The organism is Burkholderia sp. FL-7-2-10-S1-D7 (assembly GCF_001524185.1).
In the GTDB taxonomy this organism is placed as follows: domain Bacteria; phylum Pseudomonadota; class Gammaproteobacteria; order Burkholderiales; family Burkholderiaceae; genus Burkholderia; species Burkholderia diffusa.
In genome coordinates this window covers 1-57,671 of the sequence record NZ_LOWY01000051.1, presented here as the reverse complement: position 1 = coordinate 57,671, position 57,671 = coordinate 1, and the positions used below count along the sequence as shown (strand labels likewise).

General features: G+C 65.5%; 52 protein-coding genes and 1 tRNA gene (1 of these 53 running past the window's edge). 15 read left to right on the top strand and 38 right to left on the bottom strand.

Annotated elements, in window-relative coordinates; translation table 11 throughout:
- The 7 genes from WS75_RS18325 to WS75_RS18300 all read right to left on the bottom strand — a co-directional run.
- Nucleotides 1-146, bottom strand: the 5' portion of a protein-coding gene (locus WS75_RS18325; RefSeq protein ID WP_059681816.1) for a histone H1-like DNA-binding protein. 577 nt of this gene lie to the left of the window's left edge; 146 of the gene's 723 nt are visible here — the first part of the coding sequence; the start codon lies at nt 144-146; the stop codon falls past the left edge of the window.
- 28 nt (nt 147-174) lie between these two features.
- Nucleotides 175-501, bottom strand: coding sequence for a hypothetical protein (locus WS75_RS32405; RefSeq protein ID WP_082721943.1), 327 nt, complete (start codon nt 499-501; stop codon nt 175-177).
- 82 nt (nt 502-583) lie between these two features.
- A complete protein-coding gene (locus tag WS75_RS18320; RefSeq protein WP_059535212.1) occupies nt 584-1,795 on the bottom strand; it encodes a ribonucleotide-diphosphate reductase subunit beta in 1,212 nt (403 codons plus the stop codon).
- A gap of 364 nt (nt 1,796-2,159) precedes the next feature.
- Nucleotides 2,160-5,153, bottom strand: a complete 2,994-nt coding sequence (locus tag WS75_RS18315) for a ribonucleoside-diphosphate reductase subunit alpha (RefSeq protein ID WP_059681814.1) — start codon at nt 5,151-5,153, stop codon at nt 2,160-2,162.
- 452 nt (nt 5,154-5,605) lie between these two features.
- Entirely contained in the window at nt 5,606-6,196 is a 591-nt protein-coding gene (gene ampD, locus WS75_RS18310; RefSeq protein WP_059681812.1) for a 1,6-anhydro-N-acetylmuramyl-L-alanine amidase AmpD, read from the bottom strand.
- Complete coding sequence (locus WS75_RS18305) at nt 6,193-6,513, bottom strand: PP0621 family protein (RefSeq protein ID WP_059681810.1); 321 nt, start codon at nt 6,511-6,513, stop codon at nt 6,193-6,195. The genes ampD and WS75_RS18305 overlap by 4 nt, the downstream gene beginning before the upstream one ends.
- 13 nt (nt 6,514-6,526) lie before the next feature.
- A complete protein-coding gene (locus WS75_RS18300; RefSeq protein WP_059465334.1) occupies nt 6,527-7,420 on the bottom strand; it encodes a cytochrome C assembly family protein in 894 nt (297 codons plus the stop codon).
- Between the two features lie 89 nt (nt 7,421-7,509).
- Between WS75_RS18300 and ffh the strand changes: the two genes are divergently transcribed.
- Entirely contained in the window at nt 7,510-8,877 is a 1,368-nt protein-coding gene (gene ffh / locus WS75_RS18295; RefSeq protein WP_059681808.1) for a signal recognition particle protein, read from the top strand.
- Nucleotides 8,878-8,971: 94 nt separating this feature from the next.
- Nucleotides 8,972-9,523, top strand: a complete 552-nt coding sequence (locus WS75_RS18290; RefSeq protein WP_059681806.1) for a hypoxanthine-guanine phosphoribosyltransferase — start codon at nt 8,972-8,974, stop codon at nt 9,521-9,523.
- A gap of 85 nt (nt 9,524-9,608) precedes the next feature.
- On the opposite strand, the gene WS75_RS18285 is transcribed toward WS75_RS18290, so the two are convergent.
- Both WS75_RS18285 and WS75_RS18280 read right to left on the bottom strand, forming a co-directional pair.
- Complete coding sequence (locus WS75_RS18285) at nt 9,609-10,211, bottom strand: MarC family protein (RefSeq protein ID WP_012363042.1); 603 nt, start codon at nt 10,209-10,211, stop codon at nt 9,609-9,611.
- A gap of 21 nt (nt 10,212-10,232) precedes the next feature.
- Nucleotides 10,233-11,969, bottom strand: a complete 1,737-nt coding sequence (locus tag WS75_RS18280) for a proline--tRNA ligase (protein ID WP_059681803.1) — start codon at nt 11,967-11,969, stop codon at nt 10,233-10,235.
- Nucleotides 11,970-12,197: 228 nt separating this feature from the next.
- On the opposite strand from WS75_RS18280, the gene WS75_RS18275 reads away from it, so the two are divergent.
- On the top strand, nt 12,198-12,845 hold the full coding sequence (locus WS75_RS18275; protein WP_059681801.1) for an RNA pyrophosphohydrolase: 648 nt from the start codon (nt 12,198-12,200) through the stop codon (nt 12,843-12,845).
- 63 nt (nt 12,846-12,908) lie between these two features.
- Entirely contained in the window at nt 12,909-13,466 is a 558-nt protein-coding gene (locus WS75_RS18270) for a CNP1-like family protein (RefSeq protein WP_059681799.1), read from the top strand.
- Nucleotides 13,467-13,563: 97 nt separating this feature from the next.
- Here the strand turns inward: WS75_RS18270 and proB are convergent, their stop codons facing one another.
- The 4 genes from proB to rplU form a co-directional block, all read right to left on the bottom strand.
- On the bottom strand, nt 13,564-14,682 hold the full coding sequence (gene proB / locus WS75_RS18265) for a glutamate 5-kinase (RefSeq protein ID WP_059681797.1): 1,119 nt from the start codon (nt 14,680-14,682) through the stop codon (nt 13,564-13,566).
- Nucleotides 14,683-14,772: 90 nt separating this feature from the next.
- Entirely contained in the window at nt 14,773-15,885 is a 1,113-nt protein-coding gene (cgtA, locus tag WS75_RS18260) for an Obg family GTPase CgtA (protein WP_059681795.1), read from the bottom strand.
- A gap of 186 nt (nt 15,886-16,071) precedes the next feature.
- Nucleotides 16,072-16,335, bottom strand: coding sequence for a 50S ribosomal protein L27 (gene rpmA / locus WS75_RS18255; RefSeq protein WP_006476999.1), 264 nt, complete (start codon nt 16,333-16,335; stop codon nt 16,072-16,074).
- Nucleotides 16,336-16,359: 24 nt separating this feature from the next.
- Nucleotides 16,360-16,671 carry a 50S ribosomal protein L21 gene (gene rplU / locus WS75_RS18250; RefSeq protein ID WP_006025184.1) on the bottom strand — a complete coding sequence of 104 codons (312 nt, stop codon included), beginning with the start codon at nt 16,669-16,671 and terminating at the stop codon, nt 16,360-16,362.
- A gap of 210 nt (nt 16,672-16,881) precedes the next feature.
- Between rplU and WS75_RS18245 the strand changes: the two genes are divergently transcribed.
- From WS75_RS18245 to WS75_RS18205, 9 genes are all read left to right on the top strand, one after another.
- Nucleotides 16,882-17,877, top strand: a complete 996-nt coding sequence (locus tag WS75_RS18245) for a polyprenyl synthetase family protein (RefSeq protein ID WP_059681792.1) — start codon at nt 16,882-16,884, stop codon at nt 17,875-17,877.
- A gap of 149 nt (nt 17,878-18,026) precedes the next feature.
- Nucleotides 18,027-18,103 (top strand) — tRNA-Pro (locus WS75_RS18240).
- Nucleotides 18,104-18,252: 149 nt separating this feature from the next.
- Nucleotides 18,253-19,539: an HlyC/CorC family transporter gene (locus WS75_RS18235; RefSeq protein ID WP_082729651.1), complete on the top strand. Its 1,287-nt coding sequence runs from the start codon at nt 18,253-18,255 to the stop codon at nt 19,537-19,539.
- A gap of 82 nt (nt 19,540-19,621) precedes the next feature.
- On the top strand, nt 19,622-20,899 hold the full coding sequence (locus WS75_RS18230) for a GspE/PulE family protein (protein WP_059681786.1): 1,278 nt from the start codon (nt 19,622-19,624) through the stop codon (nt 20,897-20,899).
- A 5-nt stretch (nt 20,900-20,904) separates the two neighbouring features.
- Nucleotides 20,905-22,110 (top strand): type II secretion system F family protein, encoded by a 1,206-nt coding sequence (locus WS75_RS18225; RefSeq protein WP_059681882.1) that lies wholly within the window; start codon nt 20,905-20,907, stop codon nt 22,108-22,110.
- 45 nt (nt 22,111-22,155) lie between these two features.
- Nucleotides 22,156-23,067, top strand: a complete 912-nt coding sequence (locus WS75_RS18220) for a prepilin peptidase (protein WP_059681784.1) — start codon at nt 22,156-22,158, stop codon at nt 23,065-23,067.
- Between the two features lie 84 nt (nt 23,068-23,151).
- Entirely contained in the window at nt 23,152-23,760 is a 609-nt protein-coding gene (coaE, locus tag WS75_RS18215; protein WP_059681781.1) for a dephospho-CoA kinase, read from the top strand.
- 109 nt (nt 23,761-23,869) lie between these two features.
- Nucleotides 23,870-24,625 carry a cell division protein ZapD gene (gene zapD / locus WS75_RS18210; RefSeq protein ID WP_059608176.1) on the top strand — a complete coding sequence of 252 codons (756 nt, stop codon included), beginning with the start codon at nt 23,870-23,872 and terminating at the stop codon, nt 24,623-24,625.
- A gap of 28 nt (nt 24,626-24,653) precedes the next feature.
- Nucleotides 24,654-24,854: a DNA gyrase inhibitor YacG gene (locus WS75_RS18205; RefSeq protein ID WP_059506884.1), complete on the top strand. Its 201-nt coding sequence runs from the start codon at nt 24,654-24,656 to the stop codon at nt 24,852-24,854.
- 61 nt (nt 24,855-24,915) lie between these two features.
- On the opposite strand, the gene WS75_RS18200 is transcribed toward WS75_RS18205, so the two are convergent.
- The 4 genes from WS75_RS18200 to secA all read right to left on the bottom strand — a co-directional run bounded on the left by WS75_RS18200 (nt 24,916) and on the right by secA (nt 30,427).
- A complete protein-coding gene (locus WS75_RS18200) occupies nt 24,916-25,359 on the bottom strand; it encodes an NUDIX domain-containing protein (RefSeq protein WP_059681779.1) in 444 nt (147 codons plus the stop codon).
- On the bottom strand, nt 25,356-26,225 hold the full coding sequence (locus WS75_RS18195; RefSeq protein ID WP_059608173.1) for an ATP-binding protein: 870 nt from the start codon (nt 26,223-26,225) through the stop codon (nt 25,356-25,358). The genes WS75_RS18200 and WS75_RS18195 overlap by 4 nt, the downstream gene beginning before the upstream one ends.
- Nucleotides 26,226-26,244: 19 nt before the next feature.
- Nucleotides 26,245-27,486, bottom strand: coding sequence for a bifunctional glutamate N-acetyltransferase/amino-acid acetyltransferase ArgJ (gene argJ / locus WS75_RS18190; RefSeq protein WP_059681776.1), 1,242 nt, complete (start codon nt 27,484-27,486; stop codon nt 26,245-26,247).
- Between the two features lie 142 nt (nt 27,487-27,628).
- Nucleotides 27,629-30,427 carry a preprotein translocase subunit SecA gene (gene secA / locus WS75_RS18185; RefSeq protein ID WP_059681774.1) on the bottom strand — a complete coding sequence of 933 codons (2,799 nt, stop codon included), beginning with the start codon at nt 30,425-30,427 and terminating at the stop codon, nt 27,629-27,631.
- A gap of 267 nt (nt 30,428-30,694) precedes the next feature.
- Between secA and WS75_RS18180 the strand changes: the two genes are divergently transcribed.
- Entirely contained in the window at nt 30,695-31,174 is a 480-nt protein-coding gene (locus tag WS75_RS18180; RefSeq protein ID WP_059681772.1) for a DUF721 domain-containing protein, read from the top strand.
- A gap of 82 nt (nt 31,175-31,256) precedes the next feature.
- Here the strand turns inward: WS75_RS18180 and lpxC are convergent, their stop codons facing one another.
- The 18 genes from lpxC to coq7 all read right to left on the bottom strand — a co-directional run bounded on the left by lpxC (nt 31,257) and on the right by coq7 (nt 51,509).
- Nucleotides 31,257-32,174: a UDP-3-O-acyl-N-acetylglucosamine deacetylase gene (gene lpxC / locus WS75_RS18175; RefSeq protein WP_059681879.1), complete on the bottom strand. Its 918-nt coding sequence runs from the start codon at nt 32,172-32,174 to the stop codon at nt 31,257-31,259.
- A gap of 240 nt (nt 32,175-32,414) precedes the next feature.
- The gene (locus WS75_RS18170; RefSeq protein WP_059681770.1) at nt 32,415-32,921 is read right to left on the bottom strand and encodes a peroxiredoxin; all 507 of its coding nucleotides are present in this window, start codon (nt 32,919-32,921) and stop codon (nt 32,415-32,417) included.
- 200 nt (nt 32,922-33,121) lie between these two features.
- Nucleotides 33,122-34,318, bottom strand: coding sequence for a cell division protein FtsZ (gene ftsZ, locus WS75_RS18165; RefSeq protein ID WP_059608169.1), 1,197 nt, complete (start codon nt 34,316-34,318; stop codon nt 33,122-33,124).
- Between the two features lie 192 nt (nt 34,319-34,510).
- Entirely contained in the window at nt 34,511-35,743 is a 1,233-nt protein-coding gene (gene ftsA, locus WS75_RS18160; protein WP_006752447.1) for a cell division protein FtsA, read from the bottom strand.
- Nucleotides 35,744-35,769: 26 nt separating this feature from the next.
- Nucleotides 35,770-36,522, bottom strand: a complete 753-nt coding sequence (locus WS75_RS18155) for a cell division protein FtsQ/DivIB (protein WP_059681768.1) — start codon at nt 36,520-36,522, stop codon at nt 35,770-35,772.
- 19 nt (nt 36,523-36,541) lie between these two features.
- The gene (locus WS75_RS18150) at nt 36,542-37,483 is read right to left on the bottom strand and encodes a D-alanine--D-alanine ligase (RefSeq protein ID WP_059608168.1); all 942 of its coding nucleotides are present in this window, start codon (nt 37,481-37,483) and stop codon (nt 36,542-36,544) included.
- A gap of 1 nt (nt 37,484) precedes the next feature.
- Nucleotides 37,485-38,882 carry a UDP-N-acetylmuramate--L-alanine ligase gene (murC, locus tag WS75_RS18145; protein ID WP_059681767.1) on the bottom strand — a complete coding sequence of 466 codons (1,398 nt, stop codon included), beginning with the start codon at nt 38,880-38,882 and terminating at the stop codon, nt 37,485-37,487.
- Nucleotides 38,879-39,982, bottom strand: coding sequence for an undecaprenyldiphospho-muramoylpentapeptide beta-N-acetylglucosaminyltransferase (murG, locus tag WS75_RS18140; RefSeq protein WP_059681766.1), 1,104 nt, complete (start codon nt 39,980-39,982; stop codon nt 38,879-38,881). The genes murC and murG overlap by 4 nt, the downstream gene beginning before the upstream one ends.
- Nucleotides 39,979-41,262: a putative lipid II flippase FtsW gene (gene ftsW / locus WS75_RS18135; protein WP_059465312.1), complete on the bottom strand. Its 1,284-nt coding sequence runs from the start codon at nt 41,260-41,262 to the stop codon at nt 39,979-39,981. Before ftsW ends, murG begins: the two co-directional genes overlap by 4 nt.
- Entirely contained in the window at nt 41,259-42,767 is a 1,509-nt protein-coding gene (gene murD / locus WS75_RS18130; RefSeq protein ID WP_059681877.1) for a UDP-N-acetylmuramoyl-L-alanine--D-glutamate ligase, read from the bottom strand. The genes ftsW and murD overlap by 4 nt, the downstream gene beginning before the upstream one ends.
- 28 nt (nt 42,768-42,795) lie before the next feature.
- Nucleotides 42,796-43,965, bottom strand: coding sequence for a phospho-N-acetylmuramoyl-pentapeptide-transferase (gene mraY, locus WS75_RS18125; protein WP_059681765.1), 1,170 nt, complete (start codon nt 43,963-43,965; stop codon nt 42,796-42,798).
- Nucleotides 43,966-43,981: 16 nt separating this feature from the next.
- Nucleotides 43,982-45,388 carry a UDP-N-acetylmuramoyl-tripeptide--D-alanyl-D-alanine ligase gene (locus WS75_RS18120; protein WP_059681764.1) on the bottom strand — a complete coding sequence of 469 codons (1,407 nt, stop codon included), beginning with the start codon at nt 45,386-45,388 and terminating at the stop codon, nt 43,982-43,984.
- Nucleotides 45,385-46,923 (bottom strand): UDP-N-acetylmuramoyl-L-alanyl-D-glutamate--2,6-diaminopimelate ligase, encoded by a 1,539-nt coding sequence (locus WS75_RS18115; protein ID WP_059681763.1) that lies wholly within the window; start codon nt 46,921-46,923, stop codon nt 45,385-45,387. Before WS75_RS18115 ends, WS75_RS18120 begins: the two co-directional genes overlap by 4 nt.
- Nucleotides 46,920-48,767, bottom strand: coding sequence for a peptidoglycan D,D-transpeptidase FtsI family protein (locus WS75_RS18110; RefSeq protein ID WP_059681762.1), 1,848 nt, complete (start codon nt 48,765-48,767; stop codon nt 46,920-46,922). The genes WS75_RS18115 and WS75_RS18110 overlap by 4 nt, the downstream gene beginning before the upstream one ends.
- Nucleotides 48,764-49,105, bottom strand: a complete 342-nt coding sequence (ftsL, locus tag WS75_RS18105) for a cell division protein FtsL (RefSeq protein WP_059681761.1) — start codon at nt 49,103-49,105, stop codon at nt 48,764-48,766. Before ftsL ends, WS75_RS18110 begins: the two co-directional genes overlap by 4 nt.
- On the bottom strand, nt 49,102-50,043 hold the full coding sequence (rsmH, locus tag WS75_RS18100) for a 16S rRNA (cytosine(1402)-N(4))-methyltransferase RsmH (RefSeq protein WP_059681760.1): 942 nt from the start codon (nt 50,041-50,043) through the stop codon (nt 49,102-49,104). The genes ftsL and rsmH overlap by 4 nt, the downstream gene beginning before the upstream one ends.
- Nucleotides 50,044-50,066: 23 nt before the next feature.
- Complete coding sequence (mraZ, locus tag WS75_RS18095; RefSeq protein WP_006400450.1) at nt 50,067-50,495, bottom strand: division/cell wall cluster transcriptional repressor MraZ; 429 nt, start codon at nt 50,493-50,495, stop codon at nt 50,067-50,069.
- Between the two features lie 387 nt (nt 50,496-50,882).
- Nucleotides 50,883-51,509, bottom strand: a complete 627-nt coding sequence (gene coq7, locus WS75_RS18090; protein WP_059681759.1) for a 2-polyprenyl-3-methyl-6-methoxy-1,4-benzoquinone monooxygenase — start codon at nt 51,507-51,509, stop codon at nt 50,883-50,885.
- 277 nt (nt 51,510-51,786) lie between these two features.
- On the opposite strand from coq7, the gene WS75_RS18085 reads away from it, so the two are divergent.
- The gene (locus tag WS75_RS18085) at nt 51,787-52,944 is read left to right on the top strand and encodes a porin (protein ID WP_059681758.1); all 1,158 of its coding nucleotides are present in this window, start codon (nt 51,787-51,789) and stop codon (nt 52,942-52,944) included.
- On the opposite strand, the gene WS75_RS33665 is transcribed toward WS75_RS18085, so the two are convergent.
- The 3 genes from WS75_RS33665 to WS75_RS18075 form a co-directional block, all read right to left on the bottom strand.
- Nucleotides 52,941-53,162, bottom strand: a complete 222-nt coding sequence (locus WS75_RS33665; protein WP_156429822.1) for a hypothetical protein — start codon at nt 53,160-53,162, stop codon at nt 52,941-52,943. The two genes, WS75_RS18085 and WS75_RS33665, sit on opposite strands and share 4 nt — an antisense overlap.
- A 155-nt stretch (nt 53,163-53,317) precedes the next feature.
- Nucleotides 53,318-54,991, bottom strand: a complete 1,674-nt coding sequence (locus tag WS75_RS18080) for a long-chain fatty acid--CoA ligase (protein WP_059681757.1) — start codon at nt 54,989-54,991, stop codon at nt 53,318-53,320.
- A gap of 136 nt (nt 54,992-55,127) precedes the next feature.
- Nucleotides 55,128-57,203 (bottom strand): molybdopterin-containing oxidoreductase family protein, encoded by a 2,076-nt coding sequence (locus WS75_RS18075; protein ID WP_059681874.1) that lies wholly within the window; start codon nt 57,201-57,203, stop codon nt 55,128-55,130.
- Between the last annotated feature and the right edge of the window lie 468 nt (nt 57,204-57,671).

The following is a 57,671-nucleotide window of genomic DNA, read 5'->3' as shown; positions in this document are numbered from 1 at the left end:
TTCGCGGCAACCTTCTTCACCGCGACCTTCTTTGCAGCAACCTTCTTCACTGCAGCGGCCTTCTTCGCCGGAGCAGCAGCCTTCTTCGCAACGGTCTTCTTGGCAGCGACCTTCTTAGCAGCCGGTTTCTTCTTGGCAGTAGCCATGTTGTTCTCCTTCAGGTTCAGATGAGAGTCAGTTCAAACTACACCCTTCGTCAAAACCCGCTTCCCGCGGACGCTGTTCAGGACGTGCGCTTCGAAGCGGGCTATTCATCGGCGTACGCGGATACCACGCGCTTACGCTAATGAATACGGTATGGCGCGCGTGACCCCATGGCCTCGCGCGCCAAATCAAGTCGGTAGCCGGCGCACCTCGCGCCGCCACCCCTAATCGCTTGATCAAGCGGACCGCCACACGGCCGCCCGCTTTTTCCGGAGGGAAGTTTGCCCATCCCACTGAAGGGTTCGCAAAGTGCCGATCATGTCGTTGGGCCGATAAGGCACCGGGCATGCTTTGCATCAGGCGTTCTTGCTCCTAAACCTTGGGCCGGGGCCGAGAGGCCGCCGGCTGCTCCATCATGTGACGGGTTCGCTGCTGCGGGTTATTCCCAGGACAGCGCACCGCCCGTCTGATACTCGATCACACGCGTCTCGAAGAAGTTGCGTTCCTTCTTCAGGTCGATCATCTCGCTCATCCACGGGAACGGGTTTTCCTCGTTCGGGAACAGCGGATCGAGGCCGATCTGCTGGCAACGACGGTTGCTGATGAAGCGCAAATAGCTCTTGAACATCGACGCGTTCAGACCCAGCACGCCGCGCGGCATCGTGTCCTCGGCGTAGCGGTATTCGAGTTCGACAGCCTGCTTGAACAGCTCGCGGATCTCGGCGCGGAATTCCGCAGTCCAGAGATGCGGATTCTCGAGCTTGATCTGGTTGATCAGGTCGATGCCGAAGTTGCAGTGCATCGACTCGTCACGCAGGATGTACTGATATTGCTCTGCAGCACCCGTCATCTTGTTCTGGCGGCCGAGTGCGAGGATCTGCGTGAAGCCGACATAGAAGAACAGGCCTTCCATGATGCAGGCGAACACGATCAGCGACTTCAGCAGCTTCTGATCCGCTTCGAGCGTGCCGGTCTTGAAGGCCGGATCCGTCAGCGTGTGGATGAACGGGATCAGGAATTCGTCCTTCGCGCGGATCGACGTGACCTCGTGGTACGCGTTGAAGATCTCGCCTTCGTCGAGACCGAGCGATTCGACAATGTATTGATATGCGTGCGTGTGGATCGCTTCCTCGAACGCCTGGCGCAGCAGAAACTGCCGGCATTCGGGCGCCGTGATGTGGCGGTACGTGCCGAGCACGATGTTGTTCGCGGCGAGCGAGTCGGCCGTCACGAAGAAGCCGAGGTTGCGCTTGACGATGCGGCGCTCGTCCTCGGTCAGACCGTTCGGGTCCTTCCACAGTGCGATGTCGCGGGACATGTTGATTTCCTGCGGCATCCAGTGGTTCGCGCAACCCGCCAGATACTTTTCCCACGCCCACTTGTACTTGAACGGCACCAGCTGATTGACGTCAGTCTGGCCGTTGATGATGCGCTTGTCTGCGACATTGACCCGCGCTTCCGAACCGCCAGCGGGAACAGCCGATGCTTGCGGCGGCACCGCAAGATCGCCTTCGAAAATGTCGCGGACCTGATGGGCGGCAGGCGTTGCAGCCTGCAGTCCGACAGCCATCCCAGCGGAGGTGCGCATTGCGTTTTGCTGCGCTCCGCTCGCGGGGGTTACGGCAGTCTTCTCGTCATCCCAGTTGAGCATAAATTCTCACCATCAATTTAGAACGGTTTGTACCATCTTTTCCTGAGCGATAAAAGGGTTCGCTCACGAAAAATCCTTTTTTCGATTCGCGTTGCGACCTCGATACAACACTTTGAGCAACGCATCGTCGTTCATGCAGAGCGCGACGCGTGTCACGCATGTATCGCGAGGTGCGCTCGACGCATCGAACGCTGATCGAAACGCGACGTCGTCGGGGATGTTTCGATCGCTTGTCACTGCCTGCAACGCCAGTGCCGCGTTACAGATTCCTTATCATTTTTTTAGTTGAGAGCGGCGCACACTTCAACCTCGATCGGTTGCCGTGCGCGCCGCCCGAACCTTCTTCAGGTCATGCGCGCCAGTGTTACTGGCAGGCTTCGCACTCGTCGAAGCCCGGATCGCCCGGACGCATCGTGCACACCGGACCATCTGCTTCGACAGGCGCCAGCGCCGGTGCCGCATTGACCGCGCCCGACGATGCATCGCCGCCCGCCGCACCGAAGCCGCCTGCCGCGCCTTGCGCGCCGCCGCTGCTCGAGCCGCCGCTCGTCGGCACTGCGTTCAGCGCGCCGTGTGCGACCGTCGACTTCTCGACGTGCGTCGCCGCCATCGTGCGGAGGTAGTAGGTCGTCTTCAGGCCGCGCAGCCATGCGAGCTTGTAGACCTCGTCGAGCTTCTTGCCCGACGCGCCGCCCATGTAGATGTTCAGCGACTGCGCCTGGTCGATCCACTTCTGACGACGCGACGCCGCTTCGACCAGCCACGTCGGGTCGACTTCGAACGCGGTCGCGTAGATCGCGCGCAGGTCGGCCGGGATGCGGTCGATGCGCGACAGCATGCCGTCGAAGTACTTCAGGTCGGCGACCATCACTTCGTCCCACAGGCCGCGTTCCTTCAGGTCGCGAACGAGGTACTCGTTTACCACCGTGAATTCGCCCGACAGGTTCGACTTCACGTACAGGTTCTGGAAGGTCGGCTCGATGCAGGCCGACACGCCGATGATGTTCGAGATCGTCGCCGTCGGCGCGATCGCGACGCAGTTCGAGTTGCGCATGCCGTGCGCGGCGATCCGCGAACGCAGCGTCGTCCAGTCGAGCGACTCGGACGTTTCGACCTCGACGTAGCCGCCGCGCGCTTCCGCCAGCAGCTTCAGCGTGTCCTGCGGGAGGATGCCGCGATCCCACAGCGAGCCGCGGTAGCTCGAGTAGCGGCCGCGTTCCTCGGCCAGCTCGGTCGACGCGTAGTACGCGTAGTAGCAGACCGCTTCCATCGAACGATCGGCGAACTCGACGGCCGCTTCCGACGCGTACGGCGTGCGCAGCAGGTGCAGGCAGTCCTGGAAGCCCATGATGCCCATGCCGACCGGACGGTGCTTCAGGTTCGAGTTACGCGCCTTCGGCACCGCGTAGTAGTTGATGTCGATCACGTTGTCGAGCATGCGCATCGCGACGCTGATCGTGCGCTTCAGCTTGTCGTGGTCGAGCGCATAGCTGCCGTCGGCCTGCTTCACCAGGTGGGCGACGAGGTTCACCGAGCCCAGGTTGCACACCGCGATTTCGGTGTCGCTCGTGTTCAGCGTGATTTCCGTGCACAGGTTCGACGAGTGGACGACGCCGACGTGCTGCTGCGGCGAGCGCACGTTGCACGGATCCTTGAACGTGATCCACGGGTGGCCGGTTTCGAACAGCATGCCGAGCATCTTGCGCCAGAGTTGCTGCGCCGGGATCTTCTTGAACAGCTTGATCTCGCCGCGCGCGACCTTCTCTTCGTAAGCCGTGTAAGCCGCCTCGAACTCCGCGCCGAACTTGTCGTGCAGATCCGGGCAGGTCGACGGCGAGAACAGCGTCCAGTCGGCGCCTTCCATCACGCGCTTCATGAACAGGTCGGGAATCCAGTTCGCCGTGTTCATGTCGTGCGTGCGGCGGCGATCGTCGCCGGTGTTCTTGCGCAGCTCGAGGAATTCCTCGATGTCGAGGTGCCACGATTCGAGGTACGCGCACACCGCGCCCTTGCGCTTGCCGCCCTGGTTGACCGCGACGGCCGTGTCGTTGACGACCTTCAGGAACGGCACCACGCCTTGCGACTTGCCGTTCGTGCCCTTGATATGCGAGCCGAGTGCGCGCACGCGGGTCCAGTCGTTGCCGAGACCGCCGGCGAACTTCGACAGCAGCGCGTTTTCCTTCAGCGCTTCATAGATGCCGTCGAGGTCGTCCGCGACCGTCGTCAGGTAGCACGACGACAGCTGCGAGCGGTGCGTGCCCGAGTTGAACAGCGTCGGCGTCGAGCTCATGAAGTCGAAGCTCGACAGCACGTTGTAGAACTCGATCGCGCGCGTTTCGCGGTCGATCTCGTTCAGCGACAGGCCCATCGCGACGCGCATGAAGAATGCCTGCGGCATTTCGATGCGCGAGCCGTCGACGTGCAGGAAGTAGCGGTCATACAGCGTCTGCAGGCCGAGGTAGCCGAATTGCAGATCGCGGTTCGCGTCGAGCGCTTCGCCCAGACGCTTCAGGTCGAACTGCAGCAGCTTGTCGTCGAGCAGGCCGGCGTCGACGCCGCGCTTCAGGAACTGCGGGAAGTACTCGGCGTAGCGGGCCGACATCTCGGCCTGGAGCACTTCCTCGCCGAGGATCTCGCGACGGATCGTGTGCAGCAGGATGCGGGCCGTGACCTGGCTGTATGCCGGATCCTTTTCGATCATCGTGCGCGCAGCGAGGATCGCCGAGTCGTAGACCTGGCTCATCGGCACGCCGTCGTACAGGTTCTTCACCGTTTCCGCGACGATCGGGTCAGGGTTAACCGCAGCGCCGAGGCCGTCGCACGACGACACGATCAGCGCACGCAGCGCGTTCAGGTCGAGCGGACGCGTGACACCGTTGTCGACGACGTTGATGCCGGTGCTCGACTCGCCACCCTTGGCTGCTGCTTCCTCGCCCGCATGCTGACGCTCCAGGTGACGCTTCTCGCGATACAGCACGTACGCACGCGCGACGTTGTGCTCGCCGCCGCGCATCAGCGCGAGTTCGACCTGGTCCTGGATGTCTTCGATATGGAACGTACCGCCGTTCGGACGGCTGCGCACGAGCGCGCGCACGACGTTGTGCGTCAGTTGCTCGACGAGTTCGCGTACGCGCGCCGATGCCGCGCCCTGCCCGCCGTTGACGGCCAGGAAAGCCTTGGTCACCGCAATCGCGATCTTCGAAGGCTCGAACGACACCACGCTGCCGTTGCGGCGGATCACCTTGTAGTCGGCGAACGTGGCCTGCGGCGCGAGCGCCTGCGCGCCCTGTTCGGTCCCGCCGAGCGGACGGCTCGAGGCGCTCTCGTACTGGGACGTCGCGTTGTCGGTGGTTTGCATGTGCAAAGCTCCTGGTGTTGGATGGTGCGGAGAGAACCGCGGATTAAAACGAACGCTGCGCAACGGAGTGCGCGAGCGGTAAGAGGCGAGCGATGCGTCGGGGAAGCCGGCTCGGTCGATGCGCGACAACCGTTCCGGTCGTGTGCTTCGTCATGTGTACCCTGCCCCGTCGAAGTTCGCTGCGCTTGATCGCGACGCCCGGACCGCCCGGCCTGGCGCGCCGCCCTGAGAACCCTGGCCGCCGGCGTTGCCCGCCGGCCGGTGCCGCTCGGGTTTCCCCTGCGACACACACTATATCTAGTACAGAACCGCTCAACTGGCACCAAGTATAGTGGACATTCGGACGAGGTCAAAACGGATAATTTGCGATGGAGGTCTTGACATCGCTCGCGCGCAGACACGACAAGGCATTGGTCGGAGAAAAAACTTTCTCCGCTCAAAAAACCCTGCGCTCAGTGCTGACGGAAAGGAAAGTATTCGGCGGAAAAGCCGGCATCGCCCGCGAAGCGTTGCCAATCGAAGTGCGGACCGGGGTCGGTCTTGCGGCCAGGCGCGACGTCGGAATGCCCGGCCACTGCATCGATCGGGTAGCGCACGGCGAGCGTGCGCGCGAGCACGCCGAGCGTCGCGTACTGCGCCGCGTCGAACGGCACGTCGTCCGCGCCTTCGAGCTCGATGCCGATCGAGAAGTCGTTGCAGCGCGGCCGGCCGAAGAACTCGGACGCGCCCGCATGCCAGGCGCGCTCGTCGCACGACACGAACTGCACGAGCTCACCGTCGCGACGAATCAGGAAGTGCGCGGACACGCGCACGCCGCGCAGATGGCTCTGGTAATAGGGGTGCGCATCGCAATCGAGGCGATTCAGGAACAGCGCCTCGATCGCGTCGCCGCCGAACTCGCCGGGCGGCAGGCTGATGTTGTGGACGACGATGAGCGTCGGCACCGCGCCCGCGGGCCGCGCCTCGAAATTCGGCGACGGCGCGTGGCGCGCTTCGCGCACCCAGCCGTGCGCGTCGACCGACAGCAACGCTGCGTCGCTCATCGGGCGTCGGGGCCGCTCGCGTGTGCGCCGTGGCGCTGCGCGTGCTCGGTGCTGCAGAAGTATTCGCCACCCGCGGCGACGGCGTCGCCCTGCGGCGTATGCACGCCGCATTCGGCGCAGCGCACCATCGGTTCGGGCAGCGAGCGCGCATCGCCGTTCGGGCGTGCCGTCCCGGCGCCGCCGGAACCGGGGGCGCCATCGAAGCCGCCACCGCCGCGGCCGGTGCGCGCCTGTGCGTGCTCCTGGGCCTGGCGCAGCTTGCGCGTGAGCCACGAACCCGCGAAGAAGAGAAGAATCAGGAGAAGAATCTGTCGCATCGGAGACCTGCGTTCAAACCACGGAGCGGTGCAGCAGCACCTCGAAAACGAACCGGCTGCCGACGTACGCGAGCAGCAGCGCGGCAAACGACACGAGCACCCAGCGCGCGGCGCCGCGTCCACGCCAGCCCGACGTCTTGCGGGCGACCAGCAGGCCGCCGAACATCAGCCACGACAGCACCGCGAATACGGTCTTGTGATCGAGCCGCAGCGCGCGCGCATCGACCTGCTCGCTGAACAGGATCCCCGACGCGAGCGTCAGCGTGAGCAGCACGAAACCGGCGCCGATCAGGCGGAACAGCAGTTTCTCGAGCGTGAGCAGCGGCGGCAGTGTCTCGAGCCAGCTCGCGATCCAGCCGGTCGAGCCGTCGCGCCCGCCGCTCCTCAGCGACTGCAGGCGCCGCTCGACCATCAGCATCAGGACCGCGTGCAGCGCGGCGATCGCGAAAAGGCCGTACGCGATGTTCGCGATCAGGAAGTGCATCTTGAACAGCGGCGCTGCGGCATAAGGCAGCACCCGCACGCCGCCGAACACGAGCGGCAGCAGCGACGCGCCGCACGCGAGCGGCAGCACCAGCAGGCGCAGGCTGTCGAGCGGGAAGAAGAAGCTCTCGATCCAGTAGATGCCGGCGCCGAGCCAGAACATCGCGGACAGCGCGAACGCGAAGCCGAAGATCATCGCGTCGTGCGGAAAAATCGTCATGTGCAGCAGCACGCCGTGCGCGACGAGCGCCGCGAACAGCAGCGCGCGGCCGGCCCCGCTCATCCCCGACGCGGCGGACGCCGGAACCGGCACAGCCGGCACGCTCGCGACGAGCGAGGTCGCGCCCTGGCGGTGGGTGCGCCAGCCTGCGACGGCGAGGCCGCCGTACAGGAATGCGGTGAGGGCATACAGTACAATATCCATGTTCGAAGTTTACACTAGGCCCCCTTCCCGCGACGGCTCCCTTTGTTCGGTTCCGTTGCGCCTTCGGGCCCCACTGTCCATCGCTCCCCATGCTCGACAATCTCACTCAACGGATGGCGCGCGTCGTCAAGACGCTGCGCGGCGAGGCCCGGCTCACCGAGGCGAACACCCAGGAGATGCTCCGCGAGGTGCGTCTCGCACTGCTGGAAGCCGACGTCGCGCTGCCCGTCGTCCGCGAATTCATTGCCAAGGTCAAGGAAAAGGCGCTCGGCGAGGAAGTGATCAGCAGCCTGTCGCCGGGTCAGGCGCTCGTCGGCGTGGTCCAGAAGGAACTGACCGCCGTGATCGGCGGCGACTACGAAGGCAAGGCCGCCGAGCTGAACCTCGCGGTCACGCCGCCTGCGGTGATCCTGATGGCCGGCCTGCAGGGCGCCGGCAAGACGACGACCGCGGGCAAGCTCGCGAAGCTGCTGCGCGAGAAGTACAAGAAGAAAGTGCTGACGGTGTCGTGCGACGTGTATCGCCCGGCCGCCATCATGCAGCTGAAAACGGTGAGCGAACAGGTCGGCGCCGACTTCTTCCCGTCGACCCCGGACCAGAAGCCCGTCGATATCGCACTCGCGGCCGTCGACTGGGCGAAGCGCCACTACCATGACGTGCTGATCGTCGACACGGCCGGCCGCCTCGGTATCGACGAGGCGATGATGCAGGAAATCGCCGCGTTGCACAGCACGCTGAAGCCGGCCGAAACGCTGTTCGTCGTCGACGCGATGCTCGGCCAGGACGCGGTCAACACCGCGAAGGCGTTCAACGACACGCTACCGCTCACCGGCGTCGTGCTGACCAAGCTCGATGGCGATTCGCGCGGCGGTGCCGCGCTGTCGGTGCGCCACATCACGGGCAAGCCGATCAAGTTCGTCGGCGTCGCCGAGAAGCTCGACGGCCTCGAGGTGTTCCACCCCGACCGGATGGCGAACCGGATCCTCGGCATGGGCGACATCCTCGCGCTCGTCGAGGAGGCGCAGCGCGGCGTCGACGTGCAGGCCGCGCAGAAGCTCGCCGACAAGGTCAAGAAAGGCGGCGACTTCGACCTGAACGATTTCCGCGCGCAGATCTCGCAGATGAAGAACATGGGCGGGCTGTCGTCGCTGATGGACAAGCTGCCCGCGCAGTTCCAGCAGGCGGCGGCCGGCGCCGACATGAGCCAGGCCGAGAAGCAGATCCGCCGCATGGAAGGGATCATCAGCTCGATGACGCCCGCCGAGCGCGCGAAACCCGAAATCATCAAGGCGACGCGCAAGCGCCGCATTGCAGCCGGCGCGGGCGTGCCGGTGCAGGAAGTCAACCGGATGCTGAATCAGTACGACCAGATGCGTACGATGATGAAGAAGCTGAAGGGCGGCAACATGCAGAAGATGATGCGCGGCCTGAAGGGCATGATGCCCGGCATGCGCTGATTCCGCCCGTCGGTCGGCGCGCGGGTTTTTGCCGTAGCGCGCGCCGTCCGTTCTGCTTCATCCTTATTTGTATACCGACTGCCCGCCAGAACACATGAACCGCGAAGAAGCCCTCCACATTTTCGACCACTCCGAAGAGATCGTCTCGGCCGATGCCGTCAACGCATCGATCGTCCGGATGGCCGACGCGATCCGCGCCGACATCGGCGACGCGTTTCCCCTCGTGCTTTCGGTGATGGGTGGCGCCGCGGTGTTTACCGGGATGCTGCTGCCGCATCTCGATTTCCCGCTCGAGTTCGACTACATCCACCTGACCCGCTACCGCAACACGACGCAGGGCAGCCCGGAGATGCACTGGCGCGTCGCGCCGCGCGAATCGGTGAAGGACCGGATCGTGCTCGTGCTCGACGACATCCTCGACGAAGGCGAGACGATGGCCGCGATCCGCGACCGCATCCTCGACATGGGCGCGAAGCGCTTCATGTCCGCCGTGCTGTGCGAGAAGACGCTCGCGAAGGCGAAACCGCTGCACCCCGACTTCTGCGGCTTCTCGGTGCCGGACCGCTACGTGTTCGGCTGCGGGATGGATGCGAAGGGCTACTGGCGCAACCTGCCGACGATCCGCGCACTGACCGCGAACGTCTGACCGCCCTGCCCGCCACAAAGAAAAGCGGCGCCCCGGTTTCCCGGAGCGCCGCTTTTTTTCGTCGGCACGTGCCGCGCCGCCCGCGCTACAGCTGGTGCACGAACGCCCGGATGCCGGCCAGCAGCATCTCGACCGAGATCGCGACGAGCACCAAACCCATCAGCCGCTCGAACGCGGCGACGGTCCGCTCGCCGAGCCACTGCTGGATCCGTTCGGCCAGCACCAGCGTGATCGCGCAGACGATCATCGTGACCGTCAGCGCGCCAACCCACTCGAACATCTTGCCCGGCGCCTGCGACGTCAGCAGCATCACCGTCGCGAGCGCGGACGGCCCTGCAAGCGCCGGAATCGCGAGCGGCACGATGAACGGCTCGCCCCCGGCGCGCGGATCGCTGCCGAGCGCGCCGTCCGGATGCGGGAAGATCATCCGCAGCGCGATCAGGAACAGCACGATCCCGCCGCCGAGCCGCAGCGACAGGTCGGTCAGGCTCATCATCCGCAGGAAGCGGTCGCCGACCACCATGAAGAACAGCAGGATCACGAATGCGATCCCCACTTCACGCAGAATCAGCTTCACGCGCCGCTCGCGCGGCACGTCCCGCATCGCCGTGATGAACAGCGGGATGTTGCCGAGCGGATCCGTGATCAGCACGAGGAGCACGGTGGCCGACAGGAAGGTGTATTCCACCGTGTCCCCCTGTTGTAGCGCTTAGCGCGCGAGCGCGGCGCGGATCTTCTCCGTCACCGTCGCCGCGGCGGCGTCAGCCGGCAGCAGCGTCGCTTCGGCGTCGCGGCGGCCCTGGTACTCGATCTTGCCTTCCTTCAAGCCGCGCTCGCCGATCACTAGGCGATGCGGCACGCCGATCAGTTCCCAGTCGGCGAACATCACGCCCGGGCGCTCGCCGCGATCGTCGAGGATCACGTCGATGCCGGCGGCGGCCAGTTCCGCGTACAGCTTGTCGGCCGCCTCGCGAACCATGTCGCTGCGATCGTAGCCCATCGGGCACAGCACGACCTCGAAGGGAGCGATCGACTCGGGCCAGATGATGCCGCGGTCGTCGAAGTTCTGTTCGATCGCCGCGCCGAGAATACGCGTGACGCCGACGCCGTAGCAGCCCATCAGCATCGGCTGCGGCTTGCCCGATTCGTCGAGGAACGTCGCGCCCATCGCTTCCGAGTACTTGGTGCCGAGCTGGAACACGTGGCCGACCTCGATGCCGCGGCAGATGTCGATCACGCCCTTGCCGTCCGGCGACGGATCGCCCTTCTGCACGTTGCGCACGTCGGCGACGTCAGGCTCCGGCAGGTCGCGGCCCCAGTTCACGCCAGCGATGTGATAGTCGACCTCGTTTGCGCCGACGACGAAGTCGCTCATGTTCGCGACCGTACGGTCCGCGATCACCTTCACGGGCTTCTTCGTGCCGACCGGGCCGAGATAGCCCGGCGGCGTGCCGAACCACTCGACGATTTCCTGCTCGGTCGCGAAGCGGTGGTTCTTCAGGCCCGGCAGCTTCGACACCTTGATCTCGTTCAGGTCGTGATCGCCACGCAGCATCACGAGCCAGATGGTCGGCTCGGCGCCTTCGTTGTCGGTGGCAAGCACGATCGATTTGATCGTGCGCTCGAGCGGGATGGCCAGCAGTTCGGCGACGGCTTCGCACTTCGCCTTGCCGGGCGTCGCGACCTTCTCCATCGCTTCGGCCGGCGCCGCGCGCTCGGCAATCAGCGGCAACGCTTCGGCCGCCTCGATGTTCGCCGCGAATTCGGACGTCGGGCAGTAGGCGATCGCGTCCTCGCCGGTATCGGCGATCACGTGGAACTCGTGCGAGAAGTTGCCGCCGATCGAGCCGCTGTCGGCTGCGACCGCGCGGAACTCGAGGCCGAGGCGCGTGAAGATGCGCACGTACGCGTCATACATCTTGCGATACGACTCGTTCAGGCCGGCCGCATCCTTGTCGAACGAATACGCGTCCTTCATGATGAATTCGCGGCCGCGCATCACGCCGAAGCGCGGGCGGATCTCGTCGCGGAACTTCGTCTGGATCTGGTAGAAGTTCACCGGCATCTGGCGGTAGCTCTTGATCTGGTTGCGCGCGATGTCGGTGATGACTTCCTCGTGCGTCGGCCCGATCACGAAGTCGTTGTCCTTGCGGTCCTTGAAGCGCAGCAGCTCGGGGCCGTACTGTTCCCAGCGCCCCGATTCCTGCCACAGCTCGGCCGGTTGCACGGCCGGCATCAGCAGCTCGATGGCGCCTGCCCGGTTCATTTCCTCGCGCACGATCGCCTCGACCTTGCGAATCGAACGCAGGCCGACCGGCAGGTAGTTGTAGATGCCGCCGGCGACGCGACGGATCATGCCGGCGCGCACCATCAGCTTGTGGCTGACGATCTCTGCGTCGGCCGGTGCTTCTTTGAGGGTGCCGATAAAGAAACGGGAAGCTTTCATGCGGACGGTTCCAAATACGGCGCCCCAAGGCGGGGCGCCCGAAAAAGTTTCAAGGTGAAAAAGCTGCGCGCGGCGAACAACGAGGGACGACGATGGCGCAGATGACGTAGCAGACTAATCAGGGACAATTCAGCCGGTGCACCCCGCGCGGATTCGCTCCGTCACGGTGCGCAGCGCCCGTTATCTGTTTATAATCAAAGCAATTTTAAAGGATTCGAAGGTGGTTGTATGCTGGATCGTGAAGGCTTTCGCCCGAACGTCGGCATCATCCTCTTGAACGCGCGCAACGAGGTGTTTTGGGGCAAGCGGCTCCGCGAGCATTCCTGGCAGTTTCCTCAAGGTGGGATCAAGTACGGCGAGACCCCCATGCAGGCGATGTACCGGGAACTGCACGAGGAGACCGGCCTGCACCCGGAACACGTCAAGATAATCGGCCGCACCCGCGACTGGTTGCGTTACGAGGTGCCTGACAAGTTCATCAAACGCGAAGTACGCGGCCATTACCGCGGCCAGAAGCAGATCTGGTTCCTGCTGCGGATGGTCGGACGCGATTGCGACATTTGCTTGCGCGCGACCGATCACCCGGAGTTCGATGCGTGGCGCTGGAACGAGTACTGGGTGCCGCTCGATGCGGTGATCGAGTTCAAGCGGGATGTCTATCAGTTGGCGCTGACGGAACTGTCGCGCTTCCTGCGCCGCCCGGCGCAGCGAGCCGAAAAGCCGCGTGGGCCGCGTCCGCCGCGCTATCCGCGCGTCATCGGTGCGCAGGTCCAGCAGACGCTGACGATTGTCGACACATCGTTAGTCTGTTCGGAGATCGAAGTGGAGGCGAGCACGCTCGACGAGATGCCGCCCCGCGAGATCGTCGGCAAATGACGAGTCGGACTGCATGACCGGGCGCGACCTTGTGTCGCGCCCTTTTTTTACGAGGAATGCATATTGAAAGCGATTGCTCTCGCGCTCGCATCGATTGTCGCGGCGGCCACGCTGGCCGGTTGCGCGAATTCGAAGACGCCGACCAACAAGGATGACAGCGAGTTCGTGTACCTGCTGGACCGCCAGGGCAACTGGAAGGAAAACCCGGTCGACACGCTGCCGCCGCTTCCGCAAGCGAGCGACCTGCTGCCGTTCAACGTATCGCAGAATACGCCGCTCAAGTTTTCCGTCGATGCGAAGTCGCTCGCGGTCGGCACCGACGGCGTCGTGCGCTATGCGGTCGTCATCACGAGCCCGGCCGGCGCACGCAACGTGAACTACGAAGGCATCCGCTGCGACACCTACGAATGGCGTCAGTACGCAGGCCTGAATTCGGATCACGACGGCTGGGACCGCACGGTCGAGAACGACTGGCGTCGCATCGAGAACGGCGAGTTGAACGCGTACCACTCGGCGCTGTACCAGGACTACTTCTGCTCGAACAAGATGCCACAGGGCACGACTCAGCAGATTCTCGAGAACATCCGGTTCCACCGCACCGCGATGAGCCAGCTGCGCTGACGGCGCGACGCAGGCCACCGGCCCTGCCCCGCCAATCGCAACAAAAAGCCCGCACGACGCGGGCTTTTTTAATATCTCGGGACGTCTGGCCGAATGGTTACACGAGCACGAGGTTGTCGCGGTGAATCAGCTCCGGTTCCAGCATGTAGCCAAGCACCGCCTCGATCTCGCCGCTCGGCTTGCGGTGAATCAGCTTCGTTTCCGCGCTGCTGTAGTTCGTGAGACCGCGCGCCACTTCGCGTCCGTCGGGGCCGACACATGCGATCACCTCGCCGCGCGCGAACGCTCCCTGCACGCCAATCACGCCGATCGGCAGCAGGCTCTTGCCGCCGGCCGTCAGCTTCTCGACCGCACCGGCATCGATCACGACGTGCCCGCGTACCTGCAGATGATCGGCCATCCATTGCTTGCGCGCGGCCATCCGCGCAGTGCGCGCGATCAGCTGCGTGCCGATCGCCTCGCCCGCCGCCAGCCGCACCAGCACGTCGGCTTCGCGGCCGCTCGCGATCACGGTGTTCGCGCCGCTGTGCGCTGCGCGCTTCGCCGCGAGAATCTTCGTCAGCATTCCGCCACGGCCGAGGCTCGAGCCGGCTCCGCCCGCCATCGCTTCGAGTTCCGGTGCGCCCGCACTGGCTTCCGCGACCAGCGTCGCGTTCGGATCCTTGCGCGGATCGGCGGTGAACAGCCCCGACTGATCGGTCAGGATGATCAGCGCATCGCCTTCGATCAGGTTCGCGACCAGCGCGCCGAGCGTGTCGTTGTCTCCAAACTTGATTTCGTCGGTGACGACCGTGTCGTTCTCGTTGATGATCGGCACGACGCCGAGCCGCAGCAGCGTGAGCAGCGTCGAGCGCGCATTCAGGTAGCGCTCGCGATCGGCAAGGTCGGCATGCGTCAGCAGGATCTGCGCGGTGCGGATATCGTGCTCGGTGAAGCGGCTTTCATAGACTTGCGCGAGCCCCATCTGGCCAACCGCGGCGGCGGCCTGCAGTTCGTCGATCTCGCGCGGACGCTTGCTCCAGCCGAGCCGCTGCATCCCTTCAGCGATCGCGCCCGAACTGACGAGCACCACTTCCTTGCCCTGCGCGCGCAGCGCGGCGATCTGGGCCGCCCAGCGGCCGATCGCAGCATGATCGAGCCCCTTGCCGTCGTTGGTTACGAGGCTCGAGCCCACCTTCACCACCAATCGCTTCGAATCCGCGATGATCGAACGCATCGTGCGCCGTCTCCTGTATCTGATGCCTGCCCGACCGGGCGCGATTAAATTCCGGCACCGGGCGCGACGCCCGGTGCGTTCCGGCCACGCTCAGGCGTCGTCGCCGGGCGTCGCGCCGCCAGCGGCGGGCGGCGCATCGCGGAATCGCACGTCCGCGGCGAGATCTTCCTCTTCCGCCGCGCGATGCGCGTCCGAATGCTGGGCGAGGTAGTCGTAGATCGCGTAGCACAGCGCTTCGCAGCCCTGGCCCGTGAGCGCCGAAATCTCGAACACCGGGCCGTCCCAGCCGAAACGCTCGAGGAAATCGGCGACGCGCGCCTCGCGCTCGTCTTCCGGCACCATGTCGAGCTTGTTGAGGACGAGCCAGCGCGGCTTCTCGTAGAGCGCCTCGTCGTACTTGCGCAGCTCGCCGACGATCGCGGTTGCTTCCGCGACCGGATCGACGCTTTCGTCGAACGGAGCCAGATCGACGAGATGCAACAGCACGCCGGTGCGCTGCAGGTGTCGCAGGAACTGGTGGCCGAGGCCCGCACCTTCCGCTGCGCCCTCGATCAGCCCCGGGATGTCGGCGATCACGAAGCTCTTGCTCGGGCCGACCCGCACGACGCCGAGGTTCGGCGCGAGCGTCGTGAACGGATAGTCGGCGATCTTCGGCTTCGCGTTCGACACCGACGAGATGAAGGTCGACTTGCCGGCGTTCGGCATGCCGAGCAGACCGACGTCGGCGAGCACCTTCAGTTCGAGCCTCAGCATGCGACGTTCGCCCGGCTTGCCGTCGGTCTTCTGGCGCGGCGCGCGGTTCGTGCTCGACTTGAAATGCAGGTTGCCGAGACCGCCTGCACCACCCTTCGCGAGCATCACCTGCTGATCGTGCTCGGTCAGGTCGGCGATCAGTTCGCCCGTGTCCATGTCGGTCACGACCGTGCCGACCGGCATGCGCAGCGTGACGTCGTCACCGCCCTTGCCGTAGCAATCGGATCCGCGACCGTTTTCGCCGTTGCGCGCCAGGTGCTTCTTCGCGTAGCGATAGTCGATCAGCGTGTTGATGTTACGGTCAGCGATCGCGTAGACGTTCCCGCCCCGGCCGCCGTCGCCGCCGTCCGGCCCGCCGAACGGAACGAATTTCTCGCGGCGCATCGACGCGCTGCCATCGCCTCCGTCGCCGGCGATGACTTCGATTCGTGCTTCGTCAATGAACTTCATTCGTTACTCCGACCAGTATTTCCGCTATTGTGCCGCGCGCCGGCGCGCTTGAACAATCTGCCGTTCGGCCAATTGCCCGCCGTTTCGCGACAGCCGCCGGTGCGCACATGCGCCCGGCGGCCAAATAAAAAAAGGCCCCGCGAAGACTGCGGGGCCTTTCGGCTACGAAGCCCGTGGGTGCCTGAATTAGGCAGCCGCCGGGACAACGATGACCAGATGCTTCTTGTCCGCGCCCTTGGTCGCGAACTTGACGTGACCGTCGACCAGCGCGAACAGGGTGTGATCCTTGCCCATGCCGACGTTCTCGCCAGCGTGCATGCGCGTACCGCGCTGACGCACGATGATGCCGCCGGCATTGATTGCCTGGCCGCCGTACACTTTCACGCCGAGACGTTTCGACTCGGAGTCGCGGCCGTTCCGGGAAGAGCCGCCTGCCTTTTTGTGTGCCATCTGATTGCTCCTTTACCGAGGCGCTTACGCGTTGATCGCGTCGATGCGCAGCTCAGTGTAGTTCTGGCGGTGGCCGCCGTGCTTTTGGTAGTGCTTCCGGCGACGCATCTTGAAGATGGTGACCTTGGCATGACGACCGTGCGACACAACGGTGGCCTTGACGGAAGCCCCACTGACCAGCGGCGTACCGAACTTAATCGATTCGCCTTCGCCCACTGCGAGAACCTGGTCGAGCGTGATTTCAGCGTCAATGTCAGCCGGTATCTGTTCTACTTTGAGTTTTTCGCCAACGGCAACCTTGTACTGCTTGCCGCCGGTTTTTATGACCGCGTACATTGAGAACCTCACTCTGGATCCAATTTTTCCGCACACCACGCGCGGAAAACACGTGATTATACATGGGGTTAGCACCCAAGTCAAAGCCGATCCACAATTGCCGCGCGCAAGACCTGGCCGGACGGCCAAAATCACGGTGCCGGCACGTGCGACAGACCGGGATATCGCGGATTGGACTTATAATCCGCGGCATCACCCATTTCGATCATCATGTCGTCGTCCACCGCCTCCCCCACCCTCAGCGCCGCCCACCTGCTCGCCCCGATCGCCAGCGACATGGAGCAGGTGAATCGCGTTATCCGGCAAAGCCTCGCGTCCGACGTGCTGCTGATCAACCAGATCGCCGAGTACATCATCGGCGCGGGCGGCAAGCGGCTGCGTCCGGCCCTGCTGCTGCTCATCGCCGGTGCGCTCGGCGAGACGTCGCACCAGCGGCACGTGCTGGCTGCCGTCGTCGAGTTCATCCACACGGCCACGCTGCTGCATGACGACGTCGTCGACGAATCCGAACTGCGGCGCGGCCGCCAGACGGCCAACGCGCTGTTCGGCAATGCGGCGAGCGTGCTGGTCGGCGACTACCTCTATTCGCGCTCGTTCGAGATGATGGTCGGCGTCGGCAAGATGCGCGTGATGGAAATCCTGTCGGAAGCGACGACGATCATCTCCGAAGGCGAAGTGCTGCAGCTTCTGAACATGCACGACGCGGACGTCGACGAGTCGCGCTACATGCAGGTGATCCGCTACAAGACAGCGAAGCTGTTCGAGGCATCGGCCCGCCTGGGCGCGGTGCTCGCCGGCGCCGATGCGCCGACCGAGGCCGCCGCTGCCGAATACGGCCGCCGGATCGGCACCGCATTCCAGATCATGGACGACTGGCTCGACTACGCGGGCACGGCCGAAGCGATGGGCAAGAATGCCGGCGACGATCTGCGCGAAGGCAAACCGACGCTCCCGCTCATCTATCTGATCGAACGCGGCACGCCAGAACAGTCGGCGCTTGCACGCGAGGTGATCGAACAAGGCGGCACCGATCGCTTCGATACGATTTTCGATGCCATCACCCGCTCGGGCGCGCTCGACCATACGCTCGAATGCGCGCGCCAGGAAGCACAGGCTGCTGCGGCCGCGATCGCCGCGTTCCCGGATTCGATCTACAAGGAAAGCCTGCTCGCGCTGTGCTCGTACTCGACGTCGCGGCAGTCGTAAACGCGCCGCGAAGGGGACGCGATACCTTGTCTGGAAAAATTTCTTCAACAAGGTATTCCCTTTTAGAAAAAACATCGTTATAGTTACGTTCTTGCTTGAGACGACGCAGCGATCTTCACGAAGACGCCAAAGTCGAAAGAGCAAAAAATCGGGGTGTAGCTTAGCCTGGTAGAGCGCTACGTTCGGGACGTAGAGGCCGGAGGTTCGAATCCTCTCACCCCGACCAGATTTGAAAAAACCGTGCACCATGTGCACGGTTTTTTTTTGCCTTCCTTTTGCCCGGTCACGCGGGCCCGATGCCGCGTGCGATATATACCGGCCGCCGGCCTCTGCTATATTCGCTCCATCCCTGTCCTTCACTGCCCATTCTGACGCGTGGACCAAATTCCCTTATGGGCGCAAATCGGCGCCGTCTTCCTGCTTCTCCTCTGCTCCAGCTTCTTTTCCATTTCCGAGACCGCGATGATGGCGCTCAACCGCCATCGGCTGAAGCATCTCGCCGGCCAGGGCGTGCTCGGCGCGAAAACCACGCAGGGTCTTCTCACACGCACCGACCTGCTGCTCAGCGTGATCCTGATCGGCAATAATCTGTTCAACACGATCATCCCGGTTCTGACGACCTCGCTCGCACTACACACGTTCGGCCGCAACAACCTCGCGCTGTCGATCGCGACCGGCATCGTCGCGTTCCTGATCATCGTGTTCGCGGAAATCGCGCCGAAGATCGTCGGCGCGACCTTCCCCGAGCGCATCGCGCTGCCCGCCAGTCTCGTGATCGCGCCGCTGATGCGCGTGTTCAAGCCGATCGTCTGGTTCGTCAACGCGCTCGCGAACGGCGTGCTCTGGGTGCTGCGCATCAACACGAAGAAGGGCCGCGACCAGCGTATGTCGGCCGACGAGCTGCGCGCGATCGTGCTCGAATCGAGCAGCTTCATGCCGACCAAGCACCGCAGCATCCTGCTCAACCTGTTCGACCTCGAGAACATCACCGTCGACGACGTGATGGTGCCGCGCCGGCAAATCGAATCGCTCAACTTCCACGCGCCGCTCGACGACATCCTGCATCAGCTCGAGACCTGCTATCACAACCGCCTGGTCGTCTACGAGGGCGACATCGACAAGGTGCTCGGCGTGCTGCACGTCCGGAAGACACTCACCGCACTGCACAACCAGGATTTCGACCGAGAAACGTTGCGCACGCTGCTCGCCGAGCCGTACTACGTGCCGTCGGGCACGCCGGTCGTCCAGCAGCTCCAGTATTTCCAGGAAAGCCGGCAGCGAACCGCGCTTGTCGTCAACGAGTACGGCGAACTCGAGGGGCTCGTCACGCCCGAGGACATCATCGAGGAACTGATCGGCGAATTCACGACGTCGATGCCGCGCGGCGAACGCGCGGGCGGCTGGAACCAGAACGGCGAATGCATCGTGGCCGCCAGCATGCCGCTGCGCGAACTGAACCGCTGGTTGCACCTGCAACTGCCAACCGACGGACCGAAAACGCTGAACGGCCTGATCCTCGAAATCCTCGAGGAAATTCCCGAAGGCGACGTGTGCCTGAAAATCGGCGACGTGATGCTCGAGGTCATGCGCAGCGACGACCAGGCCGTTCGCACCGTCAAGCTCTTCAAGCCGCGCAGCACGCGCGCACGCGCCACGCGCTAGCCGAACGGCCGACTGCCAGCACCGCTCGCGATACGCGACCATTTGCAGGTCACGATCAACAGGCGGCCGAGCGCCGGCTCACATGCACTTCCCACCTCCTGGGGCGCCGCTGCGCACGCAGCGGCCGCCTGCCTCCATCGACGCATCGCCCGCTGAAACGCCCCGGTCGCTCGATGCGGCGCAGCTCGACGATTCGCCCGCCGTGCGGCTGCTGACCGACACGCTGCACGCCGCCCGCGTGCGCGACGCGTCCGACGTCCACGTCGAACCGTTCGAAGCAGGCTGGCGCATCCGCCTGCGCATCGACGGCGTCCTGCATGAACACGCGCGGCCGCCTGCTCATCTGCGCGACGCACTCGTGACGCGGATCAAGGTGCTCGCCCGCATGGACATCGCCGAGCGCCGGCTTCCGCAGGACGGCCGGCTGCGCATCGCGGTCGACGGCGGCATGCGCGGCGACTACCGGGTCAGCTCGCTGCCCACGCTGTTCGGCGAGAAGCTCGTGTTGCGCCGCCTCGAAATATTGCCGCCCGACCTCACGCTTGCGCGCCTAGGCTTCGACGCGCGGCAGGCGGCGGCGATGGAGGCCGCGATTCGCGCGCCACACGGGCTCGTGCTCGTCACCGGGCCGACCGGAAGCGGCAAGACGCTGTCGCTTTACTGCGCGCTGCAGATGCTCGACCGCGATGCCCACAACGTGTGCACGGTCGAGGATCCGGCCGAGATTCAGCTCGAGGGCATCAACCAGGTCGGCGTGGCGGAAAAGGCCGGGCTCACTTTCGCCACTGCGCTGCGCGCGCTGCTGCGGCAGGACCCGGACGTCATCATGGTCGGCGAGATTCGCGATGCGGAGACGGCCGACGTCGCGATCAAGGCCGCGCAGACCGGGCACCTCGTGCTGTCGACGCTGCACACGAACGACGCGCCGACAGCCGTCGCGCGACTGCTCGACATCGGCGTCGCGCCGTACAACCTCGCGGCCGCGTTGCGCCTCGTCACCGCGCAACGCCTCGTTCGGCGCCTGTGCACCATCTGCCGCGTGCGTTCGGACGCATCGGCACGCGCGCTGCGCGAAGCAGGCTGCGATTCGGCAGCGCTGGAATCCGGATGGCGTCCGTTCGTCGCGCGCGGCTGTGCCGCCTGTCACGGCATCGGATATCGCGGCCGGATCGGCCTGCATCAGACAATGCCGGTTTCACCGGCAATGGCGGAGCGCATCGTCGCGCGCGCAAGCGTCGGCACGCTCGCGCAATGCGCGGCGTCCGAGGGCGTATGCAGTCTGCGCGACGCGGCACTTGCGCACGTCCGCGACGGCACGACGAGCATCGCGGAAGCGCTGGCCGCGACGCCCGACGCGTGATCGCCATGCATGCACCGCCAAGCGACACCTGCTTCACGTGGCGCGGCCGTCGTCGCGACGGCACGCCATGCCGCGGAAACGTCATCGCCTTCGATGCCGCCGCCGCACGGGCAGCGCTCGCGCGCGAGGGCGTTGCGGTGCTGTCGCTCGACGTCCGCGGCCCGGCCCGACCACCAGCGGCCGGCTCACGGGAGGTCACGCGCTTCACGCGTCAACTCGCGAGCCTGCTGCAAGCCGGACTACCGCTCGCGCCGTCGCTCGAGATGCTCGCCCGCACCCGCACGCGCGACGGGCTGCCGCGCATCGCCGCCGGTCTCGCGCGCGAGATCGTCGGCGGGCAACGCTTCGCCGCCGCGCTCGCACGCTATCCGTCCCAGTTCGGCATGCTGTATCGCCAGTTGATCGAGGTGGGCGAGGCATCGGGTGCGCTCGGTACCGTGCTGACCCGCGTCGCGGAGCACCGGGAACGCGCCGACGCGCAATGGCGCAAGCTGCGTGCCGCGCTCGCGTATCCGGTCGCCGTCATCGTGTTCGCGCTCGTTATCTCGGCCGCGCTGATGGTGTGGGTCGTGCCGACGTTCCGACAGATCTTCGACGGTTTCGGCGCGGCACTGCCTGCACCAACCCGCGCCCTGCTCGCCCTCTCGTCCGCGACATCGGCCTGGGGTGGCGCGTTGGTAGCCGGCGCAGCCGTCGCAGGATTCGCCGCGCGCCACGCGCTGCGGCGCTCGTCTTCGCTGCGCTATACGGTTGCACGGCATCTGCTGAATCTGCCGTGCGTCGGCAGCGCGCTCACGCGCTTCGCGACCGCGCGCTGGTGCCGCTCGCTTGCAACGCTGCTCGGCGCCGGCGTCCCGCTCGCCGATGCGTTCGCCACGCTCGAGCGCACCGCCGGCCATCCGGTGTTCGAACAGGCCACCGCACAGATTGCGACGCGCGTGCTGCGCGGCGCGCGTCTGGCCGATGCGATGCACGCGACGGGATGCTTCCCGGACGACGTCGTGCAGCCGATCGCCGTCGCCGAGGAAACCGGCGCGCTCGACACGATGCTCACCGATATCGCCGCACTATGCGAGCGTCAGCTCGACGCGCGTCTCGATGCGCTCGCAGCGCTCGGCGAGCCGCTGATCGTGATCGTGCTGGGCGCACTCGTCGGCGGCCTCGTGATCGCGATGTATCTGCCCATCCTTCAGCTGGGCAACGTGGTGTAGCATCGCAACCGATTCTGTCGCCTTTCATGCCCGAACCCGAGCCCCATGACGCCCGCGCCCCTGATCACCGTTTTCGACTCGCCCAACAGCATGTTGCTCGCGCTGGCGATGCTGCCGGCCGCGGTGCAATATGCGTTCGCCGTCGTGCTCGGCCTGTGCGTCGGCAGCTTCGTGAACGTCGTCGTGCATCGCATCCCGGTGATGATGCAGCGCGCCTGGCAGGCCGAGATCGCCGAAGCGACCGGCAGCGCATGCACGCCGTCGGACGACGGTTATCCGCCGCATTACGATCTGTGGCGCCCGCGCAGCGCCTGTCCACATTGCGGTCACGTGCTGCGTGCGTGGGAGAACATCCCGCTCGTGAGCTACTTGCTGTTGCGCGGGCGCTGCCGTCAGTGCGGTCATGCGATCGGCGTGCGCTATCCGCTCGTCGAACTCGCTGGTGCGCTGCTCGCCGCCGGTTCGCTCGCCGCGTTCGGCCCCACCGTCGCCGCACTCGCCGCGTTCGGACTGTGCGCGGCACTGCTGGCCATGAGCGCGATCGATATCCAGACCGGGTACCTGCCCGATTCGATGACGCTGCCGTTGCTGTGGGCCGGGCTCGCACTGAACCTCGGCGGCACGTTCACGTCGCTGCGTTCGGCCGTGGTCGGCGCGATGGCCGGCTACCTGTTCCTGTGGTCGGTTTACTGGCTGTTCAAATGGTTGCGCGGCATCGAGGGCATCGGCTTCGGCGACCTGAAGCTGCTCGCCGCGCTCGGCGCGTGGATGGGCTGGGCCGCGCTGCCGCAGGTCGTGCTGTTCGCCGCGGTGACGGGCGCGCTCGTCGGGCTCGTCGCGACCTGGCGCGGACGCATGCGCTTCGAGGAGCCGATTCCGTTCGGCCCGTTTCTCGCGGCAGGCGGCGTCGCGACGCTGTTTTTCGGTACCCCTTTCTACTCGGCACTCGGCGGCTGACATGACGCACCGCCAGCGGCCGCCATGTTCGCTGCGTCGCGGGAAGGCGCTTCGCTGCCTCGTGACGGCCCGGCGGAGGCTCACATGTTTTCAATAGGACTCACCGGCGGCATCGGCAGCGGCAAGACGACCGTCGCCGACATGTTCGCCGCACGCGGTGCATCGCTCGTCGATACCGACCTGATCGCGCACCGCATCACCGCACCGGCCGGCCTCGCGATGCCAGCGATCGAACAGGCATTCGGACCGGACTTCATCGCAGCCGACGGCTCGCTCGACCGCGCGAAGATGCGCGCACTCATTTTCAGCGACGACGACGCACGTCGGCGCCTCGAAGCTATCACGCATCCGCTGATCCGCGCCGAGACCGAGCGCGAGGCCCGCGAAGCGCAGGGCCCTTACGTGATCTTCGTCGTGCCGCTGCTCGTCGAGTCAGGTAACTGGAAGGCGCGCAGCGATCGCGTGCTGGTCGTCGACTGTCCGGTCGAAACGCAGATCGCACGTGTGATGCGGCGCAATGGTTTCACGCGCGAACAAGTCGAAGCGATCATCGCAAGACAGGCGACGCGCGAAGCACGTCTCGCTGCGGCCGACGATGTGATCGTCAACGACGCGACGACACCCGCTGCTCTCGCCGCACAGGTCGACGCACTGCACCAACGCTATCTCGCATTCGCGGCTGCCGCACACTGACCGCCGCGTGCGATCGTGATGGTGTACGAAATTGGTGCGTTGCTAGGGTAGACAGTGAGCATTAGAATGTCCTGCATTGTTTCAATCCCTACCCTAGAGGCGAGCGCGCTTGATTCTTTACGAGTATCCGTTCAACGAGCGAATTCGCACGCTATTGCGCCTCGAAGACCTGTTCGAGCGCTTCGCGTTCTTTTTGGCTCAGGAGGACCCGCGTGAACATCACGTCGCGCTGACGACGCTGTTCGAAATCGCCGAGGTCACAGGCCGCGCGGACCTGAAATCGGATCTGATGAAGGAGCTCGAACGTCAACGCCAGACGCTCGCCCCCTTTCGCGGCAATCCGGGCATCGAACAGAATGCGCTCGAGGCCGTGCTCGGTGAAATCGAGCAGACACTCGCCAATCTTGCGCAGATGCAGGGCAAGACCGGGCAGCATCTGGTCGACAACGAGTGGCTCGCCAGCATCCGCAGCCGCGCGGTGATTCCCGGCGGCACGTGCAAGTTCGACCTGCCGTCGTACTATGCGTGGCAGCAATGGCCCGCGGAACAGCGGCGCCAGGACATCGCGAAATGGATCCTGCCGCTGCTACCGCTGCGCGATGCCGCTGCGATCGTGCTGCGGCTCGCACGTGAATCGGGGCAGGCTTCGAAAGTGATGGCGATGCAGGGCAGCTACCAGCAGATGTTGTCGGGGCGCTCCTACCAGCTGATGCAGGTCCGCGTGCCCCCGGAGCTGCGCGTGATTCCCGAAGCGAGCGCCAACAAATACATGCTGTGGGTACGGTTCACCATGCAGGACGGCGACGTGCGGCCGCGCGCGGTGGACATCGACGTGCCGTTCCATCTGACACTGTGCAATCTGTAACGGCCGCGTGCCGGTTCGACGCTTTCGTATGACTACCGTAGTGAAATGTCCTTCGTGCGGCGCAGAAGTGCGCTGGACGCCTGAAAACAAGTTCCGTCCCTTCTGTTCGGCCCGCTGCAAGCAGCTCGACCTCGGCGCATGGGCCGCAGAAAAGTACCGGATCGGCGGCGCCTCCGACGAGGGTCCGTCGTCGGAGGAAGACGGCACCGACGGCCGCCGCGACAGCTGAGCGGCGCGCGACACGCCCGCCCTGCGGATATGGCCCGCCTTTCAGGCGAGCCGCCACGGCGTCATTGCGACGCCGCCTCCTTCTCAAGCAGCTCCAGCACCGGCAGCGCCGCCGGCAACAGCGGCGAGACCTCGACCGGCAGTTGCTGCCACACGAACGCCTGCCCTTCCTTGCTGTGCGGCTCGCCCGTCCAGCCCGTCACCTTGCAGAAATAGAGCCGCACGTACGCGTGCGGATAATCGTGCTCGAGCGTATGCCAGCGGTGGCTGGCGGTGACTTCGATGCCGAGTTCCTCGTGCAATTCGCGCGCCAGCGCGTCCTCCACGCTCTCCCCGGCCTCCAGCTTGCCGCCGGGAAACTCCCAGTAGCCCTCGTACGGCTTGCCCTGCAGCCGCTGCGCGAGCAGGTAACGACCGTCCGCCTGCACCATCACGCCGACCGCGACCTCTGTCACCTTGCGTCCATCGGGCGCGCGCACGCTGCCCGCTGCGAAATCCGCGCTCATGCCTGCTCCTTGCGACCCGACCAGTCGCGCGCGAACTGCCATGCGACGCGCCCCGAACGTGAACCGCGCTCGAGCGCCCAGACGAGCGCGTCGCCGCGCGCCGTCTCGATCTCCGCGTCCGCGCAGCCGAAATGGCGCAGCCAGTGCGCGACGATGTCGAGGTAGTCGTCCTGCTTGAACGGGTAGAAGCTGACCCACAGGCCGAAGCGCTCCGACAGCGAGATCTTTTCCTCGACGACTTCACCGGGGTGGATCTCGCCGTCCGGCAGATGCTTGTACGACTCGTTGTCGCTCATGTACTCGGGCAGCAGATGGCGGCGGTTCGACGTCGCGTAGATCAGCACGTTGTCGGACTGCGCCGCGATCGAGCCGTCGAGCGCGACCTTCAGCGCCTTGTAGCCCGATTCGCCCTCCTCGAACGACAGGTCGTCGCAGAACACGATGAAACGCTCCGGGCGCTGAGAGATCAGATCAACGATGTCGCCGAGATCGTGCAGGTCGTCCTTGTCGACTTCGATCAGGCGCAGCCCGTCCTTCGCATACGCGTTCAGGCAGGCCTTGATCAGGGACGACTTGCCAGTGCCGCGCGCACCTGTCAGCAGCACGTTGTTCGCCGGCTTGCGCTGGACGAACTGTCGCGTGTTCTGCTCGATCAGCCCTTTCTGTCGATCGATGTTGTGCAGGTCGCCCAGCGTGATCGACGACGCTGCCGGCACCGGCTGCAAATAGCCGCGCCCCTGGCGCTTGCGCCAGCGGAACGCGGTGGCGGCGTTCCAGTCGATGGCCGCCGGCGCGGGCGGCAGCATCCCCTCAAGGCGGCCGAGCAGCGCTTCCGCGCGCGTCAGAAACTGTTCGAGCTTGTCCATGTCGTTCGAGCGCTCCCGATCAGGAGCGATAATCCGCGTTGATGCTCACGTAATCGTGCGAAAGATCGCACGTCCAGATCGTTGCCTGCGCGTCACCGCGGCCGAGCAGCACGCGGATCGTGATTTCGCTCTGCTTCATCACGCGCTGGCCGTCCTCCTCCTGGTAAGCCGGGTTGCGGCCACCGGCCTTCGCGACGAGCACGTCGTCGAGATAGAGATCGATCTTGCCGACGTCGAGATCCGTGACGCCCGCGTAGCCGATCGCCGCGAGGATCCGGCCCAGGTTGGGGTCGGATGCGTAGAAGGCCGTCTTCACGAGCGGCGAGTGCCCGATCGCATACGCGATCTGGCGGCACTCGGCGACGCTCTTGCCGCCTTCGACCTGCACCGTCATGAATTTCGTTGCGCCTTCGCCATCGCGCACGATCAGCTGCGACAGCACCTGAGCGACCTGCGTGACCGCATCGCGCAGCGCTGCATAGGCGGGCGAATCGGTCGACGTGATCGCGGGCAGCGTGCTCTTGCCCGATGCGATCAGGATGAACGAGTCGTTCGTCGACGTATCGCCGTCGATCGTGATGCAGTTGAACGAGCGGTCGGCCACTTCCTTCACGAGCGTATCGAGGACCGGCTGCGCCACCGTCGCATCGAACGCGAGGAAGCCCAGCATCGTCGCCATGTTCGGCTTGATCATGCCCGCCCCCTTGCTGATGCCCGTCAGCGTGACCGTGTGGCCGTCGATCGTCACCTGGCGAGACGTGGCCTTCGGCAGCGTGTCGGTCGTCATGATCGCCTGCGCGGCGTCGTACCAGTTCGCGGCCTTGCGGTTTGCGAGCGCGGCCGGCAGCCCAGCCTTCAGGCGGTCGATCGGCAGCGGCTCGAGAATCACGCCGGTCGAGAACGGCAACACCTGCGCGGCCTCGATGCCCGCGAGGCGCGCGAGTTCCGAGCAGGTCTCACGCGTGTTCACGAGGCCCGGCTCGCCGGTGCCCGCATTCGCGTTGCCCGTGTTCACGACGAGCGCGCGGATGCCCGCGCCGCCGGCACGCACCGCTGCCAGGTGCTCGCGACACACCGTCACCGGCGCGGCGCAGAAGCGGTTCTCGGTGAATACGCCTGCGACCGTCGCCCCTTCGTCGACGGAGATGACCAGCACGTCCTTGCGATTCGGCTTGCGGATGTTCGCTTCCGCCCAGCCGAGCGTGACGCCGGCGACAGGATGGAGTTGGGCGGGATCGATCGACGGAAAATTGACAGCCATAGGGCACACCTGCCGGATGGAAAATGCCGGCATCCGCCGGCATCGATTGGAAGAACCGGCGGGCCGCACGCGGGCCGCCGCAACTCACATCACTGACTCGAAGCTGCAAACGAAGCGGCACGCGGGTGCGCGCCGCCGTCGATCATGACAGCTTCCCGTGACATTGCTTGTACTTCTTGCCGCTGCCGCACGGGCAGGGGTCATTGCGGCCGACCTTCGGCATCTCGCCGCCGGGGCCGCTGTGGGTCATCGCGCTGCCGACCATGTCGGCCGTCGCCGTCGCCGCGGTGGCGGCCGCGACGTTCGCGACCGGCGCGCCGGATTCCGCGTAGTCGGCATGCTGATACTCGACGTTTTCGAGATGACCGCCGCGCTCCTCGATCTGCTCGGCGGCTTCCTCGAGCTGCTCCGGCGACTGGATCTGCACGTTCATCACGATGCGCGTGACTTCCTGCTTGATCGCCTCGAGCATCGCGGCGAACAGCTCGAACGCCTCGCGCTTGTATTCCTGCTTCGGGTTCTTCTGCGCATAGCCGCGCAGGTGGATGCCCTGGCGCAGGTGGTCGAGCGCCGCAAGGTGCTCGCGCCACAGGCGATCGACCGTCTGCAGCATGACCGAGCGCTCGAACGCGCTGAACGATTCGCGGCCGACCATCGCGACCTTCGCCTCGTACTGCTCGTCGGCGGCGGTCGTCACCGCTTCGAGAATCTCCTCGGCCGTGATCGACGACGACTCGTTCACCATTTCCTGGATCGCGAGGTCGAGCTGCCAGTCGTTGCGCAGCGCTTCCTCGAGCTCGGGCACGTCCCACTGTTCCTCGATGCTGCCTTGCGGCACGAACTGGTGGACGACTTCGGCGATCACGCCATGACGCATCGCCGAGATCGTCTCGGTGATGTCGTGGGCTTCGAGCAGTTCATTGCGCTGCTGGTAGATCACCTTGCGCTGGTCGTTCGACACGTCGTCGTATTCGAGCAGCTGCTTGCGGATGTCGAAGTTGCGCGCCTCGACCTTGCGCTGCGCCGATTCGATCGAACGCGTAACGATGCCGGCCTCGATCGCCTCGCCTTCCGGCATCTTCAGTCGATCCATGATCGAGCGCACGCGGTCGCCCGCGAAGATGCGCAGCAGCGGATCGTCGAGCGACAGGTAGAAGCGCGACGAGCCCGGGTCGCCCTGGCGGCCCGCACGGCCGCGCAGCTGGTTGTCGATCCGGCGCGATTCGTGGCGCTCGGTGCCGATGATGTGCAGGCCGCCCGCGGCCTTCACCTGCTCGTGCAGCGTTTCCCACTCGTCGTGCAGCTGCTTGATGCGGCGCGCTTTTTCGTCGGCCGGGATCGCGTCGTCGGCCTCGATGAACGCGGCCTGCTTCTCGGCGTTGCCGCCGAGCACGATGTCGGTACCGCGGCCCGCCATGTTGGTGGCGATCGTGATGCGGTTCGGACGGCCGGCTTCCGCGACGATCGCGGCTTCACGCTCGTGCTGCTTCGCGTTCAGCACCTCGTGCGGCAGGCCGGCCTGCTTCAGCAGGTGCGACAGCAGTTCCGAGTTCTCGATCGACGTCGTGCCGACCAGCACCGGCTGGCCGCGCTCGTAGCAGTCGCGAATGTCGCGGATCACCGCGTCGTAACGCTCCTTGGCCGTCTTGTAGATCTGGTCCTGCTTGTCGATCCGCTTCGGCGGGCGGTTGGTCGGGATCACGACCGTCTCGAGGCCGTAGATCTCGTTGAATTCGTACGCTTCGGTGTCGGCCGTACCGGTCATGCCCGCGAGCTTCGCGTACATGCGGAAGTAGTTCTGGAACGTGATCGAGGCGAGCGTCTGGTTCTCGCTCTGGATCTTCACGTGTTCCTTCGCCTCGACCGCCTGGTGCAGGCCGTCGGACCAGCGGCGGCCCGCCATCAGGCGGCCCGTGAATTCGTCGACGATCACCACTTCGCCGTTCTGCACGACGTAGTGCTGGTCCTTGTGGAACAGCGTGTGTGCGCGCAGCGCCGCGTACACGTGGTGCATCAGCGTGATGTTCTGCGGCGCGTACAGGCTCTCGCCCTCGCCGATCAGGCCCCACTCGGCGAGCAGCCGCTCGGCCTTCTCGTGGCCCGACTCCGTCAGGAACACCTGGCGCGCCTTCTCGTCGAGCGTGTAGTCGCCCGGTTTCTCGACGCCCGTGCCGTCGGCCTTCTCCTCGCCGATCTGCCGCTCGAGCAGCGGCGGCAGCGCGTTCATCCGGACGTACAGTTCGGTGTGATCTTCCGCCTGGCCCGAGATGATCAGCGGCGTACGCGCCTCGTCGATCAGGATCGAGTCCACTTCGTCGACGACCGCGAAGTTCAGTGCCCGCTGCACGCGCGCGTCGGTCTCGTAGACCATGTTGTCGCGCAAGTAGTCGAAGCCGAACTCGTTGTTCGTGCCGTAGGTGATGTCCGCCGCGTAGGCCTGCTGCTTCTGGTCGTGCTCCATGCCGGACAGGTTGATGCCGACCGACAGACCGAGGAAGTTGTAGAGGCGCGCCATCCATTCGGCGTCGCGCTGCGCGAGGTAGTCGTTGACCGTCACGACGTGCACGCCACGGCCGGCCAGCGCATTCAGGTAGACGGGCAGCGTCGCGACGAGCGTCTTGCCCTCGCCGGTGCGCATTTCCGCGATCTTGCCGTAGTGGAGCACCATGCCGCCGATCATCTGCACGTCGAAGTGGCGCATCTTCAGCACGCGGCGGCTCGCCTCCCGGCAGACCGCGAACGCCTCGGGCAGCAGCTTGTCGAGCGACTCGCCGCCCGCGATCCGCTGGCGGAACTCATCCGTCTTGCCGCGCAACTGGTCGTCCGTCAGCTTCTCGATCTGCGTTTCGAGCGCATTGATCGTCGCGACGGTCTTTTGATATTGCTTGACGAGCCGCTGGTTGCGGCTGCCAAAAATTTTCTGGAGAAAACCGGTTGTCATCGGATCGGATCCTGCGTCGCAGCACCGGCGCCCGGCGCGCGTTGCGCGCCCCGACGCCCGAGCCCCGGCGGCTTAGCGAATTAGTGGAATCAAACGAGCAATTTTAGCACGCGAGGAAGCATGCGCCGGTGTCCCGGCCGGACTCACGCCGCACGCCAAACCCGCGCGGGCAACCGGGCGCGTGACCCGAAAGCCGCCCGTGCGCGAGCCGGCGCGGGTACAATCGGCGTCAACGTCCGCGCCCGTGCGCGCCCGAAGAATGCCTCGATGAACCGATTTTCCAAGCGTTTCGGCCCGCTCCCCGCGTATCGCCCGCAACCCGTGTCCGAAGTGCTCAACCGCACCGACGCGTTCGCGGCGCTGCGCGCCGGCGTCGAACAAGTCGCGTCGCTGCAGCGCGACCTCGCCGCGCTCCTGCCCGACTATCTCGCGAATCACGTCGAACCGGGCTCCATCAAGGACGGCACCCTGACCCTCTTTGCCGCGCACAATGCGCTCGCCGCCCGGCTGCGGCAGGTCGAGCCGCGCCTGCTCGCCGATCTCCAGAAGCGCGGCTGGCCGGTCTCGGCGCTGCGCGTGCGCGTGCGTCCGAAGGACGCGCCGGAACCGCCGCACGTGAAGCAGGCGCGTATGACGACCGTCGGCGCTACCGCGTTGCGCGACCTCGCCGATCACCTCGAGCCGTCGCCGCTGCAGGCTGCACTCGCGCGGATGGCCGCGCGCCACGGTGCGAAGTCTTCGCGCTGAACGCGCGCCGACCGCGCAGGCGGCCGCCCAATGAAAAAGCGACCCGAAGGTCGCTTTTTTTATCGCGGGTGCCGAATGCCGATCAGGCGAAGGCCGTCTGCGTGTCGAACGCGAAGCCGCTCGGCGCGGCTTGCGGATCGTCGAACGTGACGATCTCGTATGCGTCCTCGTGCGCGAGCAGTTCGCGCAGCAGCGCATTGTTCAACCCGTGACCCGACTTGTATGCGGTGTACGACGCCAGCAGCGGATGGCCGATCACGTACAGGTCGCCGATCGCGTCGAGCATCTTGTGCTTCACGAACTCGTCGTCGTAGCGCAGCCCGTCGTTGTTCAGGATCCGGTATTCGTCGAGCACGATCGCGTTGTCCATGCTGCCGCCGCGTGCGAGACCCAGCTCGCGCATCATTTCGACTTCATGGGCAAAACCGAACGTGCGCGCACGCGCGATCTCGCGTACGTACGACGTGTTCCCGAAGTCGACCTCGAGTTCCTGGCCGGTCTTGTCGACGGCCGGGTGACGGAAGTCGATCGTGAACTTCAGCTTGAAGCCGAAATACGGATCGAGACGCGCGAACTTGTCGCCGTCGCGGAATTCGACCGGCTTCTTCACCTTGATGAAGCGCTTCGGCGCATTCTGCTCCTCGATGCCCGCGGATTGGATCAAGAACACGAAGGACGCGGCGCTGCCGTCCATGATCGGGATTTCCTCGGCCGTCACGTCGACATAGAGGTTGTCGATGCCGAGGCCGGCACACGCCGACATCAGGTGCTCGACGGTCGACACGCGCGCACCATCCTTCTGCAGCACCGACGCGAGCCGCGTGTCGCCGATCGACATCGCGGATGCCGGAATGTCGACTGGCGTGGGCAGGTCGACGCGCGAGAAAACGATCCCCGTGCCCGGCGCGGCCGGGCGAAGCGTCAGTTCGACCTTCCGGCCCGAGTGGAGACCGATGCCCACGGTCTTCACGATCGATTTAATGGTGCGCTGCTTCAGCATGGTGTTCTTCATCTTGATTGAGATTATCAATCAGGAGCTATATTCGATAGGTGGGATTATAGCGTAATTCCCTATTCAACGCTGTTTGAAACTGCGTATCAATCTGTTTCGACTGTTTACCCGCGCCGATACGGGACGGGCCGATGCCCGGAACGGAGGCGTTTCCGGTCATCGGCCCGTGTTACAACTGCCCTGAGGCCGGTGAGCAGCGTTGCCGGCAGGCAACGGCGCACCGCACGATCAGGACTTCAACGTCGCGAGCACGCTCGCCGCATCGCTCACTTCGAACTTGCCCGGCGCTTCGACGGCCAGCGTCTTGACCACACCGTCGTCGACCACCATCGCGTAGCGCAGGGAACGGATTCCCATGCCACGCGCGGACAAATCCTGCGTCAGCCCCAGCGCATGAGTGAAAGCAGCGCTGCCGTCCGCCATCATGCGCACCTTGCCCGCGGTGTGCAGATCACGTCCCCATGCGCCCATCACGAATGCGTCGTTGACGGACACGCACCAGACCTCGTCGATGCCCGCCGAGCGCAGTTGCTCGGCGTGCTCGACATAGCCCGGCACATGCTGCGCCGAACAGGTCGGCGTGAAAGCACCCGGCAATCCGAAGATCACCACCCGCTTTCCCGCAACCTGATCGCGCACGCTGAAGGCATTCGGCCCCAGCGTGCAGCCTTCGCGCGCGTCGTCGATGAATTCGAACAGTTGCGCGTCGGGCAGCGCGTCGCCCACTTGAATCATGGCTGGTCCCTCATAGCGATACGGTTTTTCGGCGTATTGCGGACAGCACGTCCCATCCCGCTCCGCTCATGCGAAGAGGGCACGTTTCCCGGCCCGGCGTCGCATCCGACGCGGCCTGTCGTGGTCCGTGGCATCCGTCACGCCGGCGTTACCGCGGCAATCTCATCGATTGCGCCGCGGCTTCGCCTGTGTGTGCGTCGTCAGTCAGCCTGCTTGCGCAGGAAAGCCGGGATGTCGTACGTGTCGACACCCTTCTCCTGCAGCGCCTGCACGTGCGATGCCGCGGTTTCGCGCGAATTGCGCCACACCGCCGGCGTATCGAGCGCGCCGTAGTCGGCCGTGCTGACGTGTTGCGGCTGCGCATAGCCGTGCGAGATCGCGCTGACCGGCTGATTGTCGGTACCCGTGCGCAGCAGCGTCATCGGAGCCGATTGCTGCTTCTTCGCCGCACGGCCCAAACCCGTCGCCACGACCGTCACGCGCAGTGCATCGCCCATTGCGTCGTCGTACACCGCACCGAAGATCACCGTGGCGTCTTCCGCCGCGTAGCTCTTGATCGTGTTCATCACTTCGCGCGTTTCCGACAGGCGCAGCGAACGGCTCGACGTGATGTTGACCAGCACGCCGCGCGCGCCCGACAGATCGACGCCTTCGAGCAGCGGGCTCGCCACGGCCTGTTCCGCCGCGAGGCGTGCGCGATCGACGCCGGCGACCGTCGCCGTGCCCATCATCGCCTTGCCCTGCTCGCCCATCACCGTCTTCACGTCTTCGAAGTCGACGTTCACGAGGCCATCGACATTGATGATTTCGGCAATGCCTGCAACCGCGTTGTTCAACACGTCGTCCGCGCACTGGAAGCACTTGTCCATCTCGGCGTCATCGCCCATCACGTCGAACAGCTTGTCGTTCAGGACGACGATCAGCGAGTCGACGTGATCCTCCAGTTGCTGCGAGCCTGCTTCCGCGACGCGCATGCGCTTGCCGCCTTCGAATTCGAACGGCTTGCTGACGACACCCACCGTCAGAATGCCCATCTCCTTCGCGATCTGCGCGACCACCGGCGCCGCGCCCGTGCCCGTACCGCCACCCATGCCGGCCGTGATGAACACCATGTGCGCGCCACGCAGCGCGTCGGCGATGCGCTCACGCGCCTCTTCCGCCGCCGCCTTGCCCATTTCCGGCTTCGCGCCGGCGCCGAGGCCGGTGTTGCCGAGCTGGATCACGGACGGTGCGCGCGCGCGCGACAGCGCCTGTGCGTCGGTGTTCATCACGATGAAGTCGACGCCCTGCACGCCACGGTTGATCATGTGCTGAACGGCATTGCCGCCAGCGCCGCCAACGCCGACCACCTTGATGATGGTGCCGTTGGTTTCGGTTTCCAGCATTTCGAATTCCATTGTTGCCTCCGTCAAGAAAATAAAACTACTCGGCCGTTATTCGGCAGGAGATCGGGCAACCTCCTGTCGCGCGCCAGCCGCCGGCACCAGCGCGAATTTCGATTCGGTTCATCCCCAAGAAAACGCCGGGCTGCCCCAGGTTTTCTTGGCCCCCTCGGGGGGCAGGCTCGGCCTTCCGAGCCGTGGGGGTACTCAAAAATTGCTCAGGAACCACTCCTTCATCCGCGAGAAGATCTGCCCCGCGTTGCCGGACTGCACGGCGACCTTGCGACCGCGCATGCGCTGTGCACTGCCTTCGACGAGCAGGCCCATCGCCGTCGAGTAGCGCGGATTGCGCACCACGTCGGCGAGGCCGCCCGCGTATTCCGGCGCGCCGATGCGCACCGGCTTCAGGAAAATGTCTTCGCCGAGCTCGACCATGCCCGGCATCATCGAAGCGCCGCCGGTAATGACCACGCCGGAGCTCAGCAGTTCTTCATAACCCGACTCGCGCACCACCTGCTGCACGAGCGAGAACAGTTCCTCGACGCGCGGCTCGATCACGGCCGCGAGCGCCTGGCGCGACAGCGTGCGCGGGCCGCGTTCGCCGAGGCCCGGCACTTCGACCATCTCGTCCGGATCGGCGAGCGCCTGCTTCGCGATCCCGTAGCCGACCTTGATGTCTTCCGCGTCCGGCGTCGGCGTGCGCAGCGCCATCGCGATGTCGCTCGTGATCTGGTCGCCGGCGATCGGAATCACCGCGGTATGGCGGATCGCGCCTTCGGCGAAGATCGCGATGTCGGTCGTGCCGCCGCCGATGTCGACCAGCACCACGCCGAGATCCTTCTCGTCTTCCGTCAACACGGCCAGCGACGACGCGAGCGGCTGCAGGATCAGGTCGTTCACTTCCAGCCCGCAGCGGCGCACGCACTTGACGATGTTCTGCGCGGCACTGACCGCGCCCGTCACGATGTGCACCTTCACCTCGAGGCGGATGCCGCTCATCCCGATCGGCTCGCGCACGTCTTCCTGGCCGTCGATGATGAATTCCTGCGTGAGGATGTGCAGCACCTGCTGGTCGGTCGGGATGTTGATCGCCTTCGCGGTCTCGATCACGCGCGCGACGTCGGTCTGCGTGACTTCCTTGTCCTTGATCGCGACCATCCCGCTCGAGTTGAAGCTGCGGATGTGGCTGCCGGCAATCCCCGTGAACACGTTGGTGATCTTGCAGTCGGCCATCAGCTCGGCTTCCTCGAGCGCGCGCTGGATCGACTGCACGGTGGCCTCGATATTGACCACCACGCCCTTCTTCAGACCCTTCGATTCGCTCTGGCCGAGGCCGATCACCTCGTAATGGCCTTCGCCCTTCAGCTCGGCGACAATGGCCACCACCTTCGACGTGCCGATGTCGAGGGAAACCAGCAGATCCTTGTAGTCTTTGCTCATAAAGTGCTCTTGCGTGTGATCTCTCGTTACTTCTTGCGCTTGTCGGTATCGGTCAGGAACCGCATGCCTGCCGCACGAATCGCGAATCCGTTCGGATAACGCAGGTCCGCATACTCGATGTCGTTGCCCCAACGCGCCGTGACGGCCGGCCACGCGGCGACGAGGCGCTGGCTCCGGTCATGCAGGGTCTCGCTGGTGCGCTCCTTGCCCAGCTCGACCTGCATGCCGTTCGACAGCTTCACCGTCCACGCGTAGCGCGCCGACAGCGTCACTTCTTCCGGCGCCGCCTTCAGCGGCGCAAACCAGTTCGTGAAGTCGCGATACCGCGTGACGACTTCCTTCGCACTACCCTCCGGGCCATCGAACGCCGGCAGTTCCTGATCCAGTTCGCCCTGGTTCGCGGTGAACAGCTCGCCGTCGACGCTCACGAGCTGCGCGCTGCCCCAGGTCCCGAGCGGTTTGTACTCCTCGAGCGTGACAGCCAGCGCATTCGGCCACACCCGGCGCACGCTCGCGTGGCGCACCCACGGCATCTGCTCGAACGCGGCACGCGCCGTATCGAGATCGACCGTGAAGAAATTGCCCTTCAGCCGGCCGACCACACCCGCACGCACCGTCGGCGTGTTGATGTGCTCGGTGTCGCCGTCGATCCGGATTTCGCGCAGCGCGAACGTCGGACGCTGGATCAACCAGTAGCAGCCGGCCGCCGCCAACACGAGCAGCAACAGCGCATACAGCGCGCTGGCGGCAAGGTTGAGTTGGCGAACGTTGTTCCACATACGTCGTTCCGTTCCTGCGTCAGTCGTTGAGCGTAAGCGACAGCACCTTCACGACCAGCTCCGAATAGCTGATGCCGATCGACCGCGCGGCCTTCGGCGGCAGCGAGTGGTCGGTCATCCCGGGGGCCGTGTTCACTTCCAGGAAATACGCGTTGCCGGCGGCATCGAGCATGAAGTCCGCGCGCCCCCAGTCGGTGCAGCCGAGCACGTCGAACGCGCGGCGCGCGATGCGCTTCAGTTCCGCTTCCTGTTCCGCCGGCAGCCCGCACGGAATCAGGTATTGCGTATCGTCGGCGACATACTTCGCGTGGTAGTCGTAGAACTCGCCGGCCGGCACGATCTTGATCAGCGGCAAGTCGAGATCGCCGGCGATGCACGCGGTGTATTCGCCGCCGCCTTCGATGCTCTTCTCGACGATCACGATCTTGTCATGCGCAGCGGCTTCCGACAGTGCGGCGGGCAACGCGTCGGCCGTCTTCACCTTCAGCACCGCGACGCTCGAGCCTTCGCTCGCCGGCTTCACGAACAGCGGCAGGCCGAGCTTCGCGACGATGTCCGCCGCGCGGGCCGCGTAGTCGTCGCCGCGCATCACCGTCTCGAACGGCGGCGTCGGCACGCCCGTCTGTTGCCACACGAGCTTCGTGCGGAACTTGTCGAGGCCGAGCGCCGAGCCGAGCACACCGCTGCCCGTGTAGCGGATACCGTAGAAATCGAGCGCGCCCTGGATCTGGCCGTTCTCGCCGTAGCCGCCATGCAGCGCGTTGAACGCGCGCACGAAGCCTTCGTCCTTCAGCGCCGACAGCGGCCGCTCGGCCGGGTCGAACGGATGCGCATCGACGCCCGCGTCACGCAGGCCCTGCAGCACGAGACGGCCCGAGGTGAGCGACACCTCGCGCTCGGCGGATTCACCACCGAACAACACCGCCACCTTGCCGAAACGTTTCGGATCGATCCCGCTCATGTCATGCCTTCTGTTGTGTGTGTTGCACGAGCTTCGCCGGCACGCCGCCGATCGAACCCGCGCCCATCGTGATCACCACGTCGCCGTTCTGCGCGACCCTGGCCAGTGCGTCCGGCACGTCGTCGACCGTCGCGACGAACACCGGGTCAACCTTGCCCACCGCGCGCAGCGCACGCGACAGCGCGTCGCCGCTGGCCGTCGCGATCGCCGCTTCGCCCGCGGCATACACTTCCGTCAGCACCAGCGCGTCGACTGTCGACAGCACATTGACGAAGTCGTCGAAACAATCGCGCGTGCGCGTGTAGCGGTGCGGCTGGAACGCCAGCACGAGGCGGCGGCCCGGGAACGCGCCGCGCGCGGCCGCGATCGTCGCCGCCATCTCGACGGGGTGGTGGCCGTAGTCGTCGATCAGCGTGTAATGGCCGCCGTCCGCGCTCGGCACCTCGCCGTAGCGCTGGAAGCGTCGGCCGACGCCGTTGAATTCCGCCAGCGCCAGCTGGATCGCGTCGTCGGCCACGCCGAGATCGGTCGCGATCGCGATCGCCGCGAGCGCGTTCTGCACGTTGTGCAGGCCCGGCATGTTCAGCACCACCGCGAGCGGCGCGCGCCCTTCGCGGATCACCGTGAAATGCATGCGACCGTCGCGCGCGTCGATGTCTTCCGCGCGCACCTGCGCGTCCGGCGACAGCCCGTAGCGCACGACCGGCTTCGAGATGAACGGGATGATCTGCCGCACGTTCGGATCGTCGACGCACACCACCGCGCTGCCGTAGAACGGCAGGCGCTGCGTGAATTCGATGAAGGCCTGCTTGAGCCGCGCGAAATCGTGGCCGTAGGTGTCCATGTGATCGGCGTCGATGTTCGTGATGACTTCGATCACCGGATACAGGTTCAGGAACGACGCGTCCGACTCGTCAGCCTCGGCGACGATGAAGTCGCCCGTGCCGAGCCGCGCGTTCGCGCCGGCGCTGATCAGCCGGCCGCCGATCACGAAAGTCGGGTCCAGCCCGCCCGCCGCGAGCACGCTCGCGACGAGGCTCGTCGTCGTGGTCTTGCCGTGCGTGCCGGCGATCGCGATCCCCTGCTTCAGGCGCATCAGCTCCGCGAGCATCACCGCGCGCTGCACGATCGGCACGCGCTGGTGGCGCGCGGCCAGCACTTCGGGGTTGTCCGAGCGCACGGCCGTCGACACGACGACCGCGTTCGCGCCCTCGATGTTCGCCGCGTCGTGCCCGATCGCGATCCGCGCGCCGAGCGCCGCGAGACGGTCGGTCACCGCGTTGCGCGACAGGTCGGAGCCGCTGACTTCGTAGCCGAGGTTGACGAGCACTTCGGCGATGCCGCTCATGCCCGCGCCGCCGATCCCGACGAAATGAATGTGTTTGACGATGTGTTTCATTGCAGTTGTTCCAGGTTCGCGCCGGCCACCTTCGCGCAGATGCGCGCGACTTCGTCGGTGGCCTCGGGCTTCGCCAGCGAGCGCGAACGCTCCGCCATGTCCGCGAGCGACACCCGCGACTGGCCGCGCAGCCAGTCGGCAAGCAGTTCCGCCGACAGGTCGCGTTGTTGCACCAGCACCGCCGCGCCCGCATCGGCGAGGAACGCGGCGTTGGTCGTCTGGTGGTCGTCGACCGCGTACGGGAACGGCACGAACAGCGCCGCCACGCCCACCGCCGCGATTTCCGATACCGTCATCGCGCCGGAGCGGCAGATCACGAGATCCGCCGCCGCGTACGCGGTCGCCATGTCATCGATGAACGGCACGAGCCGCACGTCGTCGCCGCCGGTGAATCCGGCCGCTTCGTAATTCGCCTTCAGCGCGTCGATGTGCTTCGCGCCGGCCTGGTGCACGATGCGCGGGCGCTCGCCCGGCGCCAGCAGCGCCAGCGCGCGCGGCACGACTTCGTTCAGTGCGGCGGCGCCGAGACTGCCGCCGACGACCAGCACGTTCAGCGGACCGCTGCGCGACGCATAGCGTGCTTTGGGCGTTTCCGTGCGCGCAAGTTCCGCGCGAATCGGGTTGCCGGTCCATTCCGCGTGCGGCAGTGCGCCGGGGAACGCGACGAGCACGCGTTTCGCGAATTTCGCGAGCACCTTGTTCGCGAGACCGGCGATCGAGTTCTGTTCGTGCAGCACGAGCGGGCGGCCCGACAGCGCGGCCATCACGCCCGCCGGGAACGTGATGTAGCCGCCCATCCCGAGCACGACGTCCGGCCGCACGCGGCGCAGCGCGCCGAGACTCTGCCAGCATGCGCGCAGCAGGTTGAACGGCAGCGTCAGCTTGGTCTTCAGGCCCTTGCCGCGCAGTCCGCCGAAGCGCACGTATTCCATCGGAATGCCGTGCTTCGGCACGAGCGTCGCTTCCATCCCGGCCGGATTGCCGAGCCATACGACGCGCCAGCCCGCCGCTTCCATCCGGTGCGCGACGGCGAGCCCCGGGAACACGTGGCCCCCGGTGCCGCCTGCCATCACCATCAGCGTGCGTCGCGACGCGGTCATACCTTGCCTCCCCGCATCAGTACGCGATTTTCATAGTCGACCCGTAACAGCACCGCCAGCGCGACACAATTCAGCAGGATGCCCGAGCCGCCGTAGCTCACGAGCGGCAGCGTCAGGCCCTTGGTCGGCAGCAGGCCGAGGTTCACGCCCATGTTGATGAACGTCTGCGCGCCGAACCAGATGCCGATGCCCTTCGCCATCAGGCCCGCGAACGTGCGGTCGAGCGCGAGCGCCTGACGGCCGATCTCGAACGCGCGGCGCACGATCCAGTAGAACAGCAGGATCACGACCAGCACGCCAACGAAGCCGAGTTCCTCGCCGATCACAGCGAGGATGAAGTCGGTATGCGCTTCGGGCAGGTAGTTCAGCTTCTCGACGCTGCCGCCGAGGCCGACGCCGAACCACTCGCCGCGGCCGAACGCGATCAGCGAGTGCGTGAGCTGGTACGCCTTGCCCTGCGCATAGCGCTCGTCCCACGGATCGAGGTAGGCGAAGATCCGCTCGCGACGCCACGGCGACAGCCATACGAGCATCGTGAAGGTGCCGACCGCCGTCGCGACCAGGCCGCCGAACAGCTTGCCGTTCACGCCGCCGAGAAACAGCACGCCCATCGCGATCGCGGCGACCACCATGAACGCGCCCATGTCCGGCTCGAGCAACAGCAGCGCGCCGACGAGACCGACCGCGAACGCCATCGGCAGGAAGCCCTTCGCGAAGCTCTGCATGTACTCCTGCTTGCGCACCGTGTAGTTCGCCGCGTAGATCGTCACCGCGAGCTTCATGATTTCCGACGGCTGCATGTTCGTGATGCCGAGCGGAATCCAGCGGCGCGCACCGTTCACACCCTTGCCTACGTGCGGGATCAGCACGATCACGAGGCCGACCAGTGCGATCAGGAAGAGATGCGGCGCGTATTTGTCCCAGGTCGACACGGGCACGCGGAACGCGATCACCGCCGCGATGAACGCGACGACGAGCGACACGCAGTGGCGCATCAGGAACGCGTAGTCGTGATACGACGCGTATTTCGGCGAATCGGGCATCGCGATCGACGCCGAATACACCATCACGACGCCGAGCCCGAGCAGCGCGATCGCGACCCACAGCAGCGAGTAGTCGAAGTCGAGCATGCGCGAGCGGCTCGGCCGAACGCCGTTCACGACGCTCGCGAGGCCGCCGGTCGCGGCGCGCGTGGCCGACGCGACGCGGCCACCGGCGGCATTGCCGCCGGTGTCGCGCCGATCGTTGAAACGGGAGACGAGGCGATCGGACCAGCTCATGGCGTCGCTCCTTTGTCGATGGCGATTTCATCCACCGCCGCGCGGAACACATCCGCGCGATGGGCGTAGTTCCTGAACATGTCGAGGCTCGCGCACGCGGGCGACAGCAGCACCGCATCGCCCGGCTCGGCGAGGTCGGCGGCGGCACGCACCGCGCCTTCGAGCGTCGCGTGATCGGCGAGCGGCACACCGGTTTCGGCGAGCGTGTCGCGAATCGCCGGCGCGTCGCGGCCGATCAGCATCACTGCACGGCACCAGCGCGCGACCGGCGCGACCAGCGGCGCGAAATCCTGACCCTTGCCGTCGCCGCCGGCGATCAGCACGATCTTCTGCGCGAGCCCGTCGAGCGCGGCCACCGTCGCGCCGACGTTCGTTCCCTTGCTGTCGTCGACGTAGTCCACGTCGTCGATCGTCGCGATCACTTCGACGCGATGCGCCTCGCCGCGGTACTCGCGAAGCGCGTGCAGCAGCGGCGCGGCCGGCAGGTCGATCGCGCGTGCCAGCGCGAACGCGGCCAGCGCGTTCGCCGCGTTGTGCAGCCCGCGGATGCGCAGCGCGTCAGCCGGCATCAGGCGCTTCTGCGCGATGTCAGGCGTATGCGCGGCGTCGCGCTTGCGGCGACGGCTCGTCGTCTCGTCCGGCGCGTCGCGGTCGACCGCTTCGACCAGCCACGCGATGCCGTTGTCGCGCGACAGGCCGTAGTCGCCTTCCTGCGTCGGTTCGTTGAGGCCGAACGTGACCGTGCGCGCCGCATCGGCCGCGCCGGCGGCCGGTGCGAACTTCATCACGGCCGCATCGTCGCGATTGAGCACGCGCGTGGTCGTCGCGCCGAAGATCCGGCCCTTCGCGGCCGCATAGGCGTCGAAGCTGCCGTGCCAGTCGAGGTGATCCTGCGTGATGTTGAGGATCGCGGCCGCATCCGGCGCGAACGTGCGTGCCGTCTCGAGCTGGAAGCTCGACAGTTCGAGTACCCAGACGTCGGGCAGCGCCGTATCGTCGATCGCGCCCGCGAGCCGGTCGAGCATCGCCGGGCTGATGTTGCCGGCGACGGCGACCTTCTTGCCCGAACGCTGGCACAGCAGGCCTGTGAGGCTCGTCGTCGTGGTCTTGCCGTTGGTGCCGGTGATCGCGAGCACCTTCGGCTGATAGCCGCTCGTGCCGAGCGCGCGCAGCGCCTGCGCGAAGAATTCGAGTTCGCCCCACACCGCGATCGCGCGCTCGTTCGCGGCCGCGATCAGCGCCGCCAGTGCCGGTTCGAGCGGCGACAGGCCGGGGCTCAGCCCGACGATCTCGACGCCGCCGTCGAGCAGCGCAGGCGTGAACGGCCCGCCGACGAACTCCGCATCGATGCCTTCGGCTTGCAGCGCGGCAAGGTTAGGCGGCGCCTCGCGGGTATCGGCAATACGCAGCCGGCACCCGTGCCTCGCGCACCATCGCGCGATCGCGAGACCCGATTCCCCGAGCCCCAGTACGAGCACCATCGGCCGCTGCCGATCTCCAAACATCTCGCCAGACATCCTTGTTACCTTTCCTTTACCGCAGCTTGAGGGTGGACAGACCGAACAGGCACAGCATCAGCGTGATGATCCAGAAACGCACCACCACCTGCGTTTCCTTCCAGCCGGACAATTCGAAATGGTGATGCAGCGGCGCCATCTTCAGCAGGCGCCGCCCTTCGCCGTAACGCTTCTTCGTGTACTTGAACCACGACACCTGCAGCATCACCGACAGCGTTTCCGCGACGAAGATGCCACCCATGATGAACAGCACGATTTCCTGGCGCACGATCACCGCGACCGTGCCGAGCGCGCCGCCGAGCGCCAGCGCGCCGACGTCGCCCATGAACACCTGCGCGGGGTGCGTGTTGTACCAGAGGAACGCGAGCCCTGCCCCGCCCATCGCGGAACAGAAGATCAGCAATTCACCGGCGCCCGGGATGTGCGGGAACAGCAGATACTTCGAATAGACCGAGCTGCCCATCACGTACGCGAACACACCGAGCGACGCGCCGACCAGCACGACCGGCATGATCACGAGACCGTCGAGGCCGTCGGTCAGGTTCACCGCGTTGCTCGCGCCGACGATGACGAAGTAGGTCAGCACGATGAAGCCCCACACGCCGAGCGGATAGCTGATCGACTTCAGGAACGGCAGCATCAGGTCGGCGCGCGCCGGCAGCCCCATCGACAGGCCGCTCCTCACCCATGCCATGAACAGGTCGAACACGCGCACGTTGTTCGCCTCGGACACGCTGAAGGCGAGATAGACGGCTGCGAACAACCCGATCACCGATTGCCAGAAATACTTCTCGCGCGACGACATCCCGCGCGGGTCCTTGTGGACGACCTTGCGGTAATCGTCGACCCAGCCGATCACGCCGAAACCGAACGTGACGAGCATCACGATCCAGATGAAACGGTTCGTCAGGTCGCCCCACAGCAGCGTCGCGACCGCGATGCCGATCAGGATCAGCACGCCGCCCATCGTCGGCGTGCCTGACTTGACCAGGTGCGTCTGCGGGCCGTCCTTGCGCACGGCCTGACCAACCTTCATTTGCGTCAGCTTGCGGATCACCCACGGTCCGCACACGAGCCCGATCCCCAGCGCGGTGATGGTGGCCATCACCGCACGGAACGTGAGGTACGTGAACAAGCGCAAAAAGCTTGCGTCTCCTTGCAGCCATTGCGCCAGCGCCAGCAGCATGCTTCCTTCCTTCTACTCAGTGTGCAGCGGGCACCGTGCCCGCCGCGGGTTGTTTCGTCAGCGCGTCGACCACGCGCTCCATCTTCATGTACCGCGAGCCCTTCACGAGCACCGTCGCCTGCGCGCCGTAGCCCGCAGCGAGGAGTGCCGTCACCAGCGCGCCGACGTCATCGAAATGGCGGGCCGCGTCGCCGTACGCGGTACATGCATCGCGCGACGCGTCGCCGAGTGCGAACAGCGCATCGATGCCGCGCTCGCGCGCATACGCGCCGATCTCCCGGTGAAATGCCGGGCCTTCGTCGCCCACCTCGCCCATGTCGCCGATCACCAGCACGCGCGGCTCCGGTTGCGCGGCCAGCACGTCGATCGCCGCGCGCATCGAATCGGGGTTCGCGTTGTAGGTGTCGTCGACGACCGTCGCACCCGCGAGACTGCCGAAGACCGCTCGCTGGACCTGCAAGCGGCCCTTGACCGGCTCGAACGATTCGAGGCCCTGCTTGATCGCGGCCAGCTCGATACCGGCCGCGAGTGCCGCGGCCGTTGCCGCCAATGCGTTGCGTGCGTTGTGCTCGCCGAGCGCGCGCAGCCGCACCGTCACCGGGCCGGACGGCGTGTCGATCGCAAGCTCGCCGCCGTGCAAACGGCCCGTGACCTGCGCCTCGACCTGTCGTTCAGCGTCGTGCAGCGCGAAATCGAGAATCCGGTTGCCGGTCGCCGCGACACGCCAGATACCGGCGTACGCATCGTCGGCCGGAAACACCGCGACGCCGTCCGGCGTCAGCGCGTGGATCACGGCCGCGTGTTCGAGCGCGACCGCCTCGACCGTCGCCATGAATTCCTGGTGTTCGCGCTGCGCATTGTTGACGAGCGCAACGGTCGGCGCCGCGAGGCGCGCGAGAACTTCGGTCTCGCCCGGGTGATTCATCCCGAGCTCGATCACCGCGACGCGATGTGCGCCCGACAGGCGCAGCAGCGTCAGCGGCACGCCGATGTCGTTGTTCAGGTTGCCGGCCGTCGCCAGCCGCGCGTCGGCGCCGACTGCAGCCGCAAAGATCGACGCGATCATTTCCTTGACGGTCGTCTTGCCGTTGCTGCCCGTCACCGCGACGAGCGGCACCGCGAAGCGCTTGCGCCAGCCGTGCGCGAGTGCGCCGAGCGCGGCACGCGTTTCACCGCCTTCGATGACCGGCATCGCGAGGCCCGCGGGCGCGTGTGCGACGAGCGCCGCGGCTGCGCCGCGCGCGGCCACGTCGCCGAGGAAGTCGTGCGCGTCGAAGCGCTCGCCCTTCAGCGCGACGAACAGGTCGCCCGGACCGACCGTGCGGCTGTCCGTCGACACGCGCTCGAACGTGGTGTCCGAATCGCCGCGGACGGTGGCGCCGGGAATCAGGCGCGCGGCTTCGCCGAGACTGAGCATCGTCATTCGCCGCCTCCCTTGCCGTGCGTCGCGCGCGCCGCGAGCGCGAGCCGTGCGTGATCCTGATCGGAGAACGTGCGCTTCTTGCCCATGATTTCCTGCGTCGCCTCGTGCCCCTTGCCGGCCAGCACGACGACATCCTCGCGGGCCGCGCCGCGCACGGCCTGCAGGATCGCGCTCGCGCGATCCTCGATGCGGCGGGCGCGATCGGGCGCGGTCATCCCCGCGATGATCTGATCGATGATGCGCTGCGGATCCTCGCTGCGCGGATTGTCGCTGGTGACGACGACTTCGTCGGCGAGCCGCTCGGCGATCGCGCCCATCAGCGGGCGCTTCGTCGCATCCCGATCGCCGCCGCAGCCGAACATGCAGACGAGCCGCCCACCGCGCGCCGCCGCGATCGGGCGCAACGCGTCGAGCGTCTTGTCGAGCGCATCGGGCGTATGCGCGTAGTCGATCACGACCAGCGGTTCGTCGTTCTGCAGCCGGCCGCCCAGGCGCTGCATGCGCCCGTTGACGGACTCGAGCCGCGCAATCTCCGCGACGGCCGCGTCGAACGGCACGTCGGCCGCAAGCAGCGAACCGAGCACCGCGAGCAGGTTGCTGACGTTGAACGCGCCGAGCGTGCCGACCTCGACGTCCGCGTCGCCCCACGACGAGCGCAGGCGGAAGGCCGTGCCCGTCGTGGTCGCGCGCACGTCGAGCGCAACCAGTTCGCGATCGGCGTCGGCCGCCTGCGCGTCGCCGATCCCGTATGCGATCGTGCGCACGCGGCCGGCCAGCTTCTCGAGCAGGCGGCGGCCGGCTTCGTCGTCGCGATTGATGACCGCTGCGCGCAGACCGCGCCACGCGAACAGCTTCGCCTTCGCGGCTTCGTACGCGTCGAACGTGACGTGATAGTCGAGGTGATCCTGCGTGAGGTTCGTGAAGACGGCGATGTCGAATGCCGTGCCGTTCACGCGACCCTGGTGCAATGCGTGCGACGACACTTCCATCGCGACGGCTTTCGCGCCCGCGTCGTGCAGTTGCGCGAGGCTCCGCTGCAGTTGCGGCGCGTCCGGCGTCGTGAAGCCGGTCGGCACCAGTTGCCCCGGCATGCCGCTGCCGAGCGTGCCGATCAGCGCACACGGCTGGTGCAGCGCCGTCAGCGCGGCCGCGATCCATTGGGTGCAGGACGTCTTGCCGTTGGTGCCGGTCACGCCGATGGTGAGCAGGCTGTCGCTCGGGTCGCCGTACCAGCCGCTGGCGATCTCGCCGGCCAGCTGGTCGAGCGCCGGCACCGCGAGTGCGACGGGTACGGCCGGTGCGGCTTCGAGACCTTCCGGCTGATACAGCACGGCGGCCGCGCCGCGCGCGACGGCATCGGAAATGAAGGCGCGATTGTCTGCCCCGTCGACCGCATAGCCGAGGAACACGTCGCCAGCCTGCAGACTGCGCGTGTCGGCATGCAGTTGCGCCGCGGGGGCCACATGCTGGCGCAGCCACGCAAGCGCGGCCGCGATCTGCTGATGCGCCGGATGGGAACTGCGAGCGGCGCTCATCGAACAACTCCTGGTGAATTACGTGTCGTGCTGGATACGATCATATGCTTCGCACCGCCGCCCGCGGCGAGCTTTTGCGGGCCCGTCGCGGCGGGCGCGCCGGGCGCGTCGTCGGACACGACGAGCTGCTTGATCGGCATGTTCGGCGGCACGTTCAGCGCGCGCATCGTATCGCCCGCGATCGCCGAGAATACGGGGCCGGACACCTGGCCGCCGAAGTGGCTGCCGGCGGTCGGTTCGTCGACCGACACGGCGACGACGATGCGCGGGTTCGGCATCGGCGCCATGCCGACGAACGACGCGCGGTACTTGCGCGTGTAGCCGTGGCCTTCGTGTTTGTACGCGGTACCGCTCTTGCCGCCGACGCGATAACCCGGCACGGCCGCATCGGGCGACGTGCCGCCCGGCGCCACCACCGTTTCGAGCATCGCACGCACCTCGCGCGCGGTGGTCGGATTGAACACCTGCGTACCCACGACCGGCTGGTTGGGGTCGGTCTTGAAAATGGTCACGGGCATCAGCTCGCCGTCATGCGCGATCGCCGTGTATGCGCGCGCGAGCTGGAACAGCGACACCGACAGGCCGTAGCCGTACGACATCGTCGCCTGCTCGATGCGACGCCAGCTCTTCCACGGACGCAGGCGGCCGGCCACCGCGCCCGGGAACCCGACCTTCGGTGCCTGACCGAGGCCGATGCTCGTATACATATTCCACATTTCCTCGGGCCGCATCGTCATCGCGATCTTCGTCGCGCCGATGTTGCTCGACTTCTGGATGACGCCGCCGACCGTCAGCGTGCCGAAACCCGCGTCGTCGGTGATCGGTGCGCCGTCGAGCACGAAATGCCCGTTGCCCGTCTCGACGAGCGTGTTCGGCGTCACGCGGTGCAGGTCGAGCGCGAGCGACACCGTGAACGGCTTCATGATCGAACCCGGCTCGAACACGTCGGTCATGATCCGGTTGCGCAACTGCTCGCCCGTCATGCGCGAACGGTCGTTCGGGTTGTACGTCGGGTAGTTGACGAGCGCCAGCACCTCGCCGGTGCGCACGTCGACGACCATCGCAGCGCCGGCCTTCGCCTTGAACTTCTCGACGGCGGCCTTCAGGTTCGCATACGCGATGTACTGGATCTTGCTGTCGATCGACAGGTCGACGTCCGTCCCGTTATGCGGCGGAATCTGTTCGGCGACGTCCTCGACGATGTGCCCCATCCGGTCCTTGATCACGCGGCGCACGCCGGACGTGCCGGACAGCAATTTCTGGTCGCCGAGTTCGACGCCCTCCTGCCCTTCGTCCTCGACGTTCGTGAAGCCGATCAGGTGAGCGGTAATCTCGCCTTCCGGATAGAAGCGCTTGTATTCGTTGCGCTGATAGATACCGGGAATGTCGAGCGCGGCGACCTTGTCCGCGACGTCGATCGGCACCTGGCGCTTTACGTAGACGAAACCCTTGTCTTCCGACAGCTTCACGCGCAGTTCCTTCGGCGTCATGCCGAGGAGCTTGCCGAGCTGGTCGACCTTGCCGGCGTCGAGATCGTCCGGCACGGCGTCCGGAATTGCCCAGATCGCGCGCACGGGCAGGCTCGTCGCGAGCACGAGCCCGTTACGGTCGAGGATCTTGCCGCGCGTTGCCGGCAGCTCGATCGTGCGCTGATAGCGGCTCTCGCCCTGCTTCTGGTAGAACGCGTTGCCGGGCCCCTGGATCCAGAACGCCCGCGCAGCGAGCGCGACGAACGCCATGAACAGCAGGAACACGACGAGTTTCGAGCGCCACATCGGCAGGTGCACGCCGAGCACGGGGCTCGACGAGAACTTCACGTCCTGGCGCTTTTGCGACGGCTTCATCGCACGCCTCCGTTGCCCTTGCTGGCCGTATCGGCCGACGCGGGAATCGGCGCGTCGATCGCCTTCGCGGCGCCCGGCGGCAGCGTCAGGTACTGGGTGCGGCCCGTCGTGATCGGCTGCATCTTCAGCGAATCGTTCGCGAGCTGCTCGATGCGGGACGTCTTGGACAGCGCGCTCTGCTGATATTGAAGCTGCGCGTAGTCCTGCTGGAGCTGACGCTCCTGAGACTGCGCGCGCTGCAGCTGGATGAAGATCTGGCGCTGCTGGTTCGTCGAGTTGACGACCGACAGTGCGCAGCCCATCACGATGATCAGCAGGAAGATGTTGAAGCGGCTCATGGCGTGACGCGCTCCGCGATGCGCATCACGGCCGACCGGGCGCGCGGATTCGCGGCGACTTCCGCCTCGCTCGGGAATTGACGGCTGATGATCTTGAGCGGCGGGCTCGGGAGGTCGACGGCACGGATCGGCAGGCGACGATCGACGGCAGGCGCACTCGCGTGCGCCTGCATGAATCGCTTGACGATCCGGTCCTCGAGTGAATGAAAGCTGATGACCACCAGCCGCCCCCCTTGCTCCAGCAAAGACAATGCCGCGTCTAATACGACTTGCAGGTCCGCAAGCTCTTGATTGACGTGAATCCGTATAGCCTGAAAGGTGCGGGTTGCCGGATCCTTGCCCTTCTCACGGGTTTTGACGACGTTACCCACGATTTGGGCAAGCTCGCCCGTGGTGTCGAGAGGCCCAAGACGGTCGGACTCTGCCCGGCGAGCAACAAGCGCCTTTGCAATCTGAAAAGCAAACCGTTCTTCCCCATAATCCCGTATCACCTCCGTCAATTCCTGCACCGAAGCCCGTGCGAGCCATTCCGCCGCCGACTCGCCGCGCGTCGGATCCATCCGCATGTCCAGCGGGCCATCCGCGCGAAAGCTGAAGCCGCGCGCCGGATCGTCCACCTGCGGCGAGGACACGCCCAGGTCCAGCAACACACCCGACACCTTCTCGACACCGCGCGCCGCAAGCGCGTCGCGCATCGATGCAAAGCTGTCATGCACGATCGAGAAGCGCGCATCCTCGATGCGCTGCGCCGTCTCGATCGCCCTTGGATCCTTGTCGAACGCGATCAGCCGGCCGGTCGGCGCCAGCCGCGCGAGTACCGCGCGGCTATGACCGCCGCGCCCGAACGTGCCGTCGACATAAATGCCGTCCGGCCGCGTCACGAGCGAGTCGACCGCTTCGTCCAACAGTACGGTCCGATGCTGCAATTCGTTTCCCATCGCGGGCGTCTCCGTCACCGCAATCAGAACGTGAAGTTCTTCAGCGCGTCGGGCATGCCCTGCGCCATCGCTGCCTGCTCCTTCGCGATGTAGGTCTGCGAATCCCACAGCTCGAAGTGACTACCCATTCCCAACAACATGACTTCCTTTTCCAGTCCGGCCGCCATCCGCAGCTCGGGCGATACGAGAATCCGGCCTGCGCTGTCGAGATCGACATCCATCGCATTGCCGAGAAAAATTCGCCGCCACCAATGAGCGTCCATCGGCAGCGCGGCGATCTTGGCGCGGAACACTTCCCATTCGGGGCGCGGAAACAGCAACAGGCAGCCGTCCGGGTGCTTGGTCACAGTCACCCGTCCTTCTGCCTGTCCTTGCAGCGCTTCGCGATAGCGAGCCGGCACCGACATCCGCCCTTTCGCATCGAGCGTCAGCGCCGACGCCCCTTGGAACACTTTCCGCTCTCCCGTTCAGGGCACCGAAGCACCCGCTCAATGCTCAAGAATTTAGCCGGAATAGCCCGCCAAATCACACAAAAATACACTTTCTCACACTGTCTCCCACTTTAGTGGAAGGGTTTGGCACGGTCAAGGGAGCGGCCCGGTTTTTTGACGAATTTTGTTAGTTAGAACAAGGACTTACGCGCGCATGCTCATGCGGCCCTTCATGCCAAAAATCGTTATAAATGAATGAGCTAGTGCAACTTGTGAAGGTGATACGTGAGAAAGGCGGGCCAGACTGGCGTGCGGACGGGGCTTTCGGGGGCGGGAAAACGCGGAAAAAACGGGCGGTATCGGGAACGGCGGGCCGGGGCGGCATCGCACGCCGCCCCGGCCCGAATGTCAGAGATAGTATGCAGTGCTCGTCATGACTTTCGATGCGGCGCGCATCAGCATCCGCGCGGGCAGCGGCAGCTCGATCCCGCCGGCGTCGGTCGCGGCCTTGCCGTGCTTCACCTCGTCGAGCCGCATCTGCTCGACGATCGCACGCGACGCCGTGTCGGTCGCCGGCAGCTCGGACAGGTGCCCGTCGAGATGGCTCTCGACCTGGCGCTCCGTCTCCGCCATGAAGCCGAGGCTGACCTTGTCGCCCAGCGTTCCGGCGACGACGCCGATCGCGAGCGCGCCAGCGTACCACAGCGGGTTGAGCAGGCTCGGACGCGAATCGAGCTCCTTCAGCCGGTGCGCGGTCCACGCGAGATGATCCTCCTCCTCGCGCGCGGCTTCCTCGAACATCGCCTTCGACGACGACGAGCGCGCGGTCAGCTTCTGCGCCTGATAAAGCGCCTGCGCGCAGACCTCGCCGACGTGGTTCACGCGCATCAGCCCGGCGGCATGCGTGCGCTCCGCGGGCGTCAGTTCGTCAGCCGGCGGCTCCGCCGGCGCGGGCACCGGGCGGCTCATCCGGCTAATGCCGGTCAGCGATCGCAGGCCGCGATCGAATTCGCTGATCAGTTCATCCAACACCATCCTGTTCTCCTGGCTGCGTGTGCTGCCGCGGGCGGCAAAGGCACGTGCTCCGCTGCGTAACCGACTTGATTATTCAGCGGAAATTGCGGTTAACCCGTGATTTTAACCATTGTTGCATAAAGGAAACATGGCAGCCTTGCGCCAAGGCATTTCGCTTTGTCGGAAAAAACGGCTTTGCTACATTACGAGCGACTTCTTGCGAAGTTGATGGGGCCCGTCAACACAACATAACTATCCGCCCCGCCAAAAAAATTCAGTGATTCTTGGAGATCCGTTAATGAAAAAGTCGCTTCTCGCGCTCGTCGCGCTGGGCGCGTTTGCTGGCGCAGCTCATGCGCAAAGCAGCGTGACGCTCTACGGCATCATCGATGAAGGCTTCATCTTCAACAACAACGCCAAGGGCGGCCACCTGTACGGTCTGGCAAGCGGCGTGATGCAAGGCAGCCGCTTCGGCCTGCGCGGCACCGAAGATCTGGGCAGCGGCCTGAAGGCGATCTTCGTGCTCGAAAACGGTTTTGACGTCAACTCCGGCAAGCTGGGCCAGGGCGGCCTGATGTTCGGCCGCCAGGCTTACGTCGGCCTGTCGAGCCAGTACGGTACGGTCACGCTGGGTCGCCAGTACGACTCCGTCGTCGACTTCGTCGGCCCGCTCGAGGCAGGCGACCAGTGGGGCGGCTACATCGCGGCTCACCCGGGCGACCTCGACAACTTCAACAACGCATACCGTGTGAACAACGCGGTCAAGTTCACGAGCCCGACCTACGGCGGCTTCTCGTTCGGGGGCCTGTACAGCTTCGGCGGTCAAGCCGGCCAGTTCTCGAAGAACCAGGTCTGGTCGCTCGGCGCCGGTTACAACAACGGCCCGCTGGTGTTGGGTGTCGGCTACTTGAACGCACGCACGCCGGCGAACTTCGGCGGCATGTTCAACACCGGCGCGTCGGCTGCTGCGACGGCGGTGACGTCGCCGGTCTACGGCGCATATGCGAACAGCGCGAACACGTACCAGGTCATCGGTGCGGGCGGTGCGTACACGTTCGGCGCAGCGACGATCGGCGCGACGTACTCGAACACGAAGTTCAAGGGCTTCTCGGTCGGTCCGTTCGTGAACCAGACTGCGACGTTCAACAACGGCGAAATCAACTTCAAGTATCAGCTGACCCCGGCGCTGATCCTCGGCGCGGCGTATGACTACACGCAAGGCAGCAAGATCGACGGCAATTCGGCAGCCAAGTACCACCAAGGCTCGCTGGGCGTCGACTACTTCCTGTCCAAGCGCACGGACGTCTACGTGATCGGCGTGTACCAGCATGCGTCGGGCAACACGCTCGATTCGGCAGGCGACGTCGTTCAGGCACATGCGTCGATCAACGGTCTCGACCCGTCGAGCACCAGCAACCAGGTCGCAGCGCGCGTCGGCATCCGTCACAAGTTCTAATCAGCTTGTCTGACAAGCCGCAGCATATTGAAGGCGCCTTCGGGCGCCTTTTTCTTTTGCAACTGCGAAGCGATGAGCGGCGAACAGGACGATCGCCCGGCGGCCCGATCACGGCGGCGAACCGTTCCCGACGCCGCATCGACGTGAATGCCACCGCTGCCGGCGGGCAGCATGCGTCGTGGTAGCGCGCCATGCGAATCGCGGATCGCGGCCGCCACCGGCGATCCGGTCGAGCCGCTCGGTCAGCCACGGTGCACCCCGTTAGAACGCGTGCCGTTCCTGCGACCGTCGAACCACGGCGCGGCAACCTCGGTGTCGACACCACGAATAAAAAAGCCCGGCATTGGCCGGGCTCGTTCGTTCGACTTCGGCGTTACGCGCGTCCGTCGCGCAGTTCGCGCCGCAGGATCTTGCCGACATTCGTCTTCGGCAGTTCCGTGCGGAACTCGACGAGTTTCGGCCGCTTGTAGCCAGTGAGCCGCTCCTTGCAGTACGCGAGGATGTCCTTGTCGGTAAGCGCCGGGTCCTTCTTCACGACGAACAGCTTCACGGCTTCGCCCGAATGCTCGTCCGGCACGCCGACCGCCGCCACCTCGAACACGCCCGGGTGCGACGCCACGACGTCCTCGACCTCGTTCGGATACACGTTAAAGCCGGATACCAGGATCATGTCCTTCTTCCGGTCGACGATCTTCACGTAACCGCGCGCGTCCATCACGCCGACGTCGCCGGTCTTGAAGAAACCGTCCGGGAACATGACCTTCGCGGTTTCGTCCGGACGGTTCCAGTAGCCGGCCATGACCTGCGGCCCGCGGATGCAGATCTCGCCCGGCTCGCCGAGCGCGACGTCGTTGCCTGCGTCATCGCGGATGGCCACTTCCGTCGACGGCAGCGGCAGGCCGATCGTCCCGCTGTATTCCGTCGCGGTTACCGGGTTGCAGGTCGCGACCGGCGAGGTCTCCGACAGGCCATAGCCCTCGACGATCGCCGTATGAGTCTTCTCATACCAGCGCTTCGCGACGCCCTCCTGGATCGCCATGCCGCCGCCGTTGGCGATCACGAGCTTCGACAGGTCGAGCTGGCTGAATTCGGGATGGTTCAGCAGTGCGTTGTACAACGTGTTGACGGCCGGAATCGTCGAGATCTGATAACCCTTCAACTCCTTGATCATCCCGCCGATGTCGCGCGGATTCGGGATCAGGATGCCCATGCCGCCCGTGCGCATCGTTAGGAAGCCGCAGACCGTCAGCGCGAACACGTGATAGAGCGGCAGCGCGACGACCGTCACGAACTGCTTCACCTCGGGGTACTTCTCGTGCGCCGGATGGTGCCATGCGCCGGCCTGCAGCACGTTCGACACGATGTTCCGGTGCAACAGCGTCGCACCCTTCGCGACACCCGTCGTACCGCCCGTGTACTGGAGGAACGCGACGTCGTCGGGGCCGAGCTTCTGCGGCGTGAAGGTATGCCGCGCACCGTCCGACAGCGCGGCCTTGAAGCGCGTGTACGACGGAAGCTGCCAGGCCGGCACCATCTTCTTCACGTTGCGCACGACGTAATTGACGAGCCAGCCCTTGATGCCCAGCAGATCGCCCATCGACGCGACCACGACATGCTTGACCGCGGTATTGGTGATGACGGCCTGCAGCGTCGACGCGAAATTCTCGAGGATGACGATCGCCTCCGCCCCGCTGTCCTTCAGCTGATGTTCGAGCTCGCGCGGCGTATAGAGCGGGTTGACGTTGACGACGGTGTATCCCGCGCGGAGCACCGCGACGATCGCTACCGGGTACTGCAGTACGTTCGGCATCATGAGCGCGACGCGCGCGCCGCGCTTCAGGCCGCGCGACTGCAGCCACGCGCCGAACTGGCGCGACAGCGCATCGAGTTCGCCGTACGTGATGCTCTTGCCCATGCAGACGAACGCCTTGCGGTCGCGATACTGCTTGAAGCTTTCGTCGAGGAGATCCGGGATGGAAGGATACGGGGACGCGTCAATTTCGGCTGGAACGCCGGGCGGGTACGATTTCAGCCAAATTTTGTCCATACTGCCCGTCTCCTCACAGATTTTCGAATGGTCGTGCTAAAACGCATCGTAGCGGCTCGTCCTTGCCGAGACAACCGGGTTAGATGCCCACTTCAAACTTTCGAATAGGTTTGTCTGACCATATCGAGAAGTTCGGTCAAATCCGCTCAACTTCCACCAGGCAATCGTAAAACGTCGCCGAGTTGCCGAGATCGGTCAGCGCCTGGCTCGTCACCTCGTTCGCGTTCCGTCCATCCGCCGACAATTTCTTCCACCAGATCGACAGTCCGACGACGAGCCCTGCCCGCGCACGATCGGTCACTCTCGCGACCGCCTGCATCGATCCGCGGTCGTTGAAGATGCGCACGATGTCGCCCTCCCCGATGCCGCGCGCGTCGGCGTCGGCCGGATGTATATCGAGATGCGGCTGGCCTTCCGTACTGCGCAGGCTGTCCACGTTCACGAACGTGCTGTTCAGGAAGTGGCGGGCCGGCGGGGAAATCATCGCCAGTGGATAACGAGCGGCGAGCTCAGGGGCGGCCTCCGCCGATTCGAACGGCGGCAGGTAGTCGGGCACCGGGTCCATGCCCATCTGCTCGAGTCGCGCACTGTAGAACTCGCATTTACCGGACGGTGTGCGGAAGCCGCCATTCGCGAAAGGCGCATCCGGCACCTTGAGCTTCAGCCAGCCGGCACGCTTCAACGTTTCCCAATCGCTGTCGAGCGTCGGATCGTCCCAACGGAGCGCCGTCTGCGCGACCTCTTCGTCGCTGTGATAAAGCGCGGGCTCGTCGAGCCCCATGCTGCGTGCAATGCCGCGAAAGATTTCCGTGTTCGGCCGCGCGTCGCCGACTGGCGGAATCGCCGGTAGATTCGCCATCACATAGGTGTGGCCGTATGACTTGTGGACGTCGAGATGCTCGAGTTGCGTCGTGGCCGGCAACACAATGTCGGCGAAATCGACCGTATCTGTCTTGAAGTGCTCGAGAACGACCGTGAACAGATCTTCGCGCGTGAACCCGGCGGCGACTTTCGACGAGTCGGGCGCGACCGCGACCGGATTCGAGTTGTAGACAATCACCGCTTCGACCTTCGGCCCGAAGGTGGCGTCGCCCGGATGCAGCAGCGCATCGCCGATCGCATTCATGTTGATGATGCGCGGCAGTTTGTGTGGCCAGCCTGGCATCAGATCCGGACGCAGCAGCGCCGACTGATTGACCGGTGCGAATTCCGACGACGACAGCAGCAGCCCGCCGGCCCGGTCGCGCCACGCGCCCGTCAGCGCGGGCAAGCTCGCAATCGCGCGCACGGCATTGCCGCCGCCGCGCACACGCTGCATGCCGTAATTGAGGCGAATCGACGCCTTGCGGGTCGCGCCGTAACGACGCGCGAGTTCGATCAGTTCCGACACTTCGATGCCGCAGATTTGGGCAACACGCTCCGGCGGATACGACAGGGCTCGCGCCTTGAGCGCATCGAAGCCGAGCGTATGACGCGCGATGTAGTCGTGATCGAGCAGATCTTCGGTAATCAGCACATGGATCATGCCGAGCGCGAACGCGCCGTCGGTGCCCGGCTTCAACGCGATGTGCTGATGGCATTTCTCCGCCGTCAGCGAGCGGTAGGGATCGATTGCGACCAGATGGGCGCCTCGACGCTTGGCTTCCTGCGCTCGGGTCCAGAAATGCAGGCTGGATGCGATCGGGTTGGCGCCCCAGATGAGGATCAGCTCGCTTTCCTCGAAATGCTCGAGATGCATACCGACGCTTCCGCCATACGTATAGCGCAGCCCTGCTGCACCGGCCGCGGCGCAGATGGTCCGCTCAAGCCGGGACGCACCGAGTTTATGGAAGAACCGCTGCGCAATACCTTCGCCCTGCACGAGTCCCATCGTTCCCGCGTAGCTGTACGGCATAATCGCCTCCGGCGCACGCGCAGCTATTTCCCCGAGACGACGACCGATCTCATCTAGTGCTTCGCTCCAGCTGATCGGCACGAAACGCCCTTCCCCCTTCGCGCCGATGCGCTTGAGGGGCACGGTGAGCCGGTCGGGATGATGGACGCGGTCGGCATATCGGCTGACTTTCGTACACAACACGCCCTGCGTGGGCGGATGGTCGGGATCACCCGTGACCTTGATCGCACGGCCGTTTTCGACGGTCACGCGCATCGCGCATGTGTCCGGACAATCGTGCGGGCAAACGGCCCGAGCTATCTGAGTGGCGACGTTCATCATTCTGGATGCGGCTGGGGTGGAGGTTCGCAAATTTTACGAGGATGGGCCGACTAAGACCTCATTTCGCACGAATTTCCCGCCCAATTCAGCGAAAAGACTGGAATGAAGGATAAACAGGTCGATACTGGTCCGGCTCCGAACTGTCGATGCGACGATACGGACGTGGGGGCGGATGTGAAAAGTGCCTTGACGGAGGCTTCGCCGAGCGGACACGAGTCACCTCCCTGGCCAGAGATTGCAGCGAATAAGCGGGTGATTGGTCAGGGATGATGGAAAGCGGCGGGTTCGGGTTACGCGCTTGAGCAACAACCGGAGAGGTTCGCTTGCCTGCATTCGCGCATTTCCGCCGTGCAAATGCAAAAACCCCCGCCTTTCGGGCGGGGGTTCTTGGCTTAGGGAGCCTGACGATTACCTACTTTCACACGGGAATCCGCACTATCATCGGCGTAGAGTCGTTTCACGGTC

Coding starts and splice junctions, on each gene's coding strand:
- murC (WP_059681767.1), bottom strand. CDS start 38,882: ATGAAACACATCGTCAAACACATTCATTTCGTCGGGATCGGCGGCGCG.
- murD (WP_059681877.1), bottom strand. CDS start 42,767: ATGTTTGGAGATCGGCAGCGGCCGATGGTGCTCGTACTGGGGCTCGGG.
- ftsL (WP_059681761.1), bottom strand. CDS start 49,105: ATGAGCCGCTTCAACATCTTCCTGCTGATCATCGTGATGGGCTGCGCA.
- rplU (WP_006025184.1), bottom strand. CDS start 16,671: ATGTACGCGGTCATAAAAACCGGCGGCAAGCAGTACAAGGTTGCCGTT.
- WS75_RS18245 (WP_059681792.1), top strand. CDS start 16,882: ATGTCGTCGTCCACCGCCTCCCCCACCCTCAGCGCCGCCCACCTGCTC.
- WS75_RS18155 (WP_059681768.1), bottom strand. CDS start 36,522: ATGTGGAACAACGTTCGCCAACTCAACCTTGCCGCCAGCGCGCTGTAT.
- WS75_RS18315 (WP_059681814.1), bottom strand. CDS start 5,153: ATGCAAACCACCGACAACGCGACGTCCCAGTACGAGAGCGCCTCGAGC.
- lpxC (WP_059681879.1), bottom strand. CDS start 32,174: ATGCTGAAGCAGCGCACCATTAAATCGATCGTGAAGACCGTGGGCATC.
- WS75_RS18110 (WP_059681762.1), bottom strand. CDS start 48,767: ATGAAGCCGTCGCAAAAGCGCCAGGACGTGAAGTTCTCGTCGAGCCCC.
- WS75_RS18280 (WP_059681803.1), bottom strand. CDS start 11,969: ATGAAAGCTTCCCGTTTCTTTATCGGCACCCTCAAAGAAGCACCGGCC.
- WS75_RS18180 (WP_059681772.1), top strand. CDS start 30,695: ATGAACCGATTTTCCAAGCGTTTCGGCCCGCTCCCCGCGTATCGCCCG.
- WS75_RS18120 (WP_059681764.1), bottom strand. CDS start 45,388: ATGACGATGCTCAGTCTCGGCGAAGCCGCGCGCCTGATTCCCGGCGCC.
- WS75_RS18150 (WP_059608168.1), bottom strand. CDS start 37,483: ATGAGCGGGATCGATCCGAAACGTTTCGGCAAGGTGGCGGTGTTGTTC.
- ampD (WP_059681812.1), bottom strand. CDS start 6,196: ATGAGCGACGCAGCGTTGCTGTCGGTCGACGCGCACGGCTGGGTGCGC.
- WS75_RS18075 (WP_059681874.1), bottom strand. CDS start 57,203: ATGAACGTCGCCACTCAGATAGCTCGGGCCGTTTGCCCGCACGATTGT.
- rsmH (WP_059681760.1), bottom strand. CDS start 50,043: ATGGGAAACGAATTGCAGCATCGGACCGTACTGTTGGACGAAGCGGTC.
- WS75_RS18305 (WP_059681810.1), bottom strand. CDS start 6,513: ATGCGACAGATTCTTCTCCTGATTCTTCTCTTCTTCGCGGGTTCGTGG.
- WS75_RS18205 (WP_059506884.1), top strand. CDS start 24,654: ATGACTACCGTAGTGAAATGTCCTTCGTGCGGCGCAGAAGTGCGCTGG.
- WS75_RS18085 (WP_059681758.1), top strand. CDS start 51,787: ATGAAAAAGTCGCTTCTCGCGCTCGTCGCGCTGGGCGCGTTTGCTGGC.
- WS75_RS18290 (WP_059681806.1), top strand. CDS start 8,972: ATGAACCGCGAAGAAGCCCTCCACATTTTCGACCACTCCGAAGAGATC.
- rpmA (WP_006476999.1), bottom strand. CDS start 16,335: ATGGCACACAAAAAGGCAGGCGGCTCTTCCCGGAACGGCCGCGACTCC.
- WS75_RS32405 (WP_082721943.1), bottom strand. CDS start 501: ATGCAAAGCATGCCCGGTGCCTTATCGGCCCAACGACATGATCGGCAC.
- WS75_RS18300 (WP_059465334.1), bottom strand. CDS start 7,420: ATGGATATTGTACTGTATGCCCTCACCGCATTCCTGTACGGCGGCCTC.
- WS75_RS18225 (WP_059681882.1), top strand. CDS start 20,905: ATGCATGCACCGCCAAGCGACACCTGCTTCACGTGGCGCGGCCGTCGT.
- WS75_RS18195 (WP_059608173.1), bottom strand. CDS start 26,225: ATGGACAAGCTCGAACAGTTTCTGACGCGCGCGGAAGCGCTGCTCGGC.
- WS75_RS18320 (WP_059535212.1), bottom strand. CDS start 1,795: ATGCTCAACTGGGATGACGAGAAGACTGCCGTAACCCCCGCGAGCGGA.
- proB (WP_059681797.1), bottom strand. CDS start 14,682: ATGCGTTCGATCATCGCGGATTCGAAGCGATTGGTGGTGAAGGTGGGC.
- coaE (WP_059681781.1), top strand. CDS start 23,152: ATGTTTTCAATAGGACTCACCGGCGGCATCGGCAGCGGCAAGACGACC.
- WS75_RS18230 (WP_059681786.1), top strand. CDS start 19,622: ATGCACTTCCCACCTCCTGGGGCGCCGCTGCGCACGCAGCGGCCGCCT.
- ftsZ (WP_059608169.1), bottom strand. CDS start 34,318: ATGGAATTCGAAATGCTGGAAACCGAAACCAACGGCACCATCATCAAG.
- WS75_RS18170 (WP_059681770.1), bottom strand. CDS start 32,921: ATGATTCAAGTGGGCGACGCGCTGCCCGACGCGCAACTGTTCGAATTC.
- mraY (WP_059681765.1), bottom strand. CDS start 43,965: ATGCTGCTGGCGCTGGCGCAATGGCTGCAAGGAGACGCAAGCTTTTTG.
- WS75_RS18275 (WP_059681801.1), top strand. CDS start 12,198: ATGCTGGATCGTGAAGGCTTTCGCCCGAACGTCGGCATCATCCTCTTG.
- ffh (WP_059681808.1), top strand. CDS start 7,510: ATGCTCGACAATCTCACTCAACGGATGGCGCGCGTCGTCAAGACGCTG.
- WS75_RS18220 (WP_059681784.1), top strand. CDS start 22,156: ATGACGCCCGCGCCCCTGATCACCGTTTTCGACTCGCCCAACAGCATG.
- coq7 (WP_059681759.1), bottom strand. CDS start 51,509: ATGGTGTTGGATGAACTGATCAGCGAATTCGATCGCGGCCTGCGATCG.
- secA (WP_059681774.1), bottom strand. CDS start 30,427: ATGACAACCGGTTTTCTCCAGAAAATTTTTGGCAGCCGCAACCAGCGG.
- WS75_RS18200 (WP_059681779.1), bottom strand. CDS start 25,359: ATGAGCGCGGATTTCGCAGCGGGCAGCGTGCGCGCGCCCGATGGACGC.
- argJ (WP_059681776.1), bottom strand. CDS start 27,486: ATGGCTGTCAATTTTCCGTCGATCGATCCCGCCCAACTCCATCCTGTC.
- cgtA (WP_059681795.1), bottom strand. CDS start 15,885: ATGAAGTTCATTGACGAAGCACGAATCGAAGTCATCGCCGGCGACGGA.
- WS75_RS18080 (WP_059681757.1), bottom strand. CDS start 54,991: ATGGACAAAATTTGGCTGAAATCGTACCCGCCCGGCGTTCCAGCCGAA.
- murG (WP_059681766.1), bottom strand. CDS start 39,982: ATGACCGCGTCGCGACGCACGCTGATGGTGATGGCAGGCGGCACCGGG.
- ftsW (WP_059465312.1), bottom strand. CDS start 41,262: ATGAGCTGGTCCGATCGCCTCGTCTCCCGTTTCAACGATCGGCGCGAC.
- WS75_RS18115 (WP_059681763.1), bottom strand. CDS start 46,923: ATGAGCGCCGCTCGCAGTTCCCATCCGGCGCATCAGCAGATCGCGGCC.
- ftsA (WP_006752447.1), bottom strand. CDS start 35,743: ATGAGCAAAGACTACAAGGATCTGCTGGTTTCCCTCGACATCGGCACG.